Origin of the sequence: Bacillus pretiosus, assembly GCF_051294775.1 — a bacterium.
Classification (GTDB): Bacteria; Bacillota; Bacilli; order Bacillales; family Bacillaceae_G; genus Bacillus_A; species Bacillus_A wiedmannii.
The window spans coordinates 519043-570056 of sequence record NZ_JBPPHF010000004.1; the positions used below are offsets into that span (position 1 = coordinate 519043).

Consider the following 51014-nt stretch of genomic DNA (forward strand, 5'->3'; position numbering starts at 1 on the left):
GGAGCGGCACCGTTTTACGCGAGAATGGTTGAAATTGCACTTCGCGAAATTGATAAAGGTGTAATTGAAGCTTCAAAAGCAATGGGAGCAAAAACAAGCACTATTATTTTGAAAGTATTAATTCCAGAATCGTTACCAGCATTAGTATCTGGTATTACGGTTACAACAATCGCTTTAGTAGGCTATACAGCAATGGCGGGGGTTGTTGGTGCTGGTGGCCTTGGAACACTTGCTTATTTAGAAGGATTCCAGCGAGGAAATAACGATGTAACAATCGTTGCGACAATTTGTGTATTACTAGTGGTATTTTTCATTCAGTGGATTGGTGATAGTGTAACGACTCGAATAGATAAACGATAATAAAAAAACAGGAGGATGTTTCAAATGAAAAAATTATTACTTACAGCACTTATTTCAACTTCTATTTTTGGGTTAGCTGCTTGTGGCGGGAAAGATAAAGATGAAAAGAAACTAGTTGTGGGGGCTTCTAACGTACCGCACGCTGAAATTTTAGAAAAGGCAAAACCGTTACTTGAGAAAAAAGGAATTGAATTAGAAGTGAAAAAGTTCCAAGATTACGTGTTACCAAATAAATCGTTAGCGGATAAGGATTTAGATGCAAACTACTTCCAGCACATTCCGTATTTAGAAAAAGAAATGAAAGATAAAAAATATGATTTTGAAATAGCAGGGAAAATTCACTTGGAACCAATTGGTGTATATTCTCAAAAATATAAGAGCTTAAAAGAACTTCCAGACGGGGCGACAATTATTATGAGTAATTCCGTTACTGACCATGGACGTGGTTTAGCAATTTTACAAAAAGAAGGCATTTTAAAAATTAAAGACGGAGTAGATCCAGTTAGTGCAACTCCAAAAGATATTGCAGATAATCCGAAAAACTTAAAGTTCAAAACGGATATCGAGCCTGGTTTGTTACCACAAGTGTATAACAATAAAGAAGGCGACGCTGTTTTAATTAACTCGAACTATGCAATTGATGCGAAATTAAATCCAGAAAAAGATGCAATTGCAATTGAAGGTGATGATTCTCCATACGCAAACGTATTAGTGGTTCGTAAAGGTGATAAAGATAAAAAAGGGATTAAAGAGCTTGTAGAAGTATTGCATTCTAAAGAAATCGAAGACTTTATTAATAAAGAATATAAAGGAGCGGTTGTTCCTGTAAAAGAATAATTGCTGAAAAGAGCTGGTGTATGCCAGCCTTTTTTATAACTACATAACTATAGGGGAGAAGGGGACATCATATGAAAAAGATTCTATTGTCAGTTGTTACAGCGCTGTCTGTATTTACATTAGCTGCTTGCGGAGGGAAAGAAGAGAATAAGCTTGTTGTGGGAGCTTCTAACGTGCCGCATGCTGTTATTTTAGAAAAGGCACAGCCGATACTAGAGAAAAAGGGCATTAAATTAGAGATTAAAAAGTTCCAGGATTATGTTTTGCCGAATAAAGCGTTAGCGGATAAGGAAATTGATGCGAACTACTTCCAACACATTCCTTACTTAGATAAAGAAATTCAAGAAAAGGGATATAAAATTGTAAACGCAGGAAAAATCCATTTAGAGCCAATGGGCATTTATTCTAAGAAGTATAAAAGTTTAAAAGAATTGCCAGATGGCGGAACAGTTATTATGAGTAATAACGTAGCGGAGCGTGGCCGTATGCTCGCATTGTTACAAAAAGGTGGCGTTATTAAATTAAAAGACGGTGTAGATGTTGTTAAAGCAACAGTAAAAGATGTTGTAGAAAATCCGAAAAACTTAAAGTTTAAAACAGATGTAGAACCGGGACTTTCACCGAAGCTATATGAAAATAATGAAGGTGATGCTTTATTCATTAATTCAAACTACGCAATTGATGCGAAATTAAATCCAACAAAGGATGCAATTGCGATTGAAGGATCAGACTCTCCGTATGCAAATATTATTGCAGTTCGTAAAGGTGACGAGAAGAAAAAAGAAATTAAAGAACTAGTAGAAGTACTGCATTCAAAAGAAATTCAAGATTTTATTAATAAAGAATATAAAGGTGCTGTACTTCCGGTAAGTGAATAAATATAAGGGAAGGACTGGAAAATTACCAGTCCTTTTTTCTTTATATAAATAAGAAGAAAGGTGTATCATATAAAGATGCAAGGGAAATACTTATATACATTTGTGAAAAAATTGTTACTTTTTTTCGTCGTTTGCGATATCATTTTATTTGATATAAAATTAGAATGAGAATAAAATGAGAATATGAACGTTTTAGTAATTTTTAAAATGTATATAGAGGATTAATGGAGGTATTGAGATGGCTGGTTCTACATTAACGGTTAAAGACTTACACGTATCAATCGACGGTAAAGAAATTTTAAAAGGTGTAAACCTTGAAGTAAAAGGTGGAGAAATCCACGCAATTATGGGACCTAACGGAACAGGTAAATCAACTTTATCTTCTGCAATTATGGGTCACCCAAAATATGAAGTAACAGAAGGTAGCATCATCATCGACGGTGAAGATGTATTAGAAATGGAAGTAGATGAGCGCGCACAAGCAGGTCTATTTCTAGCAATGCAATATCCAAGTGAAATTAGCGGAGTAACAAACGCTGACTTCTTACGTTCTGCAATTAACGCACGTCGTGAAGAAGGCGATGAAATTTCTCTTATGAAATTTATCCGTACTTTAGATAAAAACATGGAATTCCTAGAAATGGATCCAGAAATGGCACAACGTTACTTAAACGAAGGTTTCTCTGGTGGAGAGAAAAAACGTAACGAAATTCTTCAATTAATGATGATTGAGCCAAAAATCGCAATCTTAGATGAAATCGACTCAGGTCTTGATATCGATGCATTAAAAGTTGTATCTAAAGGTATTAACCAAATGCGCGGCGAAGAGTTCGGTTGCCTAATGATTACGCATTACCAACGTTTATTAAACTACATCACTCCAGACTTCGTTCACGTTATGATGAACGGTCGTATCGTTAAATCTGGTGGCCCTGAGCTTGCACAACGTCTAGAAGCTGAAGGTTACGACTGGATTAAAAAAGAATTAGGTATTGAAGACGAAACAGCAGAGCAAGAAGCGTAAGAGAGGAGCATAAACATGACAATCGGTACATTACCTTTCGATCAAGAAACAATCCGTCAGCGCGCAAGCGAAGTAAACGAAGCTGCTTGGTTGACTGAGTTCCGCTTACAAGCTCTTGCACAAGCAACTGAACTTCCAATGCCAACGCCTGATAAAACGAAAATTGAAAAATGGGACTTTATCGGAAAAGGCGACGCTGCTAAGCAAGAGCCTGTAAGTTCTTTAACAGAGCTTCCAGAAGCAGTGAAAAACTTAATCGATGAAAATAACAGCGTATTAGTACAACGTACTGGTACAACTGCATTCGTTTCTTTAGCAGACGAAGCAAAAGAAAAAGGTGTTATTTTTACAGACATCCTAACAGCTGCAACAGAGCATGCTGAACTATTACAAAAGTATTTAATGAAAGACGGCGTGAAGGTAGACGAGCATCGTTTAACTGCACTTCATGCTGCATTAATCAACGGCGGTGCATTTGTATATGTTCCGAAAAACGTTGTTCTTGAAACTCCACTTCAAGCTGTATTCTTAGTAGACGGCGAAGAAGCTAACGTATATAACCACGTATTATTCGTAGCTGATGCGAACAGTACTGCAACTTATGTAGAAAACTACGTTGCAAATGAAAATGCTAAAGGTATTGCAAATATCGTAGCAGAAGTAATCGTGGAACAAGGCGCACAAGTGAAATTTGGTGCGGTTGATCTATTAGCAAAAGACGTAACAACTTACGTTAACCGCCGCGGTGTTGTTGGACGCGACGGCCGCATTGATTGGGCTCTAGGCCTTATGAATGACGGAAACACAATTTCAGAGAACGTTACGAATTTAATGGGCGACGGATCATATGCTGATACAAAAACAGTAACAATTGGTCGTGGTAACCAAACACAAAACTTTACAACTAAAGTTGTTCACTTCGGTAAACACTCTGAAGGTTGGATTTTAAAACACGGTGTACAAAAAGATAGTGCAACATCTATCTTTAACGGAATTGGTAAGATTGAACACGGTGCATCTAAATCAAATGCACAACAATCTTCTCGCGTTCTTATGTTAGATGAAAAAGCTCGCGGTGATGCAAACCCAATTCTTTTAATCGACGAAGATGATGTAATGGCAGGTCACGCAGCTTCAGTAGGCCGCGTAGATCCGTACCAATTATACTACTTGATGAGCCGTGGTATTCCAAAACGCGAAGCAGAACGTTTAGTCATCCATGGATTCTTAGCACCTGTAGTAAATGAGCTTCCAATTGAAGGAGTAAAGGCACAGCTTGTTGAGGTAATTGAAAGGAAAGTTCGCTAATGAATATTCATGAAATACGCAAACAGTTTCCAATTCTTGATCAAAAAGTGAACGGCAAACAACTTGTATATTTCGATAGTGCAGCAACTTCTCAAAAACCAATTCAAGTCATTGAAACGTTAGAACGTTACTATAAAGAATATAATTCTAACGTGCATCGCGGTGTTCATACGCTCGGTACGAAAGCTACCGACGCGTATGAAGGTGCACGCGAGAAAGTTCGCAAGTTTATTAACGCGAAATCAATGGAAGAGATTATTTTCACGCGCGGAACGACAACTGCATTAAATACAGTAGCGGCTAGCTATGGTCTTGAAAATGTAAAAGAAGGCGATGAAATCGTTATTTCTTACATGGAACACCATAGTAACATCATTCCGTGGCAACAAGTTGCGAAGAAAACTGGTGCAACTTTAAAATACCTTCCGCTTCAACCAGACGGTACAATTTCTTTAGAAGATGTTCGTCAAACAGTTACACCGAATACAAAAATCGTTTCTATTATGCAAGTATCAAACGTACTTGGAACGATTAACCCTGTAAAAGAAATCGGAGCAATTGCACATGAAAACGGTGCAATCATGATCGTTGATGGAGCACAAAGTGCACCTCATATGAAAGTGGATGTACAAGATTTAAACTGTGATTTCTACGCATTATCTGCTCATAAGATGTGCGGACCTACAGGTATCGGCGTATTATATGGTAAAAAAGAATTGCTGAACAATATGGAGCCAATTGAATTTGGCGGTGAAATGATTGATTTCGTAGATTTACAAGAATCTACTTGGAAAGAGCTTCCGTGGAAGTTTGAAGCAGGTACACCGATTATCGGTAATGCAATCGGACTTGGTGCGGCAATTGATTTCCTAGAAGAAATCGGTCTTCATAATATTGAAAAGCATGAACATGAATTAGCGCAATATGCTTTAGAAAGACTATCAGAAGTAGATGGCGTTACAATTTATGGTCCAAAGCATCGCGCTGGTCTTGTTACATTTAATATTGAAGACGTACATCCTCATGATGTAGCAACTGTATTAGATGTAGAAGGCATTGCGGTTCGCGCAGGACACCACTGTGCACAACCGCTTATGAAGTGGCTGAAAGCTTCTTCTACAGCACGTGCGAGCTTCTATTTATATAATACAAAAGAAGAAATTGATACATTTGTTGAATCACTAATCAAGACAAAGGAGTATTTCACAAATGTCATTTAATAATTTAGATACGTTATACCGTCAAGTTATTATGGATCATTATAAGAATCCTCGTAACAATGGCGTGTTAGAAGATAGTGTTACTGTTAACTTGAACAATCCAACTTGCGGCGATCGTATTCAACTTACGATGAAAGTAGAAGAAGGTATTGTACAAGAGGCGAAGTTTGAAGGAGAAGGGTGTTCTATCTCAATGTCTTCAGCTTCGATGATGACACAAGCAGTAAAAGGTAAGAAAATTGAAGAGGCACTTCAGCTTTCTAAAATTTTCTCTGACATGATGCTAGGAAAAGAGTACGATGACAGCATTGATTTAGGAGATATTGAAGCATTACAAGGCGTATGCAAGTTCCCTGCACGTATTAAATGTGCAACATTAGCGTGGAAAGCGTTAGAAAAGGGCTTAAACGAAGATAAGTAATGTTAAAGGTTCCTAAAAACGAGGTTATCTAAGGAGGGACACCCCAACATGGCGAAGCAACTGCCAGATATCGGCGATTATAAATATGGTTTCAAAGACAAAGACGTTTCGATTTTCCGTGCTGGACGCGGTTTAACAAAAGAAATCGTTGAAGAGATTTCACGTATGAAAGAAGAACCACAGTGGATGTTAGACTTCCGTTTAAAATCACTGGATAAGTTCTATGAAATGCCAATGCCACAATGGGGCGGCGACTTAAACGACTTAGATTTCGATGAAATTACGTACTACGTAAAACCATCTGAGAAATCTGAGAAGTCTTGGGATGAAGTACCTGAGGAAATTAAAGCGACATTTGATAAATTAGGTATTCCTGAAGCTGAGCAAAAATATTTAGCTGGTGTATCTGCACAGTACGAATCTGAAGTTGTATACCACAACATGAAAGAAGACCTAGAAGCTCTAGGAATCGTCTTCAAAGATACAGATAGCGCATTAAAAGAGAACGAAGATATTTTCCGTGAGCATTTCGGAAAAGTAATCCCACCAACAGACAACAAATTCTCTGCATTAAACTCTGCAGTTTGGTCTGGTGGATCATTCATCTACGTTCCAAAAGGTATTAAAGTGGATACACCACTTCAAGCGTACTTCCGTATTAACTCTGAAAATATGGGACAATTCGAGCGTACGCTTATCATCGTAGACGAAGGCGCACACGTACACTACGTAGAAGGTTGTACAGCACCTGTTTACACGACTAACTCACTTCACAGTGCGGTAGTAGAGATCATCATTAAGAAAGATGCATATTGCCGTTATACAACAATCCAAAACTGGGCGAACAACGTATACAACCTAGTTACAAAACGTGCGGTTTGTGAAGAAAACGCAACGATGGAATGGATTGACGGTAACATCGGATCTAAATTAACGATGAAATACCCAGCAGTTATCTTAAAAGGCGAAGGCGCTCGTGGTTTAACATTATCTATCGCGATTGCTGGTAAAGGCCAACATCAAGATGCTGGTGCGAAAATGATTCACTTAGCACCAAACACGTCTTCAACAATCGTTTCTAAATCGATTGCGAAGCATGGTGGTAAAGTAACTTACCGTGGTATCGTACAATTCGGACCAAAAGCGAAAAACTCTCGCTCTAACATCGAGTGTGACACGTTAATCATGGATAATCAATCTACATCTGATACAATTCCTTACAACGAAATCAAAAACGATTACGTTTCACTTGAACACGAAGCGAAAGTATCGAAAGTATCAGAAGAACAATTATTCTACCTAATGAGCCGCGGTATTTCTGAGCAAGAAGCTACAGAAATGATCGTAATGGGCTTCATCGAGCCATTCACTCGCGAACTTCCAATGGAATACGCAGTTGAAATGAACCGCCTGATCAAGTTTGAGATGGAAGGTTCTATTGGTTAATATATGTATGAAGAAAGCGCCCTGCACAACAGGGCGCTTTCTTATGTTATGCTGGGGTCGATTCAGTTTAGGTCAGTCTGGTATACCCAGGTTGGTATTCAGCTGAATATATCAGCGATTATTGCAATATATCGACGATTCGACAAGGGATATCGACTTATCGACAAAGTAAGACAAAAGAAATTCCGTATATACCCCACAACATGTTGTAGGAAAAGAGACCGACTGGAAGTAAGGCAAAGATACTGACAAATCCACTGACAATCTATTGGAAAATGCAATTGAAGCCCACCTACCGAACTCTCTGTTAAACTTTTTGACAAATCCCCGGAACCCCAACAAATCCCCCGTTCAATCATCTAAAACCCTTCCACACACTAGAAAAAGTTTTCTTATCAAAAAGGACAATCTTTTGCTTTTTCTTATAATGCGAGTACAATGTAAAATAGCAAGAAAAGACGAAAAGTATTTACAGGATTATTGCGTACGTGTAGCGTAAATGGCAGTAAGGAACTGAGAGGAGGTTTTTTCTCTGAATATAAATAAAGAAACAATCATCCACCTTTATCATACAAACGATATACATAGTCATTTTGAAAATTGGCCGCAAATTTCTCGGTTTGTACAAGGGGAGAAAAAGCGAAGACAGGAAGCGGGAGAGACCGTTTTGACGGTTGATATCGGCGATCATGTGGATCGTTTTCATAGTATTTCGGAAGCGACGAATGGACTTGGCAATACGAAGCTTTTGAATGAGGCGTTATATGATTATGTAACGATCGGAAATAATGAAGGAATTACGTTAGCGAAGGAGCATTTGAATCGTCTATATGATGCTGCTGGATTTGAGGTGCTCGTCGCGAATTTATTTGAAAAAGAAGGGGTACGTCCAGCGTGGGCAAAGCCTTATAAATTACATACAACGACAGATGGAATTACGATTGCCTTTATCGGATTAACAGTAGCGTATCCAGAGTTTTATCATATGCTCGATTGGCATATTGAAGATCCGCTTATCCATTTAGAGTCTATTTTAGAAGAAGTGCGAGATGAGGCTCATATTACGGTTGTCCTTTCTCATCTTGGAAAAAGCATGGATGAGTATATGGCAGAGCATTATGATATAGATGTTATTTTAGGTGCACATACGCACCATTTATTTGAGCGTGGCATTCTTATGAATAATACTTTACTTTGTTGTTGTGAAAAGTGGGGACGTTACGTTGGGCACGTTCAGCTTACTGTGGATAAAGAGACGAAGAAGCTGTTGAAAAAGGACGGTAGAGCGATTAAGACAGAACGTTTAGGTGCTTATAACAAACCGTTATCCACAATTGAATTGCTGCAGGAAGAAAGTAAACAGATTATGGCAGAGCCTGTCGTTCATTTAAAGGAATCATTACCAGTCGATTGGTTTCATGAGACGGCATTTTCGCACATGTTAGCAAATGCGCTGAAAACGTGGTGCGGTGCAGAAATTGGAATGGTGAACGCTGGTGTGCTATTAGAGGGATTAAATGAAGGTGTTGTGACGCGCGGAGATATTCACAGAATTTGTCCACATCCAATTAATCCATGTTTATTAAAAGTGCCGGGGAAAACGTTAAGAGAAGTTATTTTGAAAGCACGTCGCCCGAATATGGAGAACCTTGAGGTAAAAGGATTCGGATTTCGTGGAAAAGTGATGGGGAAAATGATTTACGCTGGTGTCGAAGTCATTCCAGATATGATTCCTGGGAATAAAATTTTACTGGAAGATGTATTGATTAACGGGGAATCGCTGGAATTAGATCGTATATATACGGTAGGAACGATTGATATGTTTACATTCGGATACTTATACCCAGAGCTATCCACACTTTCTGACAAACAATATTATATGCCAGAGTTACTCAGAGATGTGTTAACAGACGTGTTGATAACTCATACATCTTCCGTCAAACTATAGGCTAGTTAACTTGTAACACTCGTTTTTCTCTTGTCATACAGATAAGAAAGAGAGGAGTGTGAACTATGGTTAATGTGGAGCCAATTATAATCGATAATTATACGTTTATTGCGGTTAGCGTCAAACTTCCAAAGACAAATTTGCTAGCTGTAATGAGCGATAAAGGATATATTATGTGCGGTGCATTAGATGTAGGTCTTTTAAATGAGAAGTTAGGTGATCGAGGAATTATTGCTGGCCGTGCGGTTGGTGTAAGAACGATTGAACAACTTCTTGAAGCGCCGCTAGAATCAGTAACGATTGAGGCCGAAGCATTAGGTATTACGGCAGGCACAATCGGAAAAGAAGCATTATTAAAAATGAGATAAGCATATATCGTCCCTCCTTCTTGCATAGAAATGATATAAGAAGGAGGTTTTTTTATGAGTATATTTCGTTCGAAAAATTCGCGGTTTCGAAGGGGACCAATTTCCTTTCGGCACATACTGCTTATGTCGTTTATTCTTTTTGTCATATTACTCGTGCAAGGATTATGGATTGTGAATAAAAGCATTCAGCCGACATTACTTAAATATGGGGAAGTGGAGACGCATAAAATGGCGACAGCGGTTATGACGAAGGCGGTAAAAGATAGAATTAATGAAGGGTTTGATGTCGATTCATTAATGAAAGTACAAAATGATAAAAACGGAAAAGTATCCACAATTAATTTAAATACAAAGCAAGTAAATGAAATCGTAACGTCAACGACCACATACATAGAAAAATATTTACAGCAAGTAGAACAAGGTGATTTGAAGGGGCTAGGTATTTCTGAAAAAAATGGAGCAACGATGGCAGTTCCTTTTGGTCGTGTAACGGATAATGCGCTTCTTGGAAATATAGGTCCCGATATTCCAATTGATTTTACGACGATTGGTCATGTGAATACGGATATTAAACAAAAAATTGAACCGCACGGGATCAATACGACAGCGATTCAAATTATTATGGAGATGGAAGTCACGTTGCAAGTGATTATTCCATTTCATACGAAAGAAATAAAGGTAAAACAAGATGTTCCGATTGCAACGCGTATTGTTCAAGGGGAAGTGCCTACTTATTATGGAAGTGGGAGTGTTGTTGTACCTGATAAAAAGAAAACGGATAGTTAGCCGAATTAAAAAAATAACCGTAGCAATATGCTACGGTTATCGTTTTGTATTCGTGCGTTCTTTTCGCTCCCACAGACTTAAATGCATGTATGGATCGAAAGCCCATTCTGTATAACCATTGTCTTTATACATACCGAAATGTAGGTGGGGCGGGAATTTTCCAGCTGTGCCGGGAGGGCCGTAACCGGTGCTACCGACAAATCCGATTACTTTTCCTGGTTCGACAATTTGTCCAAGCTGTATTTCTTTTGAGAATCCGCCTAAATGAGCGTAATAATGGTAATTATTATGAAGGTCGCGAATACCGATGCGCCATCCGCCAAGACGGTTCCAGCCTTTTGTTTCAATAATGCCATAGCAAGTAGATCTTACTGGTACACCATAGCCTGCAAAAATATCAGTTCCTTCATGAACTCTCCTTCCCCCAAAACTTCTTCCAGCACCGAAAGTACTACGGTAGCTATGGTCACTACGAATCGGAAGAGGGAAAGCATTTCCTTCTAAATTAATACGTCCGTAATGTTTATAAATTTGGGCGTATTCGGTAATTAATTCAACTGTTTTCGCACGTCTATAATATTCCCAAAGCATAATGTGAACACGGTCTTCGGACGTTCCTTGTTTCTTTAAAATTGTCGCTGCTGTATGCAGAAGATCACGGTCGTTATTTGCGTTTGCAAATCCATCTTTGTCACCATCTAAACCCAATCCGCCAAATAGAGAAATTGTATGGGGGAGAGTGTCGTTACCATTAACGGGACCAGCCCATATTTCTGGTTTGAAATAAAGGGAGATAATGGCATCTGGTTTTTTCGGAATATCTTTTCTTACGCTCCGTATATTTCTTTCGTATTGATCCATTGCAGCTAAGTAATACCACGGAATGCCTGAAGATTGCTCGGTTTCTTTATATAGTGCCATGCGCTTTTCGTATATGCTTTGCTGATTATCTTCACCGTAAGCGATATTTTGGTGGAGAAGAAAGCAAATCGAAAGCAAAAGAGAAATTTTTCGAAGCATGAAATAGACTCCTTTCACAACATCACTCTTTTTAGTGTGGGATATACGGAGTATTTCATTATAGGGAACGATTGGAAAAAATCTTAGAATCTTCATTTGAGCAAATCGCTTTCATACGTTAGAATAGATATGTTACATTGAAAGAAGCGAACACGGTAAATTATTTCATATTGTGCGGAGTTGATAACCATGACAAAACAAACAGAATATAAGCGCAAGCCCGAATGGTTGAAAATTAAGTTAAACACGAATGAAAACTATACAGGCTTAAAGAAAATGATGCGTTCTAAGAATCTTCATACAGTTTGTGAGGAAGCAAAATGTCCGAATATTCATGAATGCTGGGCTGTAAGAAAAACAGCAACATTTATGATTTTAGGTGCGGTTTGTACACGTGCTTGTCGTTTTTGTGCGGTTAAAACAGGCTTACCAACTGAGCTTGATTTACAAGAGCCAGAACGCGTAGCAGATTCTGTAGTACAAATGGGCTTAAAGCACGTTGTTATAACAGCGGTTGCACGTGATGATTTAAAGGACGGGGGAGCAGCTGTTTTTGCTGAAACAGTACGCGCTGTACGTCGTAAAAATCCATTTACGTCAATCGAAGTATTACCATCTGATATGGGTGGAGTAGAAGAAAACTTAAAAATGTTAATGGATGCAAAACCAGATATTTTAAACCATAACATTGAAACAGTACGTCGATTATCTGACCGAGTTCGCGCTAGAGCAAAATATGATCGTTCATTAGAGTTTTTACGTCGAGCAAAAGAAATGCAGCCTGATATTCCAACTAAATCGAGCATTATGGTGGGCTTAGGTGAAACGAGAGAAGATTTAATTGAAGCGATGGATGACTTACGTGCAAACAATGTGGATATTTTAACTCTTGGACAATACCTACAGCCATCTAAGAAGCATTTACCAGTTCTTAAATATTACCCACCAGCAGAATTTGCAGAGCTTAAAGAAATTGCACTTAGCAAAGGCTTTAGCCACTGTGAAGCTGGCCCACTTGTGCGTTCTTCTTACCATGCGGACGAGCAGGTTCGTTCTGCAAAAGAAAAAACAGCAGAAGCAAAATAATGAAAAAAGAGAGCTAATCATTAGCTCTCTTTTTGTTTATATTCTAAAACAGTATTTGGGCATGTTAATAAGATTTTCTTTAATTCCTCTGTGGATAATTCAATTGTAAATTCAGGTACACCAGGTGTAATTAAAATTTTATCGTAAGCATAAATAGCACTATCCACAATAATCGTTACATTTTGTGAATAACCGAAAGGAGCTACACATCCTGGAGTACAGCCTGTTTCTTCTCTTAGCTCATCAGGAGAACAGAGAGATAAGCTTTCTCCTGTTATTTCTTTCATCTCTCCTCGGTTGAGCCTTCTACCCTCTAACGTAAAAAATACGTAATAATCTCCAGACTTTGATTTTAAAAATAAGCTTTTACTTGGAGTGCCGTGTAAGCCAAGCCTTTCACGTACGATACGATCTGTTTCATAATCGAGTACTGGTTCGTGTTCAAACTTTTCGTAAGAAGCATTTGTTTTATGTAGTAAAGCAAGTACATCTTCGTACATATGGAGTGATACCCCTTTCTATTGTTAGTACAGTTTCTTCTCGTGGCGTCAACTGAATGTGTTGGAAAGAGATATTACTTGGACGGTGCTTCCCATAATCGTTTTAGGATACATTGTTTATCGAGTGTAATTTCGTAAATATCAGGATTCGTTAAAGCTCTCCATTCAATAAAGCCGATCGTATGATCAAAGTGCTTTAAAATGAGCGTCAGTAAGTTACCGTGTGTAACAAGTAGTGTTGTAGTATGGTTTAACTTTAAAACGTCTTGGATAAGTGATATGCACGATCCGTCGCTTGTTTTGTTGACTCTCCGCCTGAAAAGGCGATATCTATATTTGTAAAAGTAGATTCTAGTTTTTGCAACCAATCATCCATTGGAACGTTGCTTAATATGCGTTCAGCTAATCGTTCATCTTCTTGGATAGACAAGTTAGCTTGAAGCGCATAGGGCCGAATAGAATCGATAGCTCGCACAAATGGGCTTGAAATAATATGATCTATTTGTGATTGGTTTTCTAAGAGGAATGTAGCAAGAGTGTTTGCCTGATTTTTTCCTGCAATCGTTAATTCGGCATCACGTTCTTGTCCAGTTGCTGAACAATGTCGTATTACAATCAATTTCTTCATAATTCATCCCCATCTTTCAAGTTGACGCTATATACTTCGACAAATGTGGGGAAAATTCCTTTTTATTGGAAATGGCATATTGATTTAAATATGTGGAAAAGTAATGTGGATAAATGAACATTTGAGGTGTAATGATGAAAAAAATGATATGTATTATATTCGGTCTTTGTTTTTTTATACACTTGTCCACAACATATGCAGAATCCAATCAAAAATTAAATTATCCAAGCAATCGAAATAAATCATTTGTGAGTGAAGATGTGTTTTACGAACAGTTAGATAAGAAAATCTATAAAGAATATAACAATGCAGCATATAGCGTTCGAAAAAAGATTTTATTTAAAGAAGTGCCGGATAAAGAATTTTCTTTCAGAAAAAAAGCAGCCGTGGGTTGTCGTAGTAGCGTGGTACTTCAAGATTTTTTTGTTCACCCTGATCGCCAAGTTTATTTTTTTGCTTCCTTTTCTCAAAATGAAGCAGAAGAGTTTCATAAGTATATTGTTATAGATGCAGAAACAAAGAGGGAGCTGCAAGAGGGCAAGAGTTATCATCATTGCGAAAATCGTGGTAAAAAATAACCCACCAGCTGGTGGGTTATTTTTTATTCCGGTACACTCATTAATTTCTCTTTCATTTTACGAATAAGAATGACAGCACCAATTGTGAAGAGAAGGGTAATTCCTTCTGCAACAAAAATGTTAATTGTTTTTGTTTGATAAAGTGCCGCGAAAAAGTCTACAAATGCGTGGAATAATATAGCGTAAACAAGGAAGATATATTTCTTCTGTTTTACTGCGTATAAGACAAGCATTGTAAAGGCAATTTGCAATACAAGAGCCATAATTCTTTCCAAGCTGCCAAGGAAGTATAAATAAGCAGGTTGTTCTATTAACATATCCTTTACAAGATTTAATTGTGGTAGTTTTTCTGCCATTTGAGCGAAGCTACCATTGTTAATAGCATTAGCGAATATAAGTGTCTGCAATGCAGAGAATCCGCCAACTAAAATGGATTCAATCCCGCCGTGACCAATTCCATAAGCGAAGCCATCTTTATATTCTAGATATTTTTTTAGTAGGAAGAAGAAGGCAACGAAGCGTCCTAATTCTTCAAAAATACCAGCAGTTAGTCCGCCATAAATTGCAAAGACAAACGGATTTTCTAAAAATGGAGCAATTGCTGGATTACCACGCATAAATAGGTGGAACGGTGTTTCGAGAATTTGGGTAAATCCAATAAAGATAAGAACACCAACGCCGACCACTTTCCAATTAATATTATATTTTTTACGGAAATAAACAAACGCAATAATAGGTACCAGAATCGAAATCACAAGTTGAATTGTGATACTGGCAATTACCGTACTTGAAACCATACTTTCACCGCTTTCTAATATATGTACATATCTATTATGCATGAAATATAGTGGAGATGAAACTTTTAACAAAAAATGAATTTACTTATTGACTCTAACGTTGCGTCATACTTTATCGTATGTATTAAGGGGGAGATACACATGACAATGAAGGTAAAAGAAGTAGCTAATTTAGTTGGAATTAGTGTGCGCACACTGCATCATTACGATGAAATTGGGTTGTTAACCCCAGACGAGACGACAGAGTCTGGATATCGTCTGTATTCCAATAAAAATTTAGAGACATTGCAGCAAATTTTATTTTTTAAAGAGCTAGGCTTCCCTTTGAAGAAAATTAAAGAAATTATCATGAGTCCATCATTTGACCACGAAGAAGCACTACAGCTTCATAAGAAAATGCTTGTTGAAAAACGTGCCAGATTAGATAAGGTGATTGCGACAATTGATAAAACAATTCAGCATACAAAAGGAGAGATTGAAATGACGAATAAAGAGAAATTTGAAGGCTTCGATTTCAGCCATAATCCGTACGAAGAAGAAGCGCGTGAACGATGGGGAGACGCAGCTGTAGATAAAGCGAATGAATACGCGAAAGGTATGTCAAAAGATAATCAAGAAGAGTTTAATACTATTTACAGAAATTTAGCGGCGCTTAGACACGGCGCACCAGATTCTAAAGAGGCACAGGAAGCAATCGGGGTATGGTACGATTACTTGCAAAACTTCGGAGAATATTCACTAGATGCTTTTAAAGGACTCGGTCAAATGTACGTCGCTGATGAGCGCTTCACGAAAAATATCGATAAGTTTGGTGAAGGTTTAGCACAGTTTATGTGTGATGCGATGGAGGTTTATGCGGATCGTAAGAAATAGTAAAAAAGGTGGAGGTTTTCTCCACCTTCTTTATTTTTTAATCATATCATTCAAAGTCTGATCCCCCGTATTGTTTAAATGAGGATTTTTGCTCATTTCTCGCTTTAGCATGTCGAGGCTCTGTGTATATTCTGTATCATTTAAGCTACCTGATTGAAGGCCTTGAATTTGAGAAATCAACTTTTGGTCTGTTGATACATATGCTTTATAATAGCGAGGGACGATGGACAAAGCAGCTTTATATACTTGATCTGCTACGAGTTTTGGATCCGTTGTGTTTGCACGGTATACAACAAATACTTCATCATCGGTAACGAGCGTAGCAGCGTTTGTAACGTCAGGAAGTTTGACTGTCATGCTTGTAATCATTTCAGCGACTTTCTCACGGTTAATGGCTCCTACTTGTTTGTTAGATACTTCATGTTTTTGTTTAGATGAATAACCGACTCTCGTTAATCGTGTATTTGTATTTTCCGTATGATACATGTCGTTTTTATTGGAAACAAGAACACGACTTCCTTCTTCACGTTCCATTTCGGCTTTATTCGTTGATTGACAGCCTGCGAATAAGGAAAGAGTGAGGAGAGAGAGTATAATTTGTTTTTTCACGATGTATCACCTCCTTCTCCATAGCATGCACTAATTTTCAATTTTTTGTATTTGAAATTGTTGGTTGGTATGCTTTGTGATACGATAAAAAGAAGAATGCTTAGAGAGGAAGTTAATGATGGAGCAAAAGCAAGAGCAAGAGATGCATGCTACGGTGAGCATTAATAATGTTCAGTACGAAGTAATTAAAAACTTTCGTGACGGTTTTAGTGAAGAAGCATTTAAAGAGCGTTATGCAGAAATCTTAAATAAATATGATTACATCGTAGGGGATTGGGGTTATGAGCAACTTAGATTGCGCGGTTTCTTTGATGATAGTAATCAACGTTCGACATATGATACGAAAATTAGTACGTTAACGGAGTATTTATACGAGTACTGTAATTTCGGTTGTGCACACTTCGTATTACGAAAAGTGAAGAAATAAAAAAATCCTCTTACGATTGTAAGAGGATTTTTTGCATATTTTCGCTTATAAACAAATCGAGATATGATCGCCTTCAGAAAGTATTGTATTTGGTTTCATTTGTTGTCCGTTCAATTGAATATCCCCATTTTTAATTTTATCCACAATGCGTGTACGGCTCCAGTCAGAAATATATGTGGATAAAGCTTTATCCATTCGGTGGGAACCGAAAACGATATCTAATACGATCGTGATTTCGGCTATGCCGTTTTCTTTATGTTGTGTAATGGAAATGGTAGTAGTTGTTTCTATTTGATCTTGCTGCGTCATGTCGAATGTTTCAACGTGATCAGTGAATGCTTTATAAATACGAAGCTTTTGATTCCACGTATGATCTTTCGGGCATTTATAAATGGCAAAGCGGTATATATTCTTTCCGTTGGCGTTATGCCTACGAATATTCGTGTCAGTAAATAAGGTAGTGCGTCTGCAATTTTTACAATACTTTTCGATTGTGTTTTGTTCATTTTCATATAAACTCCAAGAAAGTTGTACTTTCTGCATTTTTCTTCACCTCTTATAGTAGTGGCAAAGAAACGTAATACAGCTATTTGGATGTCTTGTAGTATGAAGACATGAGAAATAGACAAAAATAAAAGGAGGTTCCCTTAGGAACCTCCGTAAACATCATACTACAGATGCGTTACGTTCCTTTGTAATGGGAATGGGCAGACTACTCCCTTGAAAAAGCACGGTGCTTTTTTGAGAGTAATGCTATCCAATTGCTGGTCCATTACAAAGTAAATGTTGGCATACGTAGATAACGTCCTTTCTATCCAAATAGATTTATTCTTCATTACAACATATAATATTGAAAATTCAAAATACTTAAAGCGAAAAAACACCAGCTAACATAGCTGGTGCCTAAGATAAATTATATAAGTTCAAATAAAAATGAGCGTAATTCTTCTGCAATTTCTTCAGTCATAGAAAATGCATGCTCTAAGTAGCCTGGTTCGTTTAAATCGTCAGGACCGATGATTGCAAATCTATTGCGCTGTATATCAAGGACAATTGTTTTACCGTAATGACGATCGGAGTATAAAAGCGCTAAATCATGACGCTCATTTTCTCCCATAAAGCTAACGAAACGAGTTCTTGTAGCGACTGTATCGTCGTACAGAAAGAAACGTTCTTCCATACACATGGCTCCTTTATTAAATATCTAAGTTTAAGTGTGGTTTATGATCTAAATGGTGATGCGTTTTAATGAATCGTACCGTTCTTGTTTTGTAACGCATAACGATAGAATATGTTTCAGCTAGATCTCCGCCAAGGAATTTAACACCGTCTAATAACTCACCAGCAGATACACCAGTTGCTGAGAAGATTGCATCATCCCCAGATACTAAGTCATCTAACATAAGAAGTTGACGAGGATCTTCTAATCCCATTTCACGACAACGAGCTTCTTCTTCTTCGTTCATTGGAACTAAGCGAGCTTGCATTTCACCTTCAAGGCATTTTAATGCTGCTGCAGAAATAACACCTTCTGGAGCTCCGCCAATACCTACGAATAAATCAATACCCGTTCCAGGTAGTGCTGTTGCGATTGACGCACCAACATCACCATCACCAAATAATTTTACGCGTGCACCTTTTGCACGAACACGGTCAATAATATCTTGATGACGTTCACGTTCTTGCACGATAACTGTTAGATCGCGAATCTTTTTATTGTTAGCTTCTGCTACAATTTCAATTGTTTTTTCAATTGGATCATCTAAGCTAATTTTACCAGCTGCTTTTGGACCAACCGCGATTTTTTCCATGTACATATCAGGAGCATGAAGAAGGTTTCCTTTATCTGCGATTGCGATAACTGCCATTGCATTTGCAAGACCTTTTGCAACGATGTTTGTACCTTCTAATGGATCAACGGCAATGTCTACTTCTGGACCGTTACCTGTTCCTAGTTCTTCACCAATATACAACATCGGTGCTTCATCAAGTTCTCCTTCACCAATTACAACTGTACCTGCCATGTTTACTGAATCAAACATATCACGCATTGCTGTAGTTGCTGCATCATCTGCTTCGTTTTTCTTTCCGCGGCCCATCCACTGTGCGGATGCTAATGCTGCTGCTTCTGTTACACGGACAATTTCTAGTGCGAGTTCACGTTCCAAGATTTCATTCCTCCAATTTCAAAAATCATACAAATATAACTATAACAAATAACGGAGAAAAGGTGAATTCGAAAAATTGTCGATTTTTTCAGAAGAAAGCGTTACAATTAAAATGTAAATGCTTTAATTTCCAGGTAGGTGACATTCATGTATTTTGTAGACAGAAAGAAAATAGAACAAATGCTAGTATGTTTAGAACGAGCAACAAGTACATTTCAAGAGAAAAAGATATATGAAACCGAGTTTGAATTTTACGCATTAGAACGTATAGCTCATCTAATTATTGATTGTGTATTAGATGTAGGGAATGCGATGATTGATGGATTTATTATGCGCGATCCAGGAAGTTATGAAGATATTATCGATATTTTGATGGACGAGCGAGTGATAAGTGCAGAAGAAGGACAAGGAATGAAAGAAATTATCCTTCTTCGAAAAATGCTTACGCAAGATTATATTCAAATGAATCATGATGAATTATATAAGACGATTCAAAAACATATTGCAGTGGTAGAGAAATACCCAGCAAATATTCGCAGTTATTTAGAGAAGGAATTAGGACCTGTATCTGCATTTGTACCAGAATAATTATGCTTATAAGATCCCCGGGACTGCCTTTTGGGGATCTTATATTGTATGTGAGAAAGTAAAGGGAAAAGGGAGAAGGGTTAAGCATGGGGGAAGCACGTACGACGAAAGATGAAATTGTACAATTGTTGAAAGTTAAGGGAGAGCACACAGTAGCGGAACTAGCTGACGTTTTAGAGATTACAGAAATGGCGATCCGAAGACATTTAAGTAATCTTGAGAAAGATGGTTTCATTTATTCTAAGATGGTAAGACAACATGTCGGAAGACCAACTTATTTATATGGATTAAGTGAAAAGGGAGAAGATACATTCCCGAAGGAGTATAAGCAATTTGCGATTGATATGCTAGAAGATTTAGCTCGAATGGGTGATGAAAAAATACTTCGTTACGTTTTAACAGAGAGAACGAAGCGAATGGAAGAACAGTTGCAAAAACGAGTGAGTAATCAAAAGAATTTAGCATTTAAAGTGCAAGAGATAGCGGCTATGCAAGAGAAAAATGGTTATATGGTTCAAATAAAGAGAGATGGGGAGAACTCTTTCGTAATTGAAAAACAAAACTGTCCGTTAAAAGAAATTGCAGAGAGATTCCCGCAAGTATGCGAAGATGAAAAAGAGATGTATAATCGTTTATTTGCAGGAGCAGATGTAAAGACGTTAGCAAACATGTGTGAGGGCGATTGTAGTTGTTCTTACCAAGTAAAAGAGAAAAAATGAACGTTATGGGGCGCTTTTAGGTAAAGCGTTTTTTTCTTTGGAAAAAGCGGGTAATATAAGAGTGGTATGATAAGGTGAGAACGTTAGCATAGAAGGAGAGACATAATGATGTATAAAGGTTACTTAATTGACTTAGACGGTACGATGTATCGCGGAGAAGAACAAATTGAAGAAGCGAGCGACTTCGTAAAAGCATTAGGAGAGCGCGGCATTCCTTATTTATTCGTTACGAATAATTCAACGCGTAAACCAGAACAAGTGGCAGAAAAACTTGTTCGTTTCGATATTCCAGCGGAAGCAGAGCAAGTATTCACAACGAGTATGGCGACAGCGAACTTCATTTATGAACGTAAACAAGACGCAACTGTATATATGATTGGTGAAGAAGGCTTACATGATGCACTTGTGGAAAAAGGATTTGAACTTGTGGATGAAAATCCTGATTTCGTTGTTGTTGGTTTAGATCGTGACATCACATATGAAAAATTAGCAAAAGCTTGTCTTGCTGTGCGTAACGGCGCAACGTTTATTTCTACAAATGGAGATATCGCCATTCCGACTGAGCGCGGATTATTACCAGGTAACGGTTCATTAACATCAGTTATAACAGTATCAACAGGCGTGGATCCAATCTTTATTGGAAAACCAGAATCAATCATTATGGAACAAGCGTTAAAAGTGCTTGGTGTAGGAAAAGATGAAGCATTAATGGTTGGGGATAACTACGATACAGACATTTTAGCGGGAGTAAATGCTGGCATGCATACCCTTCTTGTCCACACTGGAGTCACAACTGTGGAGAAGTTAACAGAATATGAAGTACAACCAACGCAAGTTGTGCATAACTTGACGGAGTGGATTGAGAAGATGTAATGAAATGCAGGTAACCGGAATAGGTTACCTGTTTTTTTATGCATAATTGCATATTCGCCGTTGTTATATAAAATGTAAAATTTATATGTAATGATACAAGGGGGAATCAGAGTGTACTGGATGTCATGTATTATGTTTGTTTTTACATTATGTGTTTTGTTTTTTGTTCTATGGAAGATATATAAAATAAATGAAATGAAAAAAAGCTCAGGAAAACTCATTGCAATGTATCCTCGGGTGAAAAGACGTTGGATTGCATTACTTGGACCAGCATATTTCATTGGGCAATGTATGTATATATATGCTCAGTACGTAAGTGGCGATATTGATACAGTTGAACAGTTTCTCATTCAGCTAGGTATTCATGCTGTAGCAAGTTGTTTTATGACTTTAATAGCTATCCATCTTATTAAAAGTGTACAGATATATGAAAAAGGTGTAGTAGACGGATTAAACTTTTATTCATACGAAGAATTAAAAGGCTATAAAACATCAACATGGGAAAATCCAAAAGAAAATATATTTTTATATCGCGGGCGAGAAAAAATGAATGACAATGTAAATTTACTTATTAGACAGGAAGATATGAATGAATTAGAAAGCATTCTTCAAAGATATATTCCGAAATTAATGATGAAATAAAAAACTCCGGTTTTAACAACCGGAGTTTTTTATTAGAATGCACGATTCACAACATCTTTAACTTCTTCAAGATATTGCTTACGCACACTGTTATCCACAGAAGGAACACTCGTATAGAATGTATGCTCAATTGTTTCAATACCTGTAAATTCAAAAATACCAACATCTGCTGTTTTCTTCATTGCTTCAAACATACCGCCTGCTGTGTATGCTTCTTTCGTATTTCCCATTGTAGATAATAGTAAGCCTGTTTTACCGCTTAATAACTTTTCAATACCATTTTCACCGTAAGCATAAGCGAAGCCGTGGCTAAATACACGGTCAACGTATCCTTTTAAAATAGCAGGAAGTCCCGCCCACCAAACTGGATAAATGAATGTAATGCTATCCGCCCAAGAGATATGCTCTTGCTCTTCTTTAATATCTTCTGGTGTGTTTCCTTGAGAAAATGAGATGAAATCGGAAGCGCCTAATACTGGATTGAAGTTTAATTCGTATAGATCGCGAACGCGTACTTCGTGACCTTTTTCTTCTAATTCACTTTTTACCGTTTCTAAAATCGCATGGTTGAAGCTTTCTGTATTTGGGTGTGCATAAACGATTACATGTTTCATTGTTCTTCCTCCTATTTGTGGATAGTTTTTTATTTATGTAACTATTATGGTTACTTCTGTTGTGGAAGTCAAATGATACATACATATGTATGTATAAAAAGACGGCTAAAATCGTCTTTCTATACCCCACTCATACAAAGAACAAAGAAAACAAATAAAATAATAACAAGACCAATGCCGAAGTTAAATACGAGAGTACTATCCATATTATGTAACCTCCTTATTTGAAAGTAAAAAGCACTCTAGCCAAGAGTGCTTTTTTATTTTGAGTCTACTTCACAACTTTTAGAAAAAGATTCATGTGTGTAAAGAGTTACATTATTTTATGTATTTATACTTTTAAATGAGTAAGTCCTTGTGAGGTATAAAAAAAAGACACTCTTTCGAGTGTCTTTCATGATGACAAAATGTACCAATTGCTTGAGTTTGATAAGGCGCTAATATCCGTTTTAACGCCTTTTCTTTGATCAAGAAGTGTAGCAACAGCGATTCAAATAAATTGTACCATTTGTTTCATAGGTGTGCGTATGTAATTATGCATATTCCAATTAGAGGGAAATGAGGCGCGAAAAATGAATGAGTATATATAGAATATTTGATTAGGGGAGAGAAGGATGGATATACATAAGTTAACGGTAGAAGAAGCAAATGAGATAAATACGTGGACGTACGAAGAACCTTATGATTTGTATAGTTTTTCAGGAGAGGAAGAAGCGATAGAAGAATTATTAGATGGGACGTATTACGGTTGTTGTGACGATAAGGGGGAGTTTATCGGCTATTTTTGTTTTGGGGAAAATGCACAAGTGCCAGGGGGAAGAGAGGCTCATTTATATGATGGAGAAGATGTAATTGATATCGGACTTGGCATGAAGCCAGCGTTAACAGGGAAAGGGATGGGGAAAATGTTTTTTCAAGCTGGGATAGCCTTTGCTGTTAAAGAATATAAGCCGAAAACATTTCGACTTAGTGTAGCGACATTTAATACAAGGGCTATTACGCTATATAAAAACATAGGTTTTCAACAAGGACCTACTTTTTTGAGCCGCGGGAGAGAATTTATGCTCATGGAATACAAAAGACCGTCAGTATGAAACTGACGGTCTTTCATATTTTATTCCGAATGCTCAGCTCTATGCGCTAAACGACTTGAAGCAGCGGCAGCAATTCCGCCAACGATATCATCAAGGAATGTGTGCACCTGTCCAGTTGATTTATCATTTAAGTATTCTAAAATACCAGGTTTTAATTTATCGATATATCCAAAGTTCGTGAAACCGATAGAGCCGTACACATTAACGATAGAAAGTGCGATCACTTCATCAATTCCGTATAAGCCTTCATCACGTTTTACGATATCTTGTAACGGCTCACTTAACATTCCTTTTTCAGCAAGGACATCGAGTTCGATACCAGTAATTAGTGCGTTTTGTACTTCACGTTTTGATAATACACGTTCAACGTTATAACGGCATTCTGACATCTCTAAATTTGGATGATATTTTTTTTGAAGAAAATGAACAAGCTCAGCAATATCGTCAATTGTTACACCACGTTCTTGTAATAGTTGTAATGCTCTTTCTTGTAGTTGATTTGATTCTTTCATGTTTATCACCTTTTTTTCTTTTTAGTATTTGTATACGTTTCGTTGCTTTATCATGTGCATAGGAATGAAAGGCGAGCACAAGCTCATATATATAAAGAAAAACCATAGGTGGCGACTGCGATGATTCATCATATTTATGAGCATTATCATATGCATGTTAAAGAATTAATCCCCCTTGGCCCCTATAAAAGCTTTTGGATTCGCAACAAAATTTATGTACTTGTTCCAATTGGAGAAATGGAGGAAGAAGTACTTGTAGAGATGAAAAAGCTCAGTGATTATATGAACCAGCAAGGGGATATAACTGTAGCGACTTTCGTTCCGACTATACACGGCTACTATGTAAGTGAGATAGAAGAACAAAATTACTGCTTATTAAAAGGTATGCGTGCGTTAGAACGACATGCTACATCATTAGGAAGTGAGCTTTCTATATTCCATAAACGAGGTGCATTCTTTCCAGAAGAAATCGAGAAATTAAGCCGCATAGGCGAATGGAAAGCGTTATGGGAAAAAAGGCTCGATCAATTAGAAAAGTTTTGGCAATCACAAGTGATGAACCACCCTACAGACGTATTCGATCAATTGTTTATTGAATCCTTCCCGTATTACTTAGGAGTTGCAGAAAATGCAATTCAGTATGTTGTCGATACAGAGATGGATGATACGCCGCAAATGACTGATGCAGCAACAATTTGCCAAGAACGATTCACACCTTTATTATGGCATCAAACGAAGCGTCTCAAACTTCCTTTCGATTGGGTGTATGATCACCCAACTCGAGATATGGCAGAATTAATCCGCTATATGATGATAGAAAAAAAGAAAGACTGGGAGCAAACAATCGTTCAATTTGTTACAGATTATGAACGGAATTATTCGCTATCCTCATTTGGTTGGCGCCTATTATTTGCAAGGCTCCTGTTCCCACTTCACTACTTTGAAACAGTCGAACGATATTACCAAACAGGAAATGAAGAACAAAAGAGCATATATAGAGATCGCTTAGAAGCCATTTTACACGATGTGAACCGCTCTGAGCAATTTATGAAGCACTTTTATGGCTCACTTCGTTTACCAGTCGATAAGTTAGGGATTAGGAAATTAGATTGGCTATCTTAAAATATAAAAAAGAGACCGATTGAGGTCTCTTTTTTATATATCACAATTGTATGTAATACATTATGCCCCTATCTGTTGATCTGCACATATATTTAAAATGAATTGATGTCTTTCGATTTTTTCATTTACTTTACTCAATAATTCTTGCTGAATTTCTTTAAATAAAAATTGATAACTTGCATTCCATGTTGGTATAACGGATGAAAGGTCTAATAAATACTCTTTTTTCTTTTCTAGTTCTTGAATTGTTAAGAAAGTGTTCCCCATTTTTGGCATGTGTCGTCCCCCTATGTTTTTTACTTTTATATGTGTGAACGATTCTATAGTATTAATTATCTCACTTTTTGAGAAGGATTTCCAATTTTGTTTTATGATGTTAAAGGAGAAGTGTTTTTTGAATAAAAAAAGAGACCCAAATGGGTCTCTTTCTAGGAAGCGATTCTGAACGAGCCGCTTCTGCTTTTAGATTAATATCTAGCTCCAGCGGCTAGAACAGTCGGCCATTTGGCGCCTTCCTGTGAGGCAAAAAGCGCCTCTTCGTCAGGAGCTCCAATGACCTCCTGTTCTGAACGAGCCGCTTCCGCTTTTAGATTAAAATACTTGTTCTACTTCAATAACGCCTGGTACTTCTTCAAGTAATGCGCGTTCGATACCAGCTTTTAGTGTGATTGTAGAACTTGGGCAGCTTCCGCAAGCACCCATAAGGCGTAATTTTACGATACCTTCTTCAATGTCTACTAATTCAACGTCTCCGCCATCGCGAAGTAAGAATGGACGTAATTTATCTAATACTTCTAGTACTTGTTCTTCCATATGTGGGTTTTCCATTTTTATCGACTCCTTTCATCAGTTTTATTATAATCAAGATAGAGGGGAAAATCTATTTTTTCTGTTCTTGTTTTAATGTCGAAATTTTTTATCATGTTTACAACGTGTTTTTTCAGTATAGGGGTATGGAATAAGTTTGTAAAATGATGTGCTTATGTACTAAGACATCTGAATATACTGTTGAAACAAGAAGTGGGGGAGAAGAAATGGTTAATGTGCAAGTGTATGGGACGAAAGTAATTTGTGCGAGCTGCGTTGGAATGCCATCTTCAACAGAAACATTTGAGTGGCTACAAGCGGCGATTGGTCGTAAATATGAAGGACAAGAAAATAAATTTAATTTCGAGTATATTGATTTTCAAGAAGAACAAGAAGATGAAGATAAAAAAGCATTCGCAGAGCGCGTAGTGGAAGAAGATCTATTTTATCCGGTCGTTCTTGTAAATGGAGAAATTGTTGGAGAAGGAAATCCTCGTTTGAAGGATGTTTACGAAGAAATCGAGAAATATTTATAAAACAGGAAGCCTTTGCGAATTTGCGAAGGCTTTTTTTAATGGAGGGATAGATGTGAAAAATGGAGTGAAGCATGCGTTACCAACAGAAGTACGACAGTTAATGGAGCGGTACACAGTAGAATTAAAAGAAATTTTTTTAGATGAAAAAATAGTCGGGGTATATATTTACGGCTCCATCGCACTCGGTGCATTTCATGCAGAAACGAGCGATGTTGATTTTATTACAGTAATAAGTGATTCCGTGAATGAAGCTGAAAAACAGCAACTTGTCGAACTTCATAAGAAAATTAGTGGTAGTACGTTAGGTAAGAGAATGGATGGTATGTATATTCCGCTTGCTGATTTAGGGAAATACAATGATGAAATGAATGAGTACGTGTATTGTGCAGATGGTAAAGCGAATGTAGGTCATTGGGATATTAATGCGGTCACATGGTGGACATTGAAAAATCAAGGTATTACAGTTACCGGGAAAGAAGCGGAAGATCTTCCGTTTCAAATAAGGTGGGACGATGTAGTCAATACGATGAAATACAACGTAGAACAGTACTGGAGTGAAAAAGCGAAGCAGCCGTATTTATTTTTCATAGAAGAGTGGGTAGAATCAGCAGTCGTTACGATGGGCCGTATTTTATATACACTGGATCATAAAACAATCGTTTCAAAAGATAGAGGATTGCAATACTTGTTAGAACGTTCAGGGGAAGAATGGGAGATTTTATTAAAAGAAGTAGCGAGAATACGGCAGAATCCAAAAGAAAAGCGAATGCTCTCAAGGTGGAGAAGGGCAGATATGACGAGGAAGTACTTACTGCATTTAATTGAAACATGTAGAGAGAAATGGTAGGGAAAAACAGACGATACAGTAGATTGTATCGTCTGTTTTTGTGTTGAGAATGGTATATAATGGATTAAAAGGTTTAATTATACTGGAGGGGATAGGATGAATACAGAATTAACTACTTATGAAGAAAAGAATGTAGCAATAAGTATGCGCGAAGTAATTAGCATGATAATAATTATTTTTGGGGTAATGTATGGAGTGGGTTTTTTGAACCTTGTTTATGACTCTTCCTTATATCCATGGTATGTAGATCATCTTATTCCGCCTTTAACATTTCTTACTATTATCTTAATATATTCACCAGCGAGAAATTACTGTGTACATTTATTAAAAACAATACAGTTCAATAATTTTAAGCATTATGTAACGATAGTAATGACAATGATCGTGCTGCTTATATATATTGCAGTATTAAATTTAGTTTTACCACATGGGCTTCGTGTGAATGAATCTAATATAGTAATAGAGCCTACTAAAAGTGAAATCATTTTATACGTAGTTGTACTCACTGTTTTTGCACCAATTTGGGAAGAGCTTGTATTCCGAGGTATGTTTTTTATGAAATTATCTCAGCGCTTCTCTATACTTAGCAGTGCCGTTATAAGTGCTTCTATATTTACTTTAGGTCATCCCCTTACAGTAGGGAGTGTTTTATATATTTTTGGTGGTGGTATATGTTTAGCTTATACGTATAAGAAAACAAATAACTTACTCGTCCCATGGGGGATTCATTTATTAAATAATGCATTTTTTATATTAGTAAATTTTCAACTGTAAAAAGACGCCTTTTGAAAAGGGCGTCTTTCGTATTTTGTAGAAATGGATTTACATGTACTGTGTAGAGGAAAGGTAATACGAAATATAGATAGTTTCATGTGAAACATTTTTATTATCAAATATACAAAATGATTAACTTAGTGTATTAAACGTATCATTCATAAGTATTCTAATATATTTAAAAGTAAAATGAAATAATAAACGGATAATTGTCGGAATATATTCGATTTCCGTTCATTTTTATGAAATATATGTACTTTTTGTTAGATTCCTTCTTTTTATTTCTATAAAATACACGTATGTAGAAATGAGAAAAGGATGATGTACGTGAGGGACACTGTTTTACAAGAAACAATTTCTTCGCAACAGTTACATACAGTCGTTCAAAAGAATACGGCGTATTATGACTTTAAGTGGGGGAAAGTAGAAAATCCAGCGCAAGGGAATACGTGGAATTGGGTAGTCTTTTTCTTCCCAACTTTTTGGTTAGCTTATCGTAAAATGTATAAGTTGTTTATTATACTTACGTTACTGGCGCTACCTAGTATACTTATACCCCCTTTTATAGACATTCCAGATGGGATTTTTTTATCAATTGGTCTAGTTTTTCAATTAGGAATGATGATATTTACTGGATGGCAAGGAAACCGTTTATATTATAAGCATGCTGTCCGTATTTTACATAAGGAAGAAAATATGCCAGATCATGAGAAGGCGTATTATTTACAATTAAAGGGTGGCGCTAGTTTTGCTGGTATGGTTGGTTTACACATCATAGTAGGGTTAGTATTTGGCGGAGCCACGTTCGGACTCTCCTTTTTACCAACTGAACCAAATATAAAAAACGTTGTTCGTACAAGTGGTGAAGGATTTACTTTAGAGATTATGACGGATAATCCAACGTGGAAGCTTGTAACGAAAGAAAAAGATTATGATGTAGTAGAATTTACTGGTTATGATTATACAGAGAAGAAAAACGTAAAAATTAAATTTGCTGTTTATTTCGATGAAGATTATTTCGAGTGGCAAGAGGTATACGAGAATAATAAGAAGTTAAGTGAAGAAGAGTTGGAAGAGTATCAATTTTATATTGAAGAGAATGGTTGGGGGTTCTAGTGAGAACTCGTTCATTTTGAAAAGAAGGATCTTGTGAAGGTTCTTCTTTTTTATTGGAAACACCATACGAATTGAAAATTTGTAAAATACAATAAAAAATGAGAATTTGAGGTAGGGTTGTCAATAACGTGAGACTATGGCACTATAAAGAAATGCTATACAAATTTTATTTATCGAGATGTAAACATCAATTTTGATTTTTACGTATAAATAATGAACGGAGGAAATGAATTTATGGCTACTTTACCTAATTGTCCAAAATGTAATTCAGAATATACGTATGAGGATGGCGTTCTTTTCGTATGTCCAGAATGTGCTCATGAGTGGGGCCAAGAAGCAGAAACTGAAAATAATGATGGTGCAAAAGTTGTAAAAGATGCGAACGGAAACGTTCTTCAAGACGGCGATGCTGTTACTGTTATTAAAGATTTAAAAGTAAAAGGAACTTCTTCAGTTGTGAAGATCGGTACGAAAGTAAAGAGTATTCGTCTAGTTGATGGCGATCACGATATTGATTGCAAAATCGACGGTTTCGGAGCTATGAAATTAAAATCACAGTTCGTTAAGAAGGCGTAAATAAAAAGAGGAGGCGATTAGCCTCCTCTTTTTTATTGTCATTTTTTATCGGTAAGTCGATATAATTTTATTTACCATGAACAGTGCAACATTTACTGTGCACCATAGTCAATCTCTTTCAACTGACACCGCTTATTAAAGAATGTTTTATATCCAAGCTGTAAGAAGATAATAACAGCAAAGGCAGTGCTTCCTGAAATACCAAGTATAATGGCGATTTGATATTGAATGGCTGTAAATGGTGATACACCAGATAAGATTTGACCAGTCATCATGCCTGGTAAGCTTATAATCCCCATTCCGACCATAGAATTGATCGTTGGTAAAATAGCAGAGTCAAAAGCGTCTCGTATGAGCGGCGCAGCGGCTTCTTTCGGTGTTGCGCCGAGCATAAGTGCGCCTTCAATTTGACCTCTTTGCGATTTCATATTATTTAAGAACGTATTTGCACCAAGGGAAACACCTGTCATCGCATTCCCAACTAACATTCCCGTAATCGGAACGATATATTGCGGTGCATACCAAGGGTCGTGCCCGATAATAACAAAGATAAATAGTAGAAGTGGGCCAATTGATCCGGCAACCATGGAAAGCGCGGCTACTCGTTTTAATTCTTTAGACATCGGGATATTGACTCGTTTATAAATATTAAAAATTGCAAAGGTAGTAATAGAAGTAATAAGAGCAATTGTATAAAATGGATTACTATTTTCAAATACGTATGTAAGGACATATGCAACAAGTACGAGCTGAATCGTCATACGGAATGTTGCGAGCGCAATTTGTTTTTCACGAGGAATCCCTTTTAATTTTACAAGTCCAATTAAAATAAGAATAAAAATATATGCAGCGGCAAGTTGCCAAATTTGGAGTTCAATAACGCCCTTCAACTGAGAGCACTTCCTTTCTAGTTGCACCGTTTGTTTTACTAATTTCAATAATATCGTCTGCAATTTCTTTTGGAAGTTGTTGTGAGTGTGTAATGAAGATAACTGTTTTTTTCTTTTCTCTTGCTAGCGTAGTAAATTGTTTCATAACGCGGCGTTCTGTATCGCTATCTAGTGCCGAGGTTGGTTCATCTAATAAATAAACAGGTGGATCCATAAGTACGATACGTGCAAAAGCAAGTCGTTGCTTTTCCCCGCCTGATAATGAATCAGCGTTGTCTTCTAAATTTTTTTCTAAGCTAACAGTCGTTAATGTGCTTCGCAAGGCATCGTCATTTGGAAATGGTTTTTCAGAAAAACGAAGTCCCATTAATAGATTGTCTTTAATCGTTCCATCAAAAATAGGTGGCGTTTGCCCAAGCATGACTACGTCACGTCGTAATTGAATTGGAGGATAATCAGAAATTTGTTTTCCGTTATATTCAATTGTACCGGATGTTGGAGATTGCAAATCATTTAGCATGCGGAGCAATGTACTTTTTCCGCTCCCACTCTCACCGATAATACATGTGATTTTTTCTTTTTGAATCTGTAAATAAGGAATTTGTAGTATATCTTTATATGTAACGTCTTTTAATATAAACATAGATGGCTCCTTTCTGATTCTAGCTATCCCGCATTAACGGGCAGTAAGACCCCCACCTCAAAATTCAGCGAAAGCAAAGAAGTTTGGTGGGGATCAACTGCCCGTAAAAGCCCGATTGGTTCAACTAATAATCAGTGGGGGAGGAACAAAACCCCCACTGATTAAAGTTTCACTTTATATCGTATCAAAAAAGAGAAGGTAACGGTTATAAAGAGCAACGTTTTTTCTTCGTCTTGAGTTCTATTAATAAGTTAAGTAAACGATCTAATTCTTGGCTGAAAGAAATCACTTTATCATGAGTGAATCCGTACTTTTCAACGAGATAGATCAATTCTATCTTCTTCGCTTCTATTCGATCGTTTAGTTTCGTTAAGTTCATAAGTGAAATGGAATACCTCCTGTAAAAGTATTTACAACATAAAAAATAAGACCGAATGACTTCGGTCTTAAAGGAAATAATAAAACAACTTATAAATAGCATACACTGTTTATCAATAGTTTTTAATATAAAAATGAAAAATAAATCATCATCCATATTGAGAAAGATGTGTCTGATAATTATATTTTAACTCATAAAAGAGACTGCCTATTTAGTAGACAGCCTGTAAAGTATTAACCTTTATGATATTTGTACATCCAAAGAAGACCGGATTTTAATAATCTCGGTACACGTCCCATTAATGGTTGGTTTGCTAGTAAACCGAAGCCGTGCTTCTTACCAAGAGAGCCGAGAACACCTTTTAATTTAATTACAGGTAGTTCGTCAGGAAGTGGTTCATTATTCCAACGTTTTAATAATATTTGGACAATTTGTTCTCCTTGACCTTCAGCAAGTTGTGCAGATGGAGCGTGTGGAAGTGCTGCGCAATCTCCTACAACATACACGTGCTCGTTATTTGGAATATTGTGATATTTTGTTAAAACAACCCGTCCGCTACCATCTTGTTCAACTGGAAGGTTTCGAACAACTTCATTTGCTTGAATACCAGCTGTCCAGACGATTGCATCACATTCAAGTGGTTCATCGTGGTTGTACACAATATTTGGTTCTACTTTTGTAATGTTAGAGTTTCGTATAATAGTAACCTTATGTTTTACGAACCATTCTTCTACGTATCTACTTAATTTCTCTGGATATGGGAATAGAATTCTATCTTTTCGATCAAATAAGTGAATTTTTAAATCAGAACGGCTTTCGCGAAGTTCACTTGCAACTTCAACGCCACTTAATCCAGCACCAACGACAGCTACTGTTGCGTTTGGTTCTAGACTATTTAATTGTTCATATGTCTTACGTGTTTGTTCAATCGATTGTAGGCTATGTGTATATTCCTTCGCCCCAGGAACGTTATGATATTTATCCTCACAGCCAAGACCGATAATTAAATCATCATATGGGATTGCTTCGCCGCCATCGAGATGAACAGCTTTTTCTTCGAGATCAATATTTGTTATTGTGCCGTATTGAATATTGAGGCGTGGGTGCTCGGGAAACGGTATACGAATATGTGTTTCTGAAATAGTACCCGCAACTAATGCATAATATTCAGTTTTGAAGCAATGGTATGGTACTTTGTCGATTAATGTCACTTGTACATCATCTGGAAGTTGGTTGCTTGGAAGTAGCCGCTGCAGAATTCTCATTCCACCGTAGCCGCCACCTAGTATTACGAGGTGTTTCATGATGGATTACCCCTTTTCTGTTGAAATATCCCCTAATCATACAATTTTATATTAATAAAATATTTTGACTTTACTCAATCAAATTATATCGAATTTGTGAACAAATAACAATGCATGAATGAATACTCTGTTGTACAATAAGAAGAAAAGTAAAGTAAACTGTTTTTCCTTTTTAATTACTATTTCATTGCGAGTAGCATGTTATATAAAATAAGTCCATCTACTTTGAAGTGAAATAGTGAAGTAACTAAATAGTTTAGAATGTATAACGAAAACAACAAGAGACAGCTTAGTTTTCTTCTTATAGATAGTCAGAAGGTAATTTGTTTTGTAGTACAGGGGGGAGAATTTTGATTAAACCATTAATTGAATTTTGTGTAGGTAACCTTGCGAGTGGTTCACAAGCAGCTTTAGAGAAATTAGAAAAAGATCCGAATTTAGATGTAATGGAATATGGTTGTTTAGGATATTGTGGTATTTGTTTTGAAGGGCCGTTTGCACTTGTAAATGGTGAAGTCGTACAAGGTGCTACAGTAGAAGAACTTGTCCATAATGTATATGAGTATTTGGATGAAAATCCAATGTTTTAAGGTGTTGCAATCAGCAGCACCTTTTTCTATTAGATAAAATCTTCTTTCGCGGGGGAGGATAATATTGTATATAAATAAAAAAAGGCCCTTGTAGAAGGGCTTTTTTTCTTACACAATTTGTGCAAGAATGGCTCATCGCCAAATGTTGTCAAATATGAGAAACGGGGGACATTCATATTGTGTTCTAAAAGCGTGCATTTTATACTTAAAATAACAAACTATTTTTGGAGTGAATACAAATGAGCCAATTTTCTTTTACAAAAATGCATGGTCTTGGCAATAGTTATATATATGTAAATATGTTTGAAGAACAAATTCCTGAAGAAGATTTAGTTCTTGTGGCGGAAAAGGTTTCAAATATTAATACTGGTATTGGAGCAGATGGAATGATTTTAATTTGTCCATCTGACGTAGCTCCGGTGAAAATGCGCATGTTTAATAATGATGGTTCAGAAGGAAAGAGCTGTGGTAACGGTTTACGCTGCGTAGCGAAATATGCGTATGAGCATAAACTAGTAGAAGAAACAGTTTTCACAATTGAAACGTTAGCTGGTATTGTAACAGCGGAAGTAACGGTAGAAGAAGGGAAAGTTACGTTAGCGAAAATCGATATGGGAGCACCGCGTTTAACACGTGCAGAAATACCGATGCTTGGTGAAGGTGAAACACCATTTATTCGTGAAAACTTCTTATACAATAATCATCGTTATGCATTTACAGCCGTTTCAATGGGGAATCCGCATGCGGTTATTTTTGTTGATGATGTAGAGCAAGCACCTCTTACAACACTTGGTCCAGTCCTAGAGACACATGAAATGTTCCCAGAGCGAGTAAATGTTGAATTCATCGAGATTTTGAATGATGCAGAGATGAACTTCCGTGTTTGGGAACGTGGATCTGGTGTAACACAAGCTTGCGGAACAGGGGCATGTGCTGCAGTTGTAGCCTCTATTTTAAATGGAAAGATGGAACGTGGTAAGGAAATTACAGTTCATTTAGCTGGTGGCGATTTAATGATTGCATGGACAGAAGAAGGCAATGTGTTAATGAAAGGACCAGCGGAAGTAATTTGCCACGGAGTGTATGAGTACAAGATAGAAGCGTAAAGATGTATAATAGAATGAGAACAGAAAGGATGGTGTATTTCATGATTGAAGTAACAGAACAAGCAGCTTTTCAAATTAAAGATATGTTAAAAGATGCTGAAGATGGAGAGAAGTACGTGCGCCTTGCTGTACATGGCGGCGGATGTACTGGCCTTTCTTACGGCTTAGGATTTGAAGTAGAACCAAAAGAAGACGACACAGTTCTTGAATTTTTCGGTGTTGAATTTGTTATCGATACAGAGAGTGCTCCAATTGTTAAAGGAGTAAAAATTGATTATAAACAATCTATGCTTGGCGGTGGATTCACAATCGACAATCCAAACGCAATCGCATCATGCGGATGTGGATCATCTTTCCGTACAGCGACGAATGCTGGTAAGCCGGAAGAGTGCTAAGCTTTTAGCAGAAATAGAAAAAGACCTTTTTAGCGATGAAATAAAATCGTTAAGGAGGTCTTTTCTTTTGTTGCAAAAAATTAAAAACGTCGCCTTCCAAATTTAAAAAACACTCTCAAGATATGTTGCATAACGAATTTTACAATCTAATTTATCTTTGCATAGATGCAAGTATCAGTTAGTTGTTTGCCGTCAGCTGAAAGATCTTCGTTACGTAATGTCCCTTCAAGCTCAAAACCTAGTTTTTCAGGAATCGCACGACTTTTCTTGTTATTACATTCACATCGTATTTCAATCCTTCTAAATTTGAATAACTGAAATCCAAGGTTTATTAACGCACTTACTGTTTCTATCATATATCCATGACCACTAAATTGCGTGTTAATCCAGTATCCAACTTCACATTTAGAAACTTTCCAATCAATTGCGTGAAGGCTGGCAGTTCCGATAAAAGCATTCGTCTCCTTATGGTAGATAAGATAGCGAAAGCTTTCTCTTTTCAAAAAATCTATATGTGCATTTCTCAGGAGAATTTCCGTTTCTTCAATAGTAGGAATGGACTGGAATAAAAGCAGCCATTGCTTTAATTCACGAATGGAATCTTTAATAGCTTCATGTACGATATTCCCTTCACCAGCTTGAAGTGGTGCCCGAAGAATAAGTCTATCTGTTTCTATTTGTAACGGAACATCTAATAAAATAGGGTTCATATTATTTCTCCTCTCAAAAGCTAGAAAACAATAAATATATATTCACTTCATCATTTAGAAATCCCTTTTCACATATTGAAACCGGAACTGCTGCTAGTTGAATAAGGAGTTATTATTTTTCATCTAAAGAATTTATGTGAGGGAGTTTCTGTAGCTAGAGTAATTGCTTTTATAATTTAAATCCTTATAATTGAATAGTGTTATATATGTATAAGAGAAGGGAAATGAAACATGAAAAAGATATTAAAAGCTCTAGGGCTAGTACTTATTGGGTTTATCTTGGGTATAGTGGTAGCGCCTAAAGGTGATAATTCAACGGAAACTGTTAAAGAAGTTGTAAAGAGTGAGGAAACTAATAAAACAGAAACGAAATCAAATGAATCACCAAAGAAAGAAACAACAAAACCCGTTCAAAAAGCTCCTACACAAGTATTTGAAGATGATCGTGTGAAGATTAGCTTTGTGAAATTGGAAACAAATGGTGTTAAATTCCTCGTAGAAAATAAAACAAGCACTAACATTACTATCCAAGCTGATAGTGTATCTATCAATGGATTTAGTTCTAATAAAATAATGATGAGTGATGATGTTGCTCCTAATTCTAAAGGATTTGTTATGGCTCAAACATCGGAATTAAATGATGTTGGTTCTCCTGAAAAAGTATCAGGAAGTTTAAGAGTAATAGATTTTAAGGATAGTTTTAAAACGTATGATGCTTCATTTACAGACGTTGTTGTACAATAAAAAATATTTGACGAAGAGCTTATTATTTGGTGCAAATTTAAAGTTATTGTGTTCGAAATTTAATAAAGGCGGCAATATGAGTGCAAGAGTACTGATATTGCCGCCTTTTTATTTTTATGCAAAAGATAAAAGAAATCTTGAATAACAGAAGTTATGAAGAAGTTTAACGAAGTAGTAGCAACTCATCCAAGTTTAGAATCCGTACTCATTCCAATTGGTGACGGGATGACGGTTTCTAAAGTGCAGAAATAATTATTATCTTACAAAAGTGTAATGTTCATGTCATGTTTTTGAATTTCTTCTTTAAAGCTTAGGATTTAAGATAACAATATAAGAAAAACACATGAGGTGAAGGAAATGAAAAGATATATTGCACTTTTTAGTATTTTAGTTGTATTTGCAAGCCTATTAGTTGGTTGTGATTTAAATCGTATGGGTAAAGATGAGTATTATGTTCAAATTACAGTAGATGGAAAAGAGTATAATGGTAAATCTGATAATGGTGAACCATATAAAGATTACGAATATAAGTTAACTGGTTTTGATAAAGACGGAAAAGAAAAAGAATTAGAATTCACAGCTCAAAAAAACTTACGTAAAGATGCATTCTTACGTGTATATCACTCAGATAAAAAAGGTGTAACAGCTTGGGAAGAAGTAAAGAAAGATGAGCTTCCTGCGAAAGTGAAAGAAAAACTAGGCGTGAAATAAGACAGAAAAAAGGAATTGACGAATAGAGTCAATTCCTTTTTATATTCTCAAAATCCTCTTCTGAAATGACTTTAAATCCATGTCTTTTGAATAAAGCAGTTGTTACCCCGTAACCAGTTTGTTTATTCCCGTTAAATTCTCCAGTGTAAATCGTAGAACTACCACAAGATGGACTGCGTTCCTTTAAAATAATATATTCTGGATGTAAACCTTTCATTTGTTCTAGAGCTTTATAAGCACCGCTCACGAAAGCTGCTGTGACATCTTCACCGTCTTTTGTCACCACTTTTGCTTTTCCATCTAAAACGTCATCGCCATTCCCGCCAATAATTTCAGCTGAAGGACGAGGCGTTGGTAATCCTCCTAATACTTCAGGACAAATGAGGACTGTATCTTCTTGTTGCAGTAGCTCCTCTATTTTTGAAACGAGATTGTCATTTCCATCATACCGACAAGCGATGCCACCTAAACAAGCGCTAATTACGATCATATTGTCACCTCCAAAAAATTTTAAAATACCCCGCCAATTTTGCTTCCTGACTCTTACCTATAAATGAGGTGATAAAAATGGGAAGCTTATATAATTTAATGAAACCATATAGTGAATTTCGAAGTAAAGAAGAGTTTAATACATATCAGAGACAAATTTTGAAGTGCTATCGATTTGAATTAAATAAAACGGATACAACCATCATTCATTTTTTAGGGAAGTATGCGGTGAATGAGAAACAGAAAACAGTGGGAGTTGCTTGTCCATTAATGGAGACGATTGCTACAAAAGTTGGAAAGAGCATTCGTACAGTACGCCGTTCAATTGCAAAGTTAGAGGAACTAGGAATTATAAAGCGTGTTGCGACAAAAGAAAGACATAAGCGCGGCGGATATAGTGCGAACTTATATGTATTTCTTACGTCTGCAATTGACCGCATGGATGACCGTATGAAACTGTCCGCATGTGAAAGTGATGATCGTGTAGATGGCTGTAGTAAAAATGAGCAAAAAAGTGAAGGGGAAACAATTTTTTCTAAAAACATTCCACAAATAAAAGAGAATAGAAAAGAAACGTACGAACTTGATGAGACGTATTGCCGTCATGATATACCGAAGCCTTTTATATACGCACTTGTGCCGATGACGCGTAATCCGAAAAAGATTAATATATTTTGGAGTAAGGTGGAACTTGCATATAAAAAGAGCGGGTTACTAGAGCAAGGTGTTTTACTGGAGCAAATATTAGCTGATGAAGAAGTGTATGGAAATTTCATTTGGCGAGTAAAGAGTGTTGTGAGAGCGTATAAATACGGGGAAATCCGTAAAAATGTGAAGGCTCTTTTATATAGTACAGTGCGGGATTTATTTTTAGAAGTTGGATTAGAATGGGGAGCAGCCGTGAGAAGAAGTAAGGGGATACCGTTATTTGATCCGTTTAAAAAAGAGCCATGCGTATAACACATGACTCCAAGTAGTTAATCAAACTTCCTTACAACTGGAACACGAATCGCTACAAATAGTACGAAGACGATAACGGCGATTGCACCGCTTTTCATAACGGTTACGATTGGAATTCCTATTGCAAGTGCGATTGATGTGAATGCATAAGAAAGCGGGATAAAGCCCATTGATGAGAGCATAAGTAAACTCATTACGCGTCCCATCATTTCTTCTTTTACTGTCGATTGAATCATCGCCATAAGCGGAACGATAGCCATTGCAATTGTAATACCGTAAAACATGCCAGCTAATAATGCTTGCCAAAGTACGGTGCTAAAGTTGATGGATAAGAAGAATACACCAGACAGTAGCATCATGATAATGCAAAATAGACCGCGTCTGCGATTAATATTTTTTAAACCGACAATGACAGCGCCTATCGCCATTCCGCCTCCTACAGATGCTTCTAAGTAACTGAACTGAAGCGAGTCACCGTGCAGAACATTTTTAACGAAAAGCGGGAAACCGACTTGCATTGGACCGATTAAAAATAAGTTTAAAAAGGCACTACAAATAAGGAAGGTTGAAAGGAATGGTGATTCCTTTACATATAAGATTCCTTCTTTAATAGAAGTGAACATGCCTTTGTCTGTATTTTGCTGTTCTGGCATCGTAAATTGTATTTTTTGAACGAGTATGGCTGCGACGATCAGTAATAAAATCGTGATCGAAAAGATCGTTTCATAGTTCGTAAATTTGATAAGAATTCCGCCAAGTACAGGGCCTAAGATGACCGATGCTTGGTTTGTCATTTGTGTAAGTGAATTTGCTTGTGTTAAACGGCTTTTTTCTACAAGTTCAGGTAAGATAGATCCATCAGCTGACCAGAAAAAAGCATCAGCAAGCCCAAAGAATAAAGCGAATAAAGCAAATGTATATAGTGTTACATCACCTACGATGAACCATGTAAGGATGGTTGCGACGAGAATAGCACGAATAATATTAGAATAAAACATAATGTTTTTTTTCGGGAATTTATCAGCTACAGCACCGCCGATAATCATAAAAATAAGCCTTGGAACACTAAGAGCTACGAAAACAACACCGAGTGAAGCCTCAAGGTTTAATGTTTTTGCTATGTACCACGTTTGTGAAAAAGTAAAAAAGGCTAAAGCAAAACTTGAAAAAAGAGTAGCTGCCCAAAGAAAAAGGAAATTCGTATTTTTTAATAACGGTTTCGTATTTTCTTTTAAAGCAGATTTATTTTGTTGTAGTTCCTCCATATTGCTTCCTTTCTATGTGACAAATTTAAACTGAAAAACCTGTTAACAATCACTTTATACAGTTTCTAATATTTCTATACTGCACTTTCTCATTGTAGACAATAATGTTGAATTTGCACAGTGGCTATTTAGCGACAAAAAAGAAGATACCAAATGGTATCTTCTTTTTTGTCGTTCAGGCTAATGCAATATAAATATCCAATTGTACGTTGGTTGGATCTGTTGCTTTTTCATCATAAAGCTCAAAGTCTGTTGTAAAAGCACGTTTGTTTTCTTTTGACCATTGCCAAATATATTCCCAAGCCTCACAAACGACTTCAGCAACTGGACCCTTTCTCGTTGTAAATACCGCATACGTAGCAACAGGTATTGTTAAAGTTGTCATATTTTCAGGTGCGTCTTCTAATGAAGAAACGGGCATACCGATCGTAAATTGATATGTACCAGTTTCATCTGATTCGTAATTTGAGTAGAACGCGAATGTTTCTTTCGTTTGTTGATTTGGGATGTGATGCATCATTTGTTCTTGGAAGTATTGGTTCCAAAGCCCTGGAATTTTTCCTTCAGTAGATGCCTCTATTTCATTTGTCGTCGTAATCGAAATACCGATTGCTTGGAAAGCTTCTTTTTTTACGATAATGGGTTCGTTTATCATTAAAAATTCCTCCCTCTAATTAGAACGTTTGTTCTTATTTAATGTAACATATTTTTACATGTAACGGTTACTATTTTTCAGGAATTTAATTAATGAACTAAAATAAGTAAAAAATGGTAGAATTCCTATTGATTGTATAAATAGATTAACGAGTATGTTAAGATTTTTATGTATCCTTTAACTGTTATATAAACCTATACAATAGGGGGTTTTTCCTATATTAAAAAATAGTAAAGGTTTGTATAAGTATCCGATATATATATGCTATTTTTGATAAATTAAAATAGTAATATTCTATGAGATTTGTATTGTTGAAATAGGGATTTCAATGATGCATCTTCGTAGGACGGATTGTTGCGAGTGGATATATATTGCTATGTTCCTGGCTACTAAATGAAATGGGTACTGAAATGAAGTAGAAGGATAGCAAATATATAGAAAGGAGAAAAGGTGGAAAATATGAAAAAAGTGTTGAAATGTTTTAATGTCGTAACAATGATTATACTTCTCCTATCCATCATATTGCCTTCACCTAGTGCTTTTGCTACAGAGATAAATAAAAAGAGCTGGGATGAGTTACAAGGGAATGATGTGAAGATTAAGGCAGAGCAAGTGAATGCTGAAATATATAGGGGAGAAGTAGCTGAGAGGGAGCACGTATTTCAATATACGATTGAAAATACGGGAGATATACCAATTCAAGAATTGGTGATGAAACAAAATAATGACAATGAAATTATGTTTCTTCCTCAATCTATGAAAGTAAACGGAGAGAGATTACCTGAAAATAAGGTAGCTGATTTCTATGTAGAGGAAAAAGATAAGGGAGGAAAGCTTCTTTCTTCTAATCTTAAAATTCAAGATTTAAAATCACACGAAAAAATGACTGTGCTAATAAAAGCTAGCCGTGCACAGCATTTTAATAAAGAATACAAACAAAAGGTTAGTGTGCAAAAAGATCAAGTGCAAATAGGGACCATGTCTGTAGATGTTGAAGGGATTCCTTCTGAAGACAAGGTTGAAGCGAATGCCGATGATGAGGCTGACAGTAATAAGAAAGAAGTCGGGTCACCAGTTGATAATGCAACTAACAAAGCGGATGAAAAACAAAAAGCATCTATGGAAGATAAAAATAAACCTACATCCAACACAGAACTGGTAAAGAAACCAGTAGCTAAAGATGAAAAGCAGCTAGAAAAAGAGAAAAAACAATCGCCTGTAGCGGCAAAACAGAGTGATACAGAAGTACAAGCTGCATCAGAGAATGCTTCAAAGGTTCAAATCCAAACAGGGGATAAGCAAGGGTTTGGAGATCCACTGTATTCTACAATTGCTGCTGGTGATTTAGTACAGACTGGTAATGTGACGCTTGGGCTAACAGATAATTACTATACTAGGCAAAGTGTCGGGGGGAAAGCAAATAAAAAAGCTGTAGATATTGATAATGATGATACTACATTTAATTCATCAACAGGAGCTTTTCCTAACATCCCTACTGGAAGTAAAGTGAAAAAGGCCTATTTATTTTGGACAGCTGCTATGGGGACTCCGGGTGATGCAAGGACAGATTATAGAGTTAGCGATGAAGATGTAAGACAGCCCGTTAAAATGAAGATGGGAAATAAGCAATACGCTGAAGTAAGTGCTGATAGTATACGAAAAGCGGATTATTTACCGTATATTGCAAATCACTATAGCAGTGGCGCAGGATATGTTGCGTATGCTGATGTAACAAATGTGATTGCAAAACAAGGTATTTCTCAAACGGTGACAGTTGCGAATGTACCACAAATTAAATTTGAAAAGGGCAGTGGCTACTACTGGGGTAACTGGAATCTTATATTAGTTTATGAAAACTATAAAGAAACCGTAAAAGATATGAAAATTTGGGAAGGTTTAGTTTCTCAAAAAAGTACAACTTGGGCAGATATTAGTGTTAATAAAATAAACACACCGAAAGAAGGGGCTTTTAAGGCGAAATTTAGTTATTTTTCGTCACAAGGAGATCCTGCTGAAAATGATATATATGCTTATGATTATGGAGAGTATGACTTTGGATTAGGATACCAAAAGTTGAAAAATATTAACGGTAAAGATAATGATGTTAATGACTCGTCTATGACAGAAGTACAAGTGGATGGCACTAACGAGTTTGTTACAAAAAAATATCCGGGATATAACCCAGATTGGACAAATTCATTCAGTACAGATATTCATACGTATCACCTTGAGGGACCAAAGCAAGTAAAAAACGATTTAAAAGAAGGAAAAATGCGCTTTAGAGCAAATGGTGGCGGCGGTGACATTTACGTATTAAACAATACTACATTCGTCACAGAACATAATGCGCCAAATTTACAAGTTGATAAAAAGGCATTAGATAGTGCTGGAAAAGAAATTAAGGAAGTTAAAGTTGGCGAAGAAATTACGTACCAAATTGAAGTGAAAAATGATACGAAGAACAATCAAGCACCGGTATCTAATGTAAAAGGATTTGATAAATTAGATAATCGCTTAGAGTATATCCCGGGATCAATCCAATATATTAGTGGAAGCAATAAAGGACAAAAAACAGATGATGCAAACGATGATGAAGCAGAATTTGTAAATAATCAAATTGATTTCCGTATTGGTGAAGGGGCAGATGCTACAGACGGTGGTGTTTTACAGCCTGGTGAAAGTGCTGTTATTACATTTAAGGTAAAAGTGAAAGACTCTATACAATCAGATACAACAGTAAAAAATGTCGTTGCTGTAAAGGGACAAGATAGTGCCGAGATAAAGTATGAGAGTGAAGACGATGCAAATATTACGGTTACAACTCCAAAAGAGGTTCCTGGAGAAATAGAAGCGACAAAAATAGCTTCTAATAAAACACCAAGTTTAGGCGATGAGGTCGAGTATCGTATTACGTTTAAAAACAAGGCGAAAGATGGACGTCTAGATGTATTGACGATTGAAGACGAATTACCGAGTAGTCTTGAGTTTGTGAAAGATAGTTTGAAAGCAGAAGGTGCAAAACCAGAGCCAGTAGAGCTGAAATTTGAAAATGGCAAAGTAATTGCAAAGTATCCAGAAATTACGGATATGGAAGAAAGAAGTATCGTCTTTAAAACGAAAGTAAAAGAAACTGCAAAAATTGGTGAAGAAGTTGTTAACAAAGCAATTGTTAGTGATAAAACAAATCCACCAAAGAATCTAGAAGAAAAGATTACACCACAGTATAAGGCCGGCAAAATTGATGCAAAGAAAAAAGCAACAAATAAGAAGCCGAAGCTAGGAGAAGAAGTTGAATATCAAATTAGCTTCAAAAATACGGTGGAAAATGGAAAACTAGAGGCAGTTACAATAGAAGATGAAATTCCAACTAACTTAGAATTTGTTCAAGGCAGTGAGAGAGCTGAAGGTGCTGGACCAAGTCCAGTAGAGTTAAAAGTAGAAAATGGTAAGGTAATCGCAAAATATCCAGAAATTACGGATACAGAAGAGCGAAGCATCATTTTTAAAGTGAAAGTAAAAAAAGAAGCAAAAGTAGGAGAAACAATTGTTAATAAAGCAATTGTGAGCGACCCGAATGGTCAGTCTGAACATCCAGAAGAAAAAATTACGCCAGGTTATAAAGACGGTAAAGTAGACGTGGATAAAAGCGTAACGAATCAAACACCAAAACTAGGAGAAGAAGTGGAGTACCGCATTACATTTCATAATACGGTAGAAAACGGAAAGCTAGAAAAGGTAATGATAGAAGACACGTTGCCTGAAGGTGTTGAATACGTGAAAGATAGTTTGAAAGCAGAAGGTATAAAACCAGAGCCAGTAGAACTAAAAATGGAGAATGGCAAAGTAACTGCAACATATCCAGAAATTACGGATATGGAACAAAGAAGTATTGTTTTTAAAGTGAAAGTAAAAGAGACGGCAAAAGTAGGGGAAGCAATTGTGAACAAAGCAGTTGCAAAAGATCCGAAACATGATCCGGCTGATGCAAAGGTTGTTATTACACCGCAAAGTAAAAAAGGTGAAATTGCGGCTACAAAGGTAGTTAATAATGAAAAGCCGAAGCTAGGAGAAGAAATCGAATATCGAATTAGTTTTCATAATACGGTAGAGAACGGAAAACTAGCAGAGGTGCGAGTAGAAGATGCAATTCCAACAGGTCTTGAATATGTAGAAAATAGTATTAAGGCTGAAGGGGAAGCACCGGGACCATTAGAATTAACGTTTGAAGCTGGGGTAGTTAAAGCTAAGTATATCGATATTACGGATACGAAAGAAAGAAGTATCGTCTTTAAAGTAAAGGTGAAGGAAGAAGCAAAAATAGGTAAAGAAATCATCAATAAAGCAATTGTTGATGATACGAAAAATCCACCGATTGAGCCGGAGGAAAGAATTACTCCGCAATATAAAGATGGAATAATTGATTCGAAGAAGACAGTAGATAATCCATCACCAAAACTAGGAGAAGAAGTGGAATACCGAATTAGCTTTAAGAACACGGTAGAAAACGGAAAACTAGAAAAGGTAAAAATAGAGGATACAATCCCTAACGGTTTAGAGTATGTAAAAGATAGTGAAAAGGCGGAAGGCGATAAACCAGCTCCAGTAAAGTTACATGTGAAAGATAGAAAAGTTAGCGCTGAATACGAAAATATTACGGATACGAAAGAAAGAAGTATCGTCTTTAAAGTAAAGGTGAAAGAAGAAGCGGAAGTAGGCAAGGAAATCGTCAATAAGGCAATTGTTGATGATACGAAAGATTCGAAAGAGCCAGAAGCGAAAATTACGCCATTATACAAAGATGGAAAAATTAAAGCAAAGAAAAGCGTAAATAATCTAGTGCCGAAGTTAGGCGAAGAAGTAGAATACCGGATTAGCTTTAAAAACACGGTAGAAAACGGAAAACTAGCAGAGGTGAAAATAGAAGATACGTTACCAGAAGGTTTAGAGTATGTAGAAAACAGTTTGAAAGCAGAAGGTTCTAAGCCGGATCCAGTAGAATTGAAAGTGGAAAACGGTAAGGTAGTGGCGAAGTATCCAGAGATTACGGATACAGAAGAAAGAAGTATCGTTTTTAAAGTGAAAGTAAAAGAAGAAGTAAAAGTCGGCGAAAAAATCGTCAATAAAGCAATTATTGATGATTCGAAAAACAAGCCAGAAACACCGAAAGCAGAAATTACTCCGCAGTATAAAGAGGGAAAACTTGAAGCGAAAAAGACGGTAAATAATGTAACGCCGAAGTTAGAAGAGGAAGTGGAGTACCGAATTACTTTTAAGAATACGGTAGAACATGGAAAGCTAACAGAGGTAAAAATAGAAGATGATTTACCAAATGGCTTAGATTACGTGAAAGATAGTTTAAAAGCAGAAGGTTCTAAGCCAGAACCAGTGGAATTGAAAGTGGAGAACGGTAAGGTAGTGGCGAAGTATCCAGAAATTACGGATACAAAAGAGAGAAGTATTACCTTTAAAGTGAAAGTAAAAGGTAAAGTGAGCGATACAATTGTCAATCAAGCAATTGTGAGTGATACGAAACATCCGCCAGAAACACCGAAGGCAGAAATTATTCCGCAGCATAAAGACGGAAAAGTTAAAGCAAAAAAAGTAGTAAATAATGTATCACCGAAGTTAGGAGAAGAAGTAGAATACCGAATTAGCTTTAAAAACACGGTAGAAAACGGAAAACTAGCAGAGGTGAAAATAGAAGATACGTTACCAGAAGGTTTAGAGTATGTAGAAAACAGTTTGAAAGCAGAAGGTTCTAAGCCGGATCCAGTAGAATTGAAAGTGGAAAACGGTAAGGTAGTGGCGAAGTATCCAGAGATTACGGATACAGAAGAAAGAAGTATTACTTTTAAAGTGAAAGTAAAAGAAGAAGTAAAAGTCGACGAAAAAATCGTCAATAAAGCAATTATTGATGATACGAAAAACAAGCCAGAAACACCGAAAGCAGAAATTACTCCACAGCATAAAGATGGAAAAGTTGAAGCGAAAAAGGTAGTAAATAATCCATCGCCGAAGTTAGGAGAAGAAGTAGAATACCGAATTAGCTTTAAAAACACGGTAGAAAACGGAAAACTAGCAGAGGTGAAAATAGAAGATAATTTACCGAATGGATTAGAGTATGTGAAAGACAGTGTGAAAGCAGAAGGATCTAAGCCAGAGCCGGTAGAACTGCAAGTGAAAGATGGAAAAGTAATTGCCAAATATCCAGAGATTATGGATACAGAAGAAAGAAGTATCGTCTTTAAAGCGAAAGTAAAAGAAGAATTCAAAGTTGGTGACGGCATTGTCAATAAAGTAGTTGTTGATGATACGAAAGATCCAACGACATCAGAAGTAACGATCACACCAGAATATAAAGACGGTAAGCTGAAAGCTGAGAAGTTTGTAAACAATAAGAAGCCGAAGTTAGGAGAAGAAGTAGAATACCGAATTCGTTTTAAAAATACGGTAGAAAACGGGAAGCTAACTGAGGTTAAAGTAGAAGATGAAATTCCAGCTGGATTAGAGTATGTGGAGAACAGTTTGAAGGCGGAAGGTTCTAAACCGGGTCCGGTAGAACTGAAAGTGGAAAACGGCAAGGTAATGGCAAAGTATCCAGCAATTACAGATACAAAAGAAAGAAGCATTGCCTTTAAAGTGAAGGTAAAAGAGGAGGCAGAAATAGGTAAGGAAATTGTCAATAAGGCAATCGTAGTAGATACAACAAATGAGCCAGAACAGCCTCATGTGGTAATTACTCCACAATATAAAGACGGCAAGATTGTTGCTCAGAAAGTGGTGAATAATCATAAACCAAAACTAGGAGAAGAAGTAGAATACCGAATTCGTTTTAAAAACACGGTAGAAAACGGAAAACTAGCAGAGGTAAACATAAAGGATACATTACCAAATGGTTTAGAGTATGTGGAGAACAGCGTGAAAGCAGAAGGTTCTAAACCGGAACCAGTAGAGCTACAGGTAAAAAGTAACAAGGTAATGGCAAAATATCCAGCAATTACAGATACAGAGGAAAGAAGTGTTGTCTTTAAAGCGAAGGTAAAAGAAAGCGTAAAAGCGGGAGAAGAAATCTTAAATGAAGCGGTTGTGGATGATACAAAGAATCTGCCAGAAGAGCCTTATGTACCGATTACACCGCAATATAAAGATGGAAAAATTGAGGCGAGAAAAGAAGTAAGTAATCACGAACCGAAGCTAGGTGAGGAAATCGAATATCGAATTGTTTTCAATAATACGGTGCAGGATGGAAAGCTAGCAGAGGTGAAGATAGAGGATGAAATCCCAGCTGGTTTAGAGTTCGTACAAGGAAGCGAAAAGGCTGAAGGTGAAGAGCCAAAACCAGTGGAGTTGAAAGTAGAAAATGGCAAGGTAATGGCAAAGTATTCAGAGATTATGGATACGAAAGAAAGAAGTATTGTCTTTAAAGTGAAGGTGAAAGATTCAGTTGCAATAGGCAAGGGTATCACAAATAAAGCGATTATTCATGTGGATGATCCGAACCATCCTATAACTGAACCGACAGCTAAAATTACACCGCAATATAAAGACGGTAAAATTACTGCTCATAAAAAAGTAAATAATCATAAACCAAAGCTAGGGGAAGAAATCGAATACCGCATTTCATTTAGTAATACGGTGAAAGATGGGAAGCTGGCTGAGGTGAAGATAGAAGATGAAATTCCGTCTGGTTTAGAATTTGTGAAGGATAGTCTAAAAGCAGAAGGTGATAAGCCAGCTCCAGTAGAGTTTAAAGAAGAAGCTGGAAAAATTATCGCAAAGTATGAAAATATCACTGACATGAAAGAAAGAAACATTATCTTTAAAGTGAAAGTGAAAGATGATGTGGAAGTGGACAAGGCAATTGTGAATAAAGCGATTGTGGATGATTCGCAAAATCCAGTAGAACGACCGGAAGTTGAGATTACACCGGAGTATAAAGACGGTAAAGTTAAAGCTGATAAAAAGGTAAGTAAAAAAGATCCAAAGCTAGGAGAAGAAGTAGAGTACCAAATTCGTTTTAAAAATACGGTAGAAAACGGAAAACTAGCAGAGGTGAAAATTGAGGATCAATTACCAACTGGTTTAGAGTATGTGAAAGGTAGTTTAAAAGCAGAAGGTAATGAACCGAATCCAGTAGAGTTAAAAGAAGAAGCTGGAAAAATTACAGCGAAGTATGAGAATATCACTGATACAGCGGAGCGTAGTATTAGCTTTAAGGTGAAAGTAACGGAAGCAGCAAAGATCGGTAAGGCAATCGTGAATAAGGCAATTGTGGATGACAATAATCCAAAGAATCCACCACAAAAACCAGAAGCGATTATTACACCGGAGTATAAAGATGGAAAACTAAAAGCTGAAAAAACAGTAAATAACGACGCTCCGAAATTAGGAGAAGAAGTAGAGTATCGAATTACATTCCGTAACGTAGTTGAGCATGGAAAAGTAGCAAAGGTGAAGATTAAGGATGAATTACCAAGTGGCTTAGAGTTTGTAGAAGGTAGTGAAAGAGCTGAGGGAGAGAATCCGAAACCGTTGCATGTGAAAGTGAAAAATGGAATCGTCCTTGCAGAGTATCCAGAAATTACGGATACGAAAGAAAGAAGCATTGTCTTTAAAGTGAAGGTGAAAGAAAAAGCTAAAGTAGGCGAGGCAATTGTGAATAAGGCGGTTGTGGAAGATACAATACATCCACCAGAGCAACCGAATATCGCTATTCAGCCTCAATATAAAGATGGTGCATTACAAGCAAAAAAAACAGTAAGTAATCATGAACCGAAGTTAGGAGAAGAAGTAGAATATCGAATTAGCTTTGAAAATACGATAGAGAACGGAAAACTAACTGAGGTAAAGGTAGAAGATGAAATTCCAGCCGGTTTAGAATATGTACAAGATAGTATAAAGTCTGATGGACCGGAACCAAATCCAGTAGAACTTCATGTTGAGAATGGAAAAGTAACAGCAAAGTATCCGGAAATTACAGATACGAAAAAAAGAAGCATCATCTTTAAAGCGCGAGTACAAGAATCGGTACAAGTAGGAAAAGAGATTATAAACAAGGCGATTGTGGATGATAATAATCCGACGACTCCGCCAGTTGAGTCACTTATACCAATTACACCGCAATATAAAGATGGGAAACTAGAGGCAAGGAAAGAAGTAAGTAATCATGAACCGAAGCTAGGAGAAGAAATCGAATATCGAATTACTTTTAACGGCACAGTAGATGGCGGGAAGTTAGTTGATGTGAAAATTGAAGATGAAATTCCAGCTGGTTTAGAATATGTGCAAGATAGTTTGAAGGCTGTAGGTGACAAGCCTGCACCAACAGAGCTTATAGTAGAGAATGGAAAAGTAATAGTGAAGTATCCAGATATTATGGATACGAAAGAAAGAAGTATCATTTTTAAAGTGAAGGTAAAAGAAACAGTAAAAGTTGGAGGAGAAATAACAAATAAAGCGATTATTCATGTAGATGATCCGAACCATCCAGTTATGGAACCGACAGCGACAATAAAGCCAGAATATAAAGATGGTAAGTTAAAAGCAACGAAGACAGTAAGTAATAAAGAACCGAAGCTAGGAGAAGAAATCGAATACCGAATTAGCTTTGAAAATACGGTAGAAAACGGAAAATTAGCCGTGGTAAAGGTAGAAGATGAAATTCCAGCCGGTTTAGAATACGTGCAAGATAGTCTTAGATTTGAAGGTGCTGAGCCAAATCCAATAGAGTTAAAAATGGAATTTGGAAAAGTAACTGCTGCGTATTTAGACATTATGGATACAAAAGAACGTAGTATTATTTTTAAAGCGAAGGTAAAAGAAACGGTTAAAATTGGAGAAGAAATTGTGAATAAAGCGATTGTGGAAGATACAACAAACAAACCGCTTGAACCGACAGTTTCCATTAAGCCGAAAGAACCAGAAGTGAAACCGGAAGATCCGAAAGAACCAGAAGTGAAACCGGAAGATCCGAAAGAACCAGAAGTGAAACCGGAAGATCCGAAAGAACCAGAAGTGAAACCGGAAGATCCGAAAGAACCAGAAGTGAAACCGGAAGATCCGAAAGAACCA

Annotated in this window: 52 protein-coding genes and 2 pseudogenes (1 of these 54 running past the window's edge); 34 read left to right on the plus strand and 20 right to left on the minus strand. The window is 36.7% G+C overall.

The window, feature by feature from the left end; genetic code table 11:
- From ACSG5Z_RS22720 to yunB, 11 genes are all read left to right on the plus strand, one after another.
- Positions 1–360, plus strand: the 3' portion of a protein-coding gene (locus ACSG5Z_RS22720; protein WP_435712182.1) for a methionine ABC transporter permease. Its footprint begins 306 nt before the window's first position; only the last 360 of its 666 coding nucleotides appear in the window; its start codon lies off the left edge, out of view; the stop codon is at positions 358–360.
- Positions 361–384: 24 nt separating this feature from the next.
- Complete coding sequence (gene metQ, locus ACSG5Z_RS22725) at positions 385–1197, plus strand: methionine ABC transporter substrate-binding lipoprotein MetQ (RefSeq protein ID WP_000735093.1); 813 nt, start codon at positions 385–387, stop codon at positions 1195–1197.
- 71 nt (positions 1198–1268) lie between these two features.
- A complete protein-coding gene (gene metQ, locus ACSG5Z_RS22730) occupies positions 1269–2075 on the plus strand; it encodes a methionine ABC transporter substrate-binding lipoprotein MetQ (RefSeq protein ID WP_000722406.1) in 807 nt (268 codons plus the stop codon).
- Positions 2076–2313: 238 nt separating this feature from the next.
- Entirely contained in the window at positions 2314–3099 is a 786-nt protein-coding gene (gene sufC / locus ACSG5Z_RS22735) for a Fe-S cluster assembly ATPase SufC (protein WP_000929162.1), read from the plus strand.
- Positions 3100–3114: 15 nt separating this feature from the next.
- Positions 3115–4407, plus strand: coding sequence for a Fe-S cluster assembly protein SufD (sufD, locus tag ACSG5Z_RS22740; RefSeq protein WP_088064731.1), 1293 nt, complete (start codon positions 3115–3117; stop codon positions 4405–4407).
- Positions 4407–5627, plus strand: a complete 1221-nt coding sequence (gene sufS, locus ACSG5Z_RS22745) for a cysteine desulfurase SufS (RefSeq protein WP_001020765.1) — start codon at positions 4407–4409, stop codon at positions 5625–5627. The genes sufD and sufS overlap by 1 nt, the downstream gene beginning before the upstream one ends.
- On the plus strand, positions 5617–6048 hold the full coding sequence (gene sufU, locus ACSG5Z_RS22750) for a Fe-S cluster assembly sulfur transfer protein SufU (protein WP_000009525.1): 432 nt from the start codon (positions 5617–5619) through the stop codon (positions 6046–6048). Before sufS ends, sufU begins: the two co-directional genes overlap by 11 nt.
- A 48-nt stretch (positions 6049–6096) precedes the next feature.
- Positions 6097–7494, plus strand: a complete 1398-nt coding sequence (gene sufB, locus ACSG5Z_RS22755) for a Fe-S cluster assembly protein SufB (RefSeq protein WP_001118829.1) — start codon at positions 6097–6099, stop codon at positions 7492–7494.
- Positions 7495–8050: 556 nt separating this feature from the next.
- Complete coding sequence (locus tag ACSG5Z_RS22760) at positions 8051–9442, plus strand: bifunctional metallophosphatase/5'-nucleotidase (RefSeq protein WP_435712207.1); 1392 nt, start codon at positions 8051–8053, stop codon at positions 9440–9442.
- A 65-nt stretch (positions 9443–9507) separates the two neighbouring features.
- Entirely contained in the window at positions 9508–9810 is a 303-nt protein-coding gene (locus ACSG5Z_RS22765; protein ID WP_000248463.1) for a YunC family protein, read from the plus strand.
- Positions 9811–9864: 54 nt separating this feature from the next.
- Positions 9865–10596 carry a sporulation protein YunB gene (gene yunB, locus ACSG5Z_RS22770; protein ID WP_046954393.1) on the plus strand — a complete coding sequence of 244 codons (732 nt, stop codon included), beginning with the start codon at positions 9865–9867 and terminating at the stop codon, positions 10594–10596.
- A 36-nt stretch (positions 10597–10632) separates the two neighbouring features.
- Here the strand turns inward: yunB and ACSG5Z_RS22775 are convergent, their stop codons facing one another.
- Entirely contained in the window at positions 10633–11616 is a 984-nt protein-coding gene (locus tag ACSG5Z_RS22775) for a M23 family metallopeptidase (protein WP_000944677.1), read from the minus strand.
- A gap of 189 nt (positions 11617–11805) precedes the next feature.
- Here ACSG5Z_RS22775 and lipA point away from each other — a divergent pair, with 189 nt between their 5' ends.
- On the plus strand, positions 11806–12702 hold the full coding sequence (gene lipA / locus ACSG5Z_RS22780; protein ID WP_000166369.1) for a lipoyl synthase: 897 nt from the start codon (positions 11806–11808) through the stop codon (positions 12700–12702).
- Positions 12703–12722: 20 nt separating this feature from the next.
- On the opposite strand, the gene ACSG5Z_RS22785 is transcribed toward lipA, so the two are convergent.
- Together ACSG5Z_RS22785 and ACSG5Z_RS22790 are read right to left on the minus strand one after the other, a co-directional pair.
- Positions 12723–13202, minus strand: coding sequence for a YbaK/EbsC family protein (locus ACSG5Z_RS22785; RefSeq protein ID WP_262748863.1), 480 nt, complete (start codon positions 13200–13202; stop codon positions 12723–12725).
- A gap of 74 nt (positions 13203–13276) precedes the next feature.
- Positions 13277–13830 (minus strand): annotated as a pseudogene (locus ACSG5Z_RS22790) (histidine phosphatase family protein).
- A gap of 134 nt (positions 13831–13964) precedes the next feature.
- Between ACSG5Z_RS22790 and ACSG5Z_RS22795 the strand changes: the two are divergent.
- The gene (locus tag ACSG5Z_RS22795) at positions 13965–14408 is read left to right on the plus strand and encodes a hypothetical protein (RefSeq protein ID WP_088064728.1); all 444 of its coding nucleotides are present in this window, start codon (positions 13965–13967) and stop codon (positions 14406–14408) included.
- Between the two features lie 23 nt (positions 14409–14431).
- On the opposite strand, the gene ACSG5Z_RS22800 is transcribed toward ACSG5Z_RS22795, so the two are convergent.
- Positions 14432–15247 (minus strand): YhfC family intramembrane metalloprotease, encoded by an 816-nt coding sequence (locus ACSG5Z_RS22800; protein ID WP_116868002.1) that lies wholly within the window; start codon positions 15245–15247, stop codon positions 14432–14434.
- Positions 15248–15346: 99 nt separating this feature from the next.
- On the opposite strand from ACSG5Z_RS22800, the gene ACSG5Z_RS22805 reads away from it, so the two are divergent.
- Positions 15347–16078 (plus strand): MerR family transcriptional regulator, encoded by a 732-nt coding sequence (locus tag ACSG5Z_RS22805; RefSeq protein WP_435712187.1) that lies wholly within the window; start codon positions 15347–15349, stop codon positions 16076–16078.
- A 30-nt stretch (positions 16079–16108) separates the two neighbouring features.
- On the opposite strand, the gene ACSG5Z_RS22810 is transcribed toward ACSG5Z_RS22805, so the two are convergent.
- Positions 16109–16687: a YhcN/YlaJ family sporulation lipoprotein gene (locus ACSG5Z_RS22810; protein WP_000744037.1), complete on the minus strand. Its 579-nt coding sequence runs from the start codon at positions 16685–16687 to the stop codon at positions 16109–16111.
- Positions 16688–16802: 115 nt separating this feature from the next.
- On the opposite strand from ACSG5Z_RS22810, the gene ACSG5Z_RS22815 reads away from it, so the two are divergent.
- Positions 16803–17114, plus strand: a complete 312-nt coding sequence (locus tag ACSG5Z_RS22815) for a YutD family protein (protein ID WP_002008894.1) — start codon at positions 16803–16805, stop codon at positions 17112–17114.
- Positions 17115–17159: 45 nt separating this feature from the next.
- Here the strand turns inward: ACSG5Z_RS22815 and ACSG5Z_RS22820 are convergent, their stop codons facing one another.
- From ACSG5Z_RS22820 to glpX, 3 genes are all read right to left on the minus strand, one after another.
- Positions 17160–17657, minus strand: coding sequence for a cytoplasmic protein (locus ACSG5Z_RS22820; protein ID WP_088064724.1), 498 nt, complete (start codon positions 17655–17657; stop codon positions 17160–17162).
- Positions 17658–18027: 370 nt separating this feature from the next.
- Entirely contained in the window at positions 18028–18294 is a 267-nt protein-coding gene (locus tag ACSG5Z_RS22825; RefSeq protein WP_000392614.1) for a DUF3055 domain-containing protein, read from the minus strand.
- Positions 18295–18310: 16 nt separating this feature from the next.
- Complete coding sequence (gene glpX / locus ACSG5Z_RS22830) at positions 18311–19282, minus strand: class II fructose-bisphosphatase (protein WP_000439090.1); 972 nt, start codon at positions 19280–19282, stop codon at positions 18311–18313.
- A gap of 147 nt (positions 19283–19429) precedes the next feature.
- On the opposite strand from glpX, the gene ACSG5Z_RS22835 reads away from it, so the two are divergent.
- The 4 genes from ACSG5Z_RS22835 to ACSG5Z_RS22850 all read left to right on the plus strand — a co-directional run bounded on the left by ACSG5Z_RS22835 (position 19430) and on the right by ACSG5Z_RS22850 (position 22104).
- A complete protein-coding gene (locus ACSG5Z_RS22835; protein WP_000274003.1) occupies positions 19430–19870 on the plus strand; it encodes a DUF86 domain-containing protein in 441 nt (146 codons plus the stop codon).
- An 86-nt stretch (positions 19871–19956) separates the two neighbouring features.
- Positions 19957–20589 carry a helix-turn-helix transcriptional regulator gene (locus tag ACSG5Z_RS22840; RefSeq protein WP_060488135.1) on the plus strand — a complete coding sequence of 211 codons (633 nt, stop codon included), beginning with the start codon at positions 19957–19959 and terminating at the stop codon, positions 20587–20589.
- A 108-nt stretch (positions 20590–20697) separates the two neighbouring features.
- Entirely contained in the window at positions 20698–21462 is a 765-nt protein-coding gene (gene nucF, locus ACSG5Z_RS22845) for a 5' nucleotidase NucF (RefSeq protein ID WP_435712208.1), read from the plus strand.
- 111 nt (positions 21463–21573) lie between these two features.
- Complete coding sequence (locus ACSG5Z_RS22850) at positions 21574–22104, plus strand: DUF5673 domain-containing protein (protein WP_087986025.1); 531 nt, start codon at positions 21574–21576, stop codon at positions 22102–22104.
- A gap of 32 nt (positions 22105–22136) precedes the next feature.
- On the opposite strand, the gene ACSG5Z_RS22855 is transcribed toward ACSG5Z_RS22850, so the two are convergent.
- Positions 22137–22718 carry an NAD(P)H-dependent oxidoreductase gene (locus ACSG5Z_RS22855; RefSeq protein ID WP_097857003.1) on the minus strand — a complete coding sequence of 194 codons (582 nt, stop codon included), beginning with the start codon at positions 22716–22718 and terminating at the stop codon, positions 22137–22139.
- A gap of 614 nt (positions 22719–23332) precedes the next feature.
- On the opposite strand from ACSG5Z_RS22855, the gene ACSG5Z_RS22860 reads away from it, so the two are divergent.
- Positions 23333–23812, plus strand: a complete 480-nt coding sequence (locus tag ACSG5Z_RS22860; protein ID WP_435712188.1) for a GNAT family N-acetyltransferase — start codon at positions 23333–23335, stop codon at positions 23810–23812.
- Positions 23813–23832: 20 nt separating this feature from the next.
- On the opposite strand, the gene ACSG5Z_RS22865 is transcribed toward ACSG5Z_RS22860, so the two are convergent.
- Positions 23833–24324: a phosphatidylglycerophosphatase A family protein gene (locus tag ACSG5Z_RS22865; RefSeq protein WP_046953585.1), complete on the minus strand. Its 492-nt coding sequence runs from the start codon at positions 24322–24324 to the stop codon at positions 23833–23835.
- 120 nt (positions 24325–24444) lie between these two features.
- Here ACSG5Z_RS22865 and yutH point away from each other — a divergent pair, with 120 nt between their 5' ends.
- Positions 24445–25446 (plus strand): spore coat putative kinase YutH, encoded by a 1002-nt coding sequence (gene yutH / locus ACSG5Z_RS22870; RefSeq protein WP_435712189.1) that lies wholly within the window; start codon positions 24445–24447, stop codon positions 25444–25446.
- 60 nt (positions 25447–25506) lie between these two features.
- Here yutH and ACSG5Z_RS22875 read toward each other — a convergent pair whose 3' ends face one another.
- Together ACSG5Z_RS22875 and ACSG5Z_RS22880 are read right to left on the minus strand one after the other, a co-directional pair.
- On the minus strand, positions 25507–25722 hold the full coding sequence (locus ACSG5Z_RS22875; protein ID WP_088064716.1) for a carbonic anhydrase: 216 nt from the start codon (positions 25720–25722) through the stop codon (positions 25507–25509).
- A gap of 315 nt (positions 25723–26037) precedes the next feature.
- The gene (locus ACSG5Z_RS22880) at positions 26038–26274 is read right to left on the minus strand and encodes a NifU family protein (protein WP_000431158.1); all 237 of its coding nucleotides are present in this window, start codon (positions 26272–26274) and stop codon (positions 26038–26040) included.
- Positions 26275–26480: 206 nt separating this feature from the next.
- Between ACSG5Z_RS22880 and ACSG5Z_RS22885 the strand changes: the two genes are divergently transcribed.
- From ACSG5Z_RS22885 to phnA, 5 genes are all read left to right on the plus strand, one after another.
- Positions 26481–26789: a YuzD family protein gene (locus ACSG5Z_RS22885; RefSeq protein ID WP_000248590.1), complete on the plus strand. Its 309-nt coding sequence runs from the start codon at positions 26481–26483 to the stop codon at positions 26787–26789.
- Entirely contained in the window at positions 26758–27636 is an 879-nt protein-coding gene (locus ACSG5Z_RS22890; protein ID WP_435712190.1) for a nucleotidyltransferase domain-containing protein, read from the plus strand. Before ACSG5Z_RS22885 ends, ACSG5Z_RS22890 begins: the two co-directional genes overlap by 32 nt.
- 96 nt (positions 27637–27732) lie before the next feature.
- The gene (locus tag ACSG5Z_RS22895; RefSeq protein WP_435712191.1) at positions 27733–28410 is read left to right on the plus strand and encodes a CPBP family intramembrane glutamic endopeptidase; all 678 of its coding nucleotides are present in this window, start codon (positions 27733–27735) and stop codon (positions 28408–28410) included.
- 318 nt (positions 28411–28728) lie between these two features.
- Positions 28729–29526, plus strand: a complete 798-nt coding sequence (locus tag ACSG5Z_RS22900; protein WP_435712192.1) for a DUF2628 domain-containing protein — start codon at positions 28729–28731, stop codon at positions 29524–29526.
- A 234-nt stretch (positions 29527–29760) separates the two neighbouring features.
- The gene (gene phnA / locus ACSG5Z_RS22905) at positions 29761–30102 is read left to right on the plus strand and encodes an alkylphosphonate utilization operon protein PhnA (protein ID WP_048528370.1); all 342 of its coding nucleotides are present in this window, start codon (positions 29761–29763) and stop codon (positions 30100–30102) included.
- A gap of 92 nt (positions 30103–30194) precedes the next feature.
- Here the strand turns inward: phnA and ACSG5Z_RS22910 are convergent, their stop codons facing one another.
- The 4 genes from ACSG5Z_RS22910 to ACSG5Z_RS22925 all read right to left on the minus strand — a co-directional run bounded on the left by ACSG5Z_RS22910 (position 30195) and on the right by ACSG5Z_RS22925 (position 33318).
- Entirely contained in the window at positions 30195–30992 is a 798-nt protein-coding gene (locus ACSG5Z_RS22910; RefSeq protein ID WP_088608534.1) for an ABC transporter permease, read from the minus strand.
- On the minus strand, positions 30976–31635 hold the full coding sequence (locus ACSG5Z_RS22915) for an ABC transporter ATP-binding protein (RefSeq protein ID WP_137011847.1): 660 nt from the start codon (positions 31633–31635) through the stop codon (positions 30976–30978). The genes ACSG5Z_RS22910 and ACSG5Z_RS22915 overlap by 17 nt, the downstream gene beginning before the upstream one ends.
- A gap of 205 nt (positions 31636–31840) precedes the next feature.
- A complete protein-coding gene (locus ACSG5Z_RS22920) occupies positions 31841–32014 on the minus strand; it encodes an aspartyl-phosphate phosphatase Spo0E family protein (protein WP_060488142.1) in 174 nt (57 codons plus the stop codon).
- A 233-nt stretch (positions 32015–32247) separates the two neighbouring features.
- On the minus strand, positions 32248–33318 hold the full coding sequence (locus tag ACSG5Z_RS22925; RefSeq protein WP_000682062.1) for an NAD(P)/FAD-dependent oxidoreductase: 1071 nt from the start codon (positions 33316–33318) through the stop codon (positions 32248–32250).
- Between the two features lie 350 nt (positions 33319–33668).
- On the opposite strand from ACSG5Z_RS22925, the gene ACSG5Z_RS22930 reads away from it, so the two are divergent.
- From ACSG5Z_RS22930 to ACSG5Z_RS22940, 3 genes are all read left to right on the plus strand, one after another.
- Complete coding sequence (locus ACSG5Z_RS22930) at positions 33669–33908, plus strand: YuzB family protein (RefSeq protein ID WP_000595024.1); 240 nt, start codon at positions 33669–33671, stop codon at positions 33906–33908.
- 239 nt (positions 33909–34147) lie between these two features.
- Positions 34148–35014: a diaminopimelate epimerase gene (dapF, locus tag ACSG5Z_RS22935; RefSeq protein ID WP_060488144.1), complete on the plus strand. Its 867-nt coding sequence runs from the start codon at positions 34148–34150 to the stop codon at positions 35012–35014.
- Positions 35015–35055: 41 nt separating this feature from the next.
- Positions 35056–35409 (plus strand): HesB/IscA family protein, encoded by a 354-nt coding sequence (locus tag ACSG5Z_RS22940; protein ID WP_000573830.1) that lies wholly within the window; start codon positions 35056–35058, stop codon positions 35407–35409.
- Positions 35410–35555: 146 nt separating this feature from the next.
- Here ACSG5Z_RS22940 and ACSG5Z_RS22945 read toward each other — a convergent pair whose 3' ends face one another.
- Positions 35556–36119 carry a GNAT family N-acetyltransferase gene (locus ACSG5Z_RS22945; protein ID WP_060488145.1) on the minus strand — a complete coding sequence of 188 codons (564 nt, stop codon included), beginning with the start codon at positions 36117–36119 and terminating at the stop codon, positions 35556–35558.
- A gap of 231 nt (positions 36120–36350) precedes the next feature.
- Here ACSG5Z_RS22945 and ACSG5Z_RS22950 point away from each other — a divergent pair, with 231 nt between their 5' ends.
- The 3 genes and pseudogenes from ACSG5Z_RS22950 (at position 36351) to ACSG5Z_RS22960 (ending at position 37574) form a co-directional block, all read left to right on the plus strand.
- Positions 36351–36863 carry a hypothetical protein gene (locus ACSG5Z_RS22950; RefSeq protein ID WP_098815126.1) on the plus strand — a complete coding sequence of 171 codons (513 nt, stop codon included), beginning with the start codon at positions 36351–36353 and terminating at the stop codon, positions 36861–36863.
- Between the two features lie 144 nt (positions 36864–37007).
- A pseudogene (locus tag ACSG5Z_RS22955) lies at positions 37008–37115 on the plus strand (O-methyltransferase); the annotation flags it as partial.
- A 105-nt stretch (positions 37116–37220) separates the two neighbouring features.
- Positions 37221–37574, plus strand: a complete 354-nt coding sequence (locus ACSG5Z_RS22960; RefSeq protein WP_106102082.1) for a YxeA family protein — start codon at positions 37221–37223, stop codon at positions 37572–37574.
- A 28-nt stretch (positions 37575–37602) separates the two neighbouring features.
- Here the strand turns inward: ACSG5Z_RS22960 and ACSG5Z_RS22965 are convergent, their stop codons facing one another.
- Positions 37603–38064 carry a 2-thiouracil desulfurase family protein gene (locus tag ACSG5Z_RS22965; protein ID WP_088064707.1) on the minus strand — a complete coding sequence of 154 codons (462 nt, stop codon included), beginning with the start codon at positions 38062–38064 and terminating at the stop codon, positions 37603–37605.
- Positions 38065–38141: 77 nt separating this feature from the next.
- Between ACSG5Z_RS22965 and ACSG5Z_RS22970 the strand changes: the two genes are divergently transcribed.
- Complete coding sequence (locus ACSG5Z_RS22970; RefSeq protein ID WP_435712193.1) at positions 38142–39023, plus strand: helix-turn-helix domain-containing protein; 882 nt, start codon at positions 38142–38144, stop codon at positions 39021–39023.
- Between the two features lie 17 nt (positions 39024–39040).
- Here ACSG5Z_RS22970 and ACSG5Z_RS22975 read toward each other — a convergent pair whose 3' ends face one another.
- Positions 39041–40288, minus strand: coding sequence for an MFS transporter (locus tag ACSG5Z_RS22975; protein ID WP_435712194.1), 1248 nt, complete (start codon positions 40286–40288; stop codon positions 39041–39043).
- A gap of 175 nt (positions 40289–40463) precedes the next feature.
- Entirely contained in the window at positions 40464–40943 is a 480-nt protein-coding gene (locus ACSG5Z_RS22980) for a GyrI-like domain-containing protein (RefSeq protein WP_435712195.1), read from the minus strand.
- A gap of 459 nt (positions 40944–41402) precedes the next feature.
- On the opposite strand from ACSG5Z_RS22980, the gene ACSG5Z_RS22985 reads away from it, so the two are divergent.
- Positions 41403–51014, plus strand: a 9612-nt coding sequence (locus ACSG5Z_RS22985) for an isopeptide-forming domain-containing fimbrial protein (RefSeq protein ID WP_435712196.1), incomplete at its 3' end; no start/stop codon positions are given.

Coding starts and splice junctions, on each gene's coding strand:
- ACSG5Z_RS22835 (WP_000274003.1), top strand. CDS start 19,430: ATGTATTTTGTAGACAGAAAGAAAATAGAACAAATGCTAGTATGTTTA.
- ACSG5Z_RS22915 (WP_137011847.1), bottom strand. CDS start 31,635: ATGTTTATATTAAAAGACGTTACATATAAAGATATACTACAAATTCCT.
- ACSG5Z_RS22900 (WP_435712192.1), top strand. CDS start 28,729: ATGATGTACGTGAGGGACACTGTTTTACAAGAAACAATTTCTTCGCAA.
- metQ (WP_000722406.1), top strand. CDS start 1,269: ATGAAAAAGATTCTATTGTCAGTTGTTACAGCGCTGTCTGTATTTACA.
- ACSG5Z_RS22775 (WP_000944677.1), bottom strand. CDS start 11,616: ATGCTTCGAAAAATTTCTCTTTTGCTTTCGATTTGCTTTCTTCTCCAC.
- ACSG5Z_RS22795 (WP_088064728.1), top strand. CDS start 13,965: ATGAAAAAAATGATATGTATTATATTCGGTCTTTGTTTTTTTATACAC.
- ACSG5Z_RS22975 (WP_435712194.1), bottom strand. CDS start 40,288: ATGGAGGAACTACAACAAAATAAATCTGCTTTAAAAGAAAATACGAAA.
- ACSG5Z_RS22880 (WP_000431158.1), bottom strand. CDS start 26,274: ATGGAAAACCCACATATGGAAGAACAAGTACTAGAAGTATTAGATAAA.
- sufB (WP_001118829.1), top strand. CDS start 6,097: ATGGCGAAGCAACTGCCAGATATCGGCGATTATAAATATGGTTTCAAA.
- ACSG5Z_RS22815 (WP_002008894.1), top strand. CDS start 16,803: ATGATGGAGCAAAAGCAAGAGCAAGAGATGCATGCTACGGTGAGCATT.
- ACSG5Z_RS22965 (WP_088064707.1), bottom strand. CDS start 38,064: ATGATCGTAATTAGCGCTTGTTTAGGTGGCATCGCTTGTCGGTATGAT.
- yunB (WP_046954393.1), top strand. CDS start 9,865: ATGAGTATATTTCGTTCGAAAAATTCGCGGTTTCGAAGGGGACCAATT.
- sufU (WP_000009525.1), top strand. CDS start 5,617: ATGTCATTTAATAATTTAGATACGTTATACCGTCAAGTTATTATGGAT.
- ACSG5Z_RS22860 (WP_435712188.1), top strand. CDS start 23,333: ATGGATATACATAAGTTAACGGTAGAAGAAGCAAATGAGATAAATACG.
- ACSG5Z_RS22950 (WP_098815126.1), top strand. CDS start 36,351: ATGAAAAAGATATTAAAAGCTCTAGGGCTAGTACTTATTGGGTTTATC.
- ACSG5Z_RS22800 (WP_116868002.1), bottom strand. CDS start 15,247: ATGCATAATAGATATGTACATATATTAGAAAGCGGTGAAAGTATGGTT.
- phnA (WP_048528370.1), top strand. CDS start 29,761: ATGGCTACTTTACCTAATTGTCCAAAATGTAATTCAGAATATACGTAT.
- nucF (WP_435712208.1), top strand. CDS start 20,698: ATGTATAAAGGTTACTTAATTGACTTAGACGGTACGATGTATCGCGGA.
- ACSG5Z_RS22825 (WP_000392614.1), bottom strand. CDS start 18,294: ATGGAAGAACGTTTCTTTCTGTACGACGATACAGTCGCTACAAGAACT.
- ACSG5Z_RS22885 (WP_000248590.1), top strand. CDS start 26,481: ATGGTTAATGTGCAAGTGTATGGGACGAAAGTAATTTGTGCGAGCTGC.
- lipA (WP_000166369.1), top strand. CDS start 11,806: ATGACAAAACAAACAGAATATAAGCGCAAGCCCGAATGGTTGAAAATT.
- sufD (WP_088064731.1), top strand. CDS start 3,115: ATGACAATCGGTACATTACCTTTCGATCAAGAAACAATCCGTCAGCGC.
- ACSG5Z_RS22805 (WP_435712187.1), top strand. CDS start 15,347: ATGACAATGAAGGTAAAAGAAGTAGCTAATTTAGTTGGAATTAGTGTG.
- dapF (WP_060488144.1), top strand. CDS start 34,148: ATGAGCCAATTTTCTTTTACAAAAATGCATGGTCTTGGCAATAGTTAT.
- ACSG5Z_RS22945 (WP_060488145.1), bottom strand. CDS start 36,119: ATGAACCCTATTTTATTAGATGTTCCGTTACAAATAGAAACAGATAGA.
- ACSG5Z_RS22890 (WP_435712190.1), top strand. CDS start 26,758: ATGTTTACGAAGAAATCGAGAAATATTTATAAAACAGGAAGCCTTTGC.
- sufS (WP_001020765.1), top strand. CDS start 4,407: ATGAATATTCATGAAATACGCAAACAGTTTCCAATTCTTGATCAAAAA.
- ACSG5Z_RS22840 (WP_060488135.1), top strand. CDS start 19,957: ATGGGGGAAGCACGTACGACGAAAGATGAAATTGTACAATTGTTGAAA.
- ACSG5Z_RS22855 (WP_097857003.1), bottom strand. CDS start 22,718: ATGAAACATGTAATCGTTTATGCACACCCAAATACAGAAAGCTTCAAC.
- ACSG5Z_RS22980 (WP_435712195.1), bottom strand. CDS start 40,943: ATGATAAACGAACCCATTATCGTAAAAAAAGAAGCTTTCCAAGCAATC.
- metQ (WP_000735093.1), top strand. CDS start 385: ATGAAAAAATTATTACTTACAGCACTTATTTCAACTTCTATTTTTGGG.
- ACSG5Z_RS22765 (WP_000248463.1), top strand. CDS start 9,508: ATGGTTAATGTGGAGCCAATTATAATCGATAATTATACGTTTATTGCG.
- yutH (WP_435712189.1), top strand. CDS start 24,445: ATGATTCATCATATTTATGAGCATTATCATATGCATGTTAAAGAATTA.
- ACSG5Z_RS22785 (WP_262748863.1), bottom strand. CDS start 13,202: ATGTACGAAGATGTACTTGCTTTACTACATAAAACAAATGCTTCTTAC.
- ACSG5Z_RS22925 (WP_000682062.1), bottom strand. CDS start 33,318: ATGAAACACCTCGTAATACTAGGTGGCGGCTACGGTGGAATGAGAATT.
- sufC (WP_000929162.1), top strand. CDS start 2,314: ATGGCTGGTTCTACATTAACGGTTAAAGACTTACACGTATCAATCGAC.
- ACSG5Z_RS22820 (WP_088064724.1), bottom strand. CDS start 17,657: ATGCAGAAAGTACAACTTTCTTGGAGTTTATATGAAAATGAACAAAAC.
- ACSG5Z_RS22970 (WP_435712193.1), top strand. CDS start 38,142: ATGGGAAGCTTATATAATTTAATGAAACCATATAGTGAATTTCGAAGT.
- ACSG5Z_RS22895 (WP_435712191.1), top strand. CDS start 27,733: ATGAATACAGAATTAACTACTTATGAAGAAAAGAATGTAGCAATAAGT.
- ACSG5Z_RS22940 (WP_000573830.1), top strand. CDS start 35,056: ATGATTGAAGTAACAGAACAAGCAGCTTTTCAAATTAAAGATATGTTA.
- ACSG5Z_RS22920 (WP_060488142.1), bottom strand. CDS start 32,014: ATGAACTTAACGAAACTAAACGATCGAATAGAAGCGAAGAAGATAGAA.
- ACSG5Z_RS22960 (WP_106102082.1), top strand. CDS start 37,221: ATGAAAAGATATATTGCACTTTTTAGTATTTTAGTTGTATTTGCAAGC.
- ACSG5Z_RS22865 (WP_046953585.1), bottom strand. CDS start 24,324: ATGAAAGAATCAAATCAACTACAAGAAAGAGCATTACAACTATTACAA.
- ACSG5Z_RS22875 (WP_088064716.1), bottom strand. CDS start 25,722: ATGCCAAAAATGGGGAACACTTTCTTAACAATTCAAGAACTAGAAAAG.